Source organism: Pseudomonas sp. LFS074, assembly GCF_047978165.1.
GTDB classification, from domain to species: Bacteria; Pseudomonadota; Gammaproteobacteria; order Pseudomonadales; family Pseudomonadaceae; genus Aquipseudomonas; species Aquipseudomonas putida_P.
This window is the reverse complement of the sequence record NZ_JBFPFV010000001.1, coordinates 2,505,467-2,563,137: the sequence shown is the minus strand read 5'-3', so window position 1 is coordinate 2,563,137 and position 57,671 is coordinate 2,505,467. Positions and strand designations below refer to the sequence as shown.

The following is a 57,671-nucleotide window of genomic DNA, read 5'->3' as shown; positions in this document are numbered from 1 at the left end:
CTGTACTGGAAGCCGCCGTGGTGGCACGCCCGGATGAAAAGTGGGGCGAAACGCCGTGCGCCTTCGTTGCCCTCAAGCCGGGCCGGGAAGACACCCGCGAGACCGATATCACCAGTTGGTGCCGCGAGCACCTGGCCGGGTTCAAGGTGCCGAAGACCGTGGTGTTTGGTGAGCTGCCCAAAACCTCCACCGGCAAGATCCAGAAGTACGTGCTGCGCGACCGGGCCAAGGCCCTCTGAAAGCGCAGCCGCTTCTTCGCGGGCTTGCCCGCGAAGAGCCGACCCTGACTTCCTCCTTCAAGAGCCAACGATGACTACCTATTCCGCCCCCCTGCGTGACATGCGCTTCGTCCTGCATGACGTATTCAACGCCCCGGCCCTGTGGGCCCGCCTGCCCGCCCTGGCCGAGCGCATCGACGCCGATACCGCCGACGCCATCCTCGAGGAAGCCGCCAAAGTCACCGCCCAGTTGATCGCCCCGCTCAGCCGCAACGGTGACGAGCAAGGCGTGCACTTCGACGCAGGCGTGGTTACCACCCCCGGCGGCTTCCGCGAGGCTTGGAACACCTACCGCGAAGGTGGCTGGGTCGGCCTGGGTGGCAACCCGGAATACGGCGGCATGGGCATGCCGAAGATGCTCGGCGTGCTGTTCGAGGAAATGCTCTACGCCGCCGACTGCAGCTTCAGCCTGTATTCGGCGTTGAGCGCCGGCAGCTGCCTGGCAATCGATGCCCACGCCAGCGAAACGCTCAAGGCCACTTACCTGCCGCCCCTGTACGAAGGCCGTTGGGCCGGCACCATGTGCCTGACCGAACCCCATGCCGGCACCGACCTGGGGCTGATCCGAACCCGCGCCGAACCCCAAGCCGATGGCAGTTACCGCATCAGCGGCAGCAAAATCTTCATCACCGGTGGCGAGCAGGACCTGACCGAGAACATCGTCCACCTGGTGCTGGCCAAGCTGCCCGACGCACCCGCCGGCGCCAAGGGCATCTCGCTGTTTCTGGTGCCCAAGTACCGGGTCGAGGCCAATGGCCAGCTAGGCGCGCGTAACGCCGCCCACTGCGGCTCGATCGAGCACAAGATGGGCATCAAGGCCTCGGCGACCTGTGTAATGAATTTCGATGGTGCCTTCGGTTACCTGGTGGGCGAACCCAACAAAGGTTTGGCGGCGATGTTCACCATGATGAACTACGAGCGCCTGTCCATCGGCATACAAGGCATCGGCTGCGCCGAGGCGTCCTACCAGAGCGCCGCCCGCTACGCCAACGAGCGCCTGCAGAGCCGCGCCGCTAGCGGCCCACAGGCGCAGGACAAGGCTGCCGACCCGATCATCCACCACGGCGATGTACGGCGCATGCTGCTGACCATGCGCACCCTCACCGAAGGTGGCCGGGCGTTCGCCGCCTACGTTGGCCAACAGTTGGACCTGGCGCGCTATGCCGAAGACGCCGGCGAGCGCGAACATGCCCAGCGCCTGGTGGCGCTGCTGACACCAGTGGCCAAGGCATTCTTCACCGACAACGGCCTGGAAAGCTGCGTGCTGGGCCAGCAAGTGTACGGCGGCCACGGCTACATCCGCGAATGGGGCCAGGAGCAGCGAGTGCGCGACGTGCGCATTGCGCAAATCTATGAAGGCACCAACGGTATTCAGGCTCTTGATCTGCTCGGGCGCAAAGTGCTGGCCGACGGCGGTCAGGCGTTGGCCAGCTTTGCCGCCGAAGTACGAGCGTTCAGTGTGGATGCGCCATTGCACCGCGAGGCACTGCAGGCAAGCTTGGCGCGGTTGGAGGCTACCAGCGCCTGGCTACGGGCGCGGGCCGGCGCGGATGCCAACCTGGTCAGCGCAGTGGCAGTCGAGTATCTGCAACTGTTCGGGCTTACCGCATATGCCTATATGTGGGCGCGAATGGCGGCGGTGGCGTTGGCCAAGCGTGATGAGGACGAAACGTTTCATGGGGCCAAGCTTGCGTGTGCGGCGTTCTTCTACCAGCGGGTATTGCCGCGCGGGTTAGGGCTGGAGGCCAGCATCAGAGCGGGCAGCGACAGCCTTTATGGGTTGGAGGCAGCACAGTTCTGAAAGGCCCTGGGGGCGCTTGGCGTCCCTAGCGCGACATAGGGCCGCCCCCACAATAGACGCGCAGTCCCTTGTGGGGGCGGCCTTTGTCGCGATGGGCTGCGCAGCAGCCCCGTGGATTTCAGCCTGCATTCTTGTACGCGAAGGGTTCTCAGACGCTGAAAAACCGTTGCAAAACCGACGAAAAACCGGCACAACTGATAGTCATTCGCCATTACGCCGGTTCTCGGGGGCCCTTCTGCAAGGGTAGAATGCGCAAAACCCGGAGCCGCAATGAACCACGACCGCCTCAATCCCAGCCCAGACGATGCCATCACCGACGCCGCCGCGCACTGGTGCATGCGCCTGCACGCCGAAGATTGCACGGCGGCCGAGCGCGAGGCATTCGCCCGCTGGCAGGCGGCCGACCCACGGCATGCCGAGGAATACCAGGCGATGCTGGAAATCTGGCAAACCGCCGACTTGCTGCCGCGCAACGCCACCGTCATCGACTTCAACCCGCCCGCCAAGCAAGCCGCACGCCCGCGCAACTGGCGGCCGCTGGCGTCTGCGGCGGCGATTGCCCTGGCAGTGCTGCCACTGGCAGGCTGGATGGGGTGGGAGCAGGGTTGGCTGCCCAACCATTACCAACACTTCGAAGCCAGTGACCGCATGCAGACGGTGGAGCTGAGCGACGGCAGCACGGTGCAGCTCAACCTCAACACCGAGCTCACCTACCTCAACTACAAAGACCAGCGCCAGGTCACGCTCAAGCGCGGCGAGGCGTTCTTCAAGGTGCAGCACGACAGCAGCCACCCGTTCATCGTGCGTGCCGGCCGTGGCCAAACCCGGGTCACCGGCACCCAGTTCAACGTGTGGAGGTACCAGGACCAGGTCAAGGTTACCCTGGTGGAAGGCTCGGTGCTGGTGTCCAGCGATGGCAGCGCCGGCGGCTATCGCCTCGGCCCTGGCATGCAGGCCAGCTACCACAAGGGCGACTTCGAGCCACAACTGGAGCAGAGCGACGACTACGGCAACAGCCTGGCCTGGCGCAGCGGCAAGTTGGTGCTCGACAACTTGAGCCTGGAACAAGCGCTGCCGGTGATCAACCGCTACCTCGACGCACCGCTGCAGCTGGCCGACGCCAGTACCGGTCGCATTCGCATCAGCGGTATCTACAACACCCGTGAAGTGGGGCGCCTGGTCAACAACCTGCCCAAGGTGCTGCCGGTCTACCTGACCCGCAGCAAGGACGGCAGCACCGTGCTAAACCGCATCTCGCCGCCCCCCGACAAGGGCTGACGCCCTCCCCGCCTTACAAGGTCATTGCCGCCAACCAGCCGAACGCCAGCAACGGCAGGTTGTAGTGGATGAAGGTCGGCACCACCGTGTCCCAGATATGGTGGTGCTGGCCATCCACGTTCAGGCCCGAGGTCGGCCCCAGGGTCGAGTCCGAGGCCGGTGAACCCGCATCCCCCAGCGCACCGGCAGTACCGACGATGCACACCGTGGCTAGCGGGTCGAAGCCCAGTTGCACGCACAGCGGCACGAAGATCGCGGCCAGGATCGGCACAGTGGAGAACGACGAGCCGATCCCCATGGTCACCAGCAAGCCCACCAACAGCATCAGCAAGGCGCCGATGCCCTTGCTGTGGTCGATCCATTGGGCCGAGGTTTCCACCAGGCTCTTCACCTCACCGGTAGCCTTCATCACGTCGGCAAAACCGGACGCGGCAATCATGATGAAACCAATCATGGCCATCATCTTCATGCCTTCGGTGAACAGGTCGTCGGTATCCTTCCACTTGACGATGCCTGACAGCGAGAAGATCAGGAAGCCAACCATGGCACCGATGATCATCGAGTCCAACAGCAACTGAACGATAAAGGCAGCAGCGATCGCCAACCCGGCCACCAGCAAGGTCAGCGGGTTGTACTGCACGCTCACCTGTTCCACCTGTTCGATACGCGCCAGGTCGTAGTCACGCTTTTTGCGATAGCTGATGAACACCGCCAGCAACAGGCCGACGAGCATACCGGCAGCTGGGATGGCCATGGCGTGGGTGACATTGACGCCACTCACGTCGACACCCGCGCGGGCGACGTTGGCCAGCAGGATTTCGTTGAGGAAGATGTTGCCGAAACCCACCGGCAGGAACATGTACGGCGTGATCAGACCAAAGGTGATCACACAGGCGATCAACCGGCGGTCGATGCGCAGGCGCGTCAGCACGTACAGCAGCGGCGGCACCAGCAACGGGATGAAGGCAATGTGGATGGGCAGGATGTTCTGCGACGACACGGCCACCACCAGCATCAGGCCGATCATCAGCCATTTGACCTTGCCGCCATGGGCATGGCCCTGGCGGTCGATCATGACCAGGGCGCGATCGGCCAGGGCATGGGCCAGACCAGACTTGGCGATGGCCACGGCAAAGGCGCCCAGCAGTGCATAGGACAACGCCACCGTGGCGCCACCGCCGAGGCCACCGTTGAAGGCCTTGAGCGTGCCTTCGACACCCAGGCCACCCACCAGCCCACCGACCAGGGCGCCGATGATCAGGGCGATGACCACGTGCACGCGGGACAGGCTGAGTATCAGCATGATGCCGACCGCGGCGATCACTGCATTCATGATTGGCTTACCTCATTACGGCGGAAAAAACCGCGAACTCTGAAGCAGTGGGCGGCAGATGTCAAAAGCGCCATGTTGCGTCACATTACCAATGCCTTGCAGCGGACCTGATAATTAAATTGAACGTTTGAATAAAGAAAAAACCCAGGCCGCCGACACAGTCGCAAGCCACACTCTTATTACAAGGGATCCGCCCCCATGCCTTTGCGACAACTTTCCATCCAGTGGAAGATCACCCTGCTCGCCGGTCTCTGCCTGGCCGGCATCGTCACCTTGCTCGTCGGCCTGTCGCTGTACCGCATGGACCACAGCTCGGACCTGGTCAAGGCCAGCAGCATGCAGATGCTGACCGAGGCGGCGCAGTCGCGTATCGAGTCGCAGGGTGAAGTGCAGGCGCTGAACATCCGCCGCCAGTTCATGGATGCCTACCAGTACGGCGCCGGCTTCGCCCGCCAGGTGCTGTTCCTGCGCGAGCAGGCTGAAAAGCGCTTTCTCGATGCCTTCGACCTGCGCGAGGACATGACCCGTCAGGTACGCGCCGCGCTACAGGCCAACCCCGACCTCCTCGGCCTGTCGCTGGTGTTCGAGCCCAACGCCCTGGACAGCAAGGACAGCCTGTTCGCCGGCAAGGCAGAGCTGGGCAGCAACGAAACCGGTCGCTTTGCCCTGTACTGGTCGCAGCCGCGTGCCGGCCAGCTGACCGCCATGGCGCTGCCTGAGCATGACATGGCCAACACCGAGATCGGCCCCAGCGGCCAGCCAGCCAACACCTGGTGGGTATGCCCGCGCACGACCGGCAAGGTGTGCGTGGTAGAACCCTACTTCTATGACATCGACGGCCAGCAGGTGCTGATGACCAGCATCGTCTTCCCGCTGGCGGTCAACGGCAAGATCATTGCCACCCTGTCCATCGACATCAACCTCAACAGCCTGCAGGCACTGAGCCAGGAGGCCAGCCGCAGCCTCTACGAAGGCCGCACCACGGTCGGCATACTCAGCCCGGTCGGCCTGCTGGCGGGCTACAGCGCCGATGCCAGCAAGCTGGCCCAGCGCTTCGACCAGGTAGACCCGGCCAAGGGCGCCGAACTGGTAGGCAAACTGGCCAATGGCAAGATGACTATCCTCCACGACCAGCAGCGTTTGAAGGTGCTGGCGGCCTTCCGGCCGATCCCCGACGCACAACCTTGGGGCGTGTTGCTGGATGTACCGGAAAATGCCCTGACCGGCCCGGCCGAAACACTGAAGCAGGAACTGGACGCGCTGAATACCAGCGGCACCTTGCTGGAATTGGGCCTGGGCCTGGCCGCTGCCATTGCCGGCCTGCTCATGGTGTGGCTGATGGCCCGTGGCGTTACCCGGCCGATCCTCGGCGTGGCTGCCATGCTCAAGGACATTGCCAGCGGCGAAGGCGACCTGACCCGCCGCCTGACCTACCAGAAGCAGGACGAACTGGGTGAATTGGCCGGCTGGTTCAACCGCTTCCTCGACAAGTTGCAGCCGACCATCGCCGAGGTCAAACGCTCGGTGCAGGCCGCCCGAGGCACTGCCGACCAGTCCTCGGCAATTGCCACTGAAACCAGCGCCGGCATGGAGCAGCAGTATCGCCAGGTTGACCAGGTAGCCACCGCCTCGCATGAAATGAGCGCCACCGCCCAGGATGTCGCCCGCAGCGCCGCGCAGGCGGCACAGGCCGCGCGTGACGCCGACCAGGCCACCCGGGAAGGCCTGGCCGTGATCGACCGCACCACCACCAGCATCGATACCCTGGCCGCCAACATGAGCGACGCCATGGCCGAAGTCGAAGGCCTCGCGCAGAACAGCGAAAAGATCGGTTCGGTGCTGGAGGTGATCCGCTCGATTGCCGAACAGACCAACCTGCTGGCGCTCAACGCCGCCATCGAGGCGGCCCGTGCCGGTGAAGCCGGCCGTGGCTTTGCCGTGGTTGCCGATGAAGTACGCAACCTGGCTCGACGCACTCAGGAGTCGGTGGAAGAAACCCGCCAGGTGATCGAAGCCTTGCAGAACGGCACCCAGGAAGTGGTCGGCGCCATGGACCACAGCCACCGCCAGGCACAGAGTGGCGTTGCGCAGGTCGGCCAGGCCGTCACTGCACTGCAGCGCATTGGCCAGGCGGTGACGGTGATCACCGACATGAACCTGCAGATCGCTTCGGCCGCCGAAGAGCAAAGCGCGGTAGCCGAGGAAATCAACAGCAACGTGGCGACCATTCGTGATGTGACGGAGTCGCTGTCAGGCCAGGCCAACGAGTCGGCGCGGGTCAGCCAGTCGCTGAACAGCCTGGCCAACCAGCAGCAGGCGCTGATGGACCAGTTTCGCGTATGAGCCGGGCGGGGCCGGCACCTGCCGGCCCCGACTCAGGCCGCGAACCTGCCGCCGCCGAGGATGCGGTCCAGCAGCACCAGCGCGCCATGCACATTGGGCCTGGCGCCCATCGGCAGCACCTCGGTACCCGCTAGCGTGGCATCGTCGTAGCCAGACGCCATGACCAACTGATGCATCTGGTTGCCATTGAGGTAGACGTGGTGCTGCTCCATGGCGTAGGACTGGATCAGGCTCAATGCACCGCACACCATCGGTGTGGCGCTGGAAGTGCCAGCATAGCGGCTTGTGTAGTCCCTTTCCTCACCACGCAGGTCCTGCAAATCGCCATAGGAAAGCGTGACTACGCTGTCGCCCCAGGCATTGAGCATACGGTAACGGTAATGGTAATTGGAGTAGGCGTGGGGCTTGCCGTCATACGAATGGCAGGCCCCCACCAGAATCGCACCTGAATCGCCATGGTCGGCAAAATAGGGCCAGTTGGCCAGGTCGACACCTTCGCCAGCACGGGTGCCTTTGTCCGCAAGCGTCCTGCTGCTGCCATTGGCTGCTGCATTGACCACCACGGCACCGCGCCGGCTCAACTGCTGCATGACAGTCCACCAGGCCTTGTCGTGCAAGGATGGCAACATGGTGCTCAGCACCTCGGCATGGGCGGTCTGCCGATTGATACCCACGATGTCGCCGGGTTCTACATTCCGTAGCAGGTCCTTGAGCGCCTGGAAGCTGCCTTGGGCATCCTCCGCGCGGTTGTTGTACAGGTACAGTTCGCTGTTACGGCTGATCCCGGTCGCGCCAATACCGTTGCCCGCAGCCAGAATGATTCCCACCGAAGCCGTTCCGTGGTCGGGATCATGGTTGGGTTCGAGCGAGACGATTTTCAAGGCAGGATTGCCGCGCAAGTCTTCATGATCAGGGTGCAACCCCCCATCACTGAAGTGAATCCGCGCGCCGTAACCCGTTACCTGCTGCGCCCAGGCCTCGCGCACATTCAGCCCTTGCCACCGGGGGCCAGGTGCGTCGAGGTAATGCTGGCGCGGCTCGAAATCGGGTGTAGCTTGAGCATTTTCATAGGCATGGTTGCCCGCCACCACGGCGCCGCCGGTCAGCAGCGTTGCCAGTAGCCCGGCCAGGCCGAGCAAAATTAGGCTTGGCTGGGGCGCTGCCGGCATGAACTGCAGTGACTGCACATACTCCCGCGCCGCCAAAGCCTTGAGCAAGGCGAGGTAGGTGTCACCGAGCATGCTGGCTGGCTGGTCGAGAATGTAATGGTCGCGCAATGGCCGGAGCCTGTCTTCGCCCTGTTCCTGTTCGTCCAGAACAGGTCGCAACGCGAGTACCGATTCAAGGTTCGGCCAGTAGCGGACCCATGCAGAACCTGAGCCCGGCTCCAGCTCTCGGAGAAATCGCTCGTGCCCTCCGGGGATGAATTCGATGACAACCGGCGGGAACGGTGTGCCGGGTGCCAAGGTGGGCATCCCTTGCGGCCCATCGTCGCCTCCCTGCACCTGCTCCACGGCTCGTTTACGACGCCCGCCAGCACCGGGTACCGGCACCTTGTCGAGGATGCTCCTGTTGACCTCGTCAGCCTTTATGTCGAGCACCAAGGGCCGCATGTCGATAACGCCAGCTGCGCCAACCGGCCGGCCCAGCGCCCGAGCATGCTCATCGAGCAGCACGACTTTGGGCTGGATCGAATACACGCCCGCCTCTTCTTCGGCCAGCAACGTGGCAGGGCATCCATGGTCGCTCGGCTTGCCGCTGCGTGCCTGGGAGTACACGGACTTTCCCGGGAATGAAACCGGGCCGTCGGGGCCAGCCCGTTCAAGTTCGTAGCGGATGCGATTGACCTTGTGCAGGTCTGCACCGTAACAGCGAACATGAAGTTTTCCATCGAAACGAAAGTTGCGGTAATACACGAAATGTAAATCCAGCGTCATCGGGGCTGCCTCTTCAGGTGTGCATGCCAAGCAGAAGAGCCCAGCTTTGCAACGCGCAGCACGCCTGGGCAGTGGGAGCACCTTCCCCCGACCGCGCCGGCGATGCGCCAGGGGCCTCGTCTACACTTGCCCGCATCCACTCAATGGCAATCGAAGGCCCCGATGAACAGACTTCCAATGCTGCTGGCCAGCCTGCTGCTCGCTGTCAGCCTGGCCGCCACCGACAGCGCCGCCTCGGCAGAACGCAGCGAGCCCATCCACTTTGGCGCCATCGGCTGGGAAAGCGGTGCCCTCACCACCGAAATCCTGCGGCTGATCGTGGAGCGCGGCTACGGCTACACCACCGACACCCTGCCCGGTAGCACCGTCAGCATGGAGGTGGCCTTGGCGCGCAATGACCTGCAAGTGATCGCCGAGGAGTGGGCCGGGCGCAGCCCTGCCTGGGTCAAGGCCGAACAGGCCGGCCAGGTGTTCGCGCTGGGCGATACGGTGAAAAATGCAGAGGAAGGTTGGTGGGTGCCGGCCTATGTGATCGAAGGCGATGCCGCACGCAAACTGAAACCCTTGGCACCCCAGTTGCGCAGTGTCGAGGACCTCAAGCGTTACCCGCAGGTTTTCCGCGACCCCGAGTCGCCCGACAAGGGCCGTTTCCTGAACAGCCCCAGCGGCTGGACGTCTGAAACGGTCAACAGCCAGAAGCTCAAGGCCTACGGTTTGAATGACCTCTATACCAACTTCCGCAGTGGCTCCGGCGCGGCGATGGACGCCGAGATCGGCTCGGCTATCCGTCGTGGCCAACCGGTGCTGTTCTACTACTGGAACCCGACCCCGCTGATGGGGCGCTACAAGCTTGTACGCCTGCAAGAGCCACCGTTCAATGCCCAGGCCTGGGCCACCCTCACCGATGCCGGCAACCCCAACCCGAAGGGCAGCCGGTCGCTGCCGGCGAAGTTGTCGATTGGCGTGTCCAAGGTCTTTCGTGATAGCTACCCGGACCTGGTCAGCGTGTTCGAACGGGTGGACCTGCCCATCGATCGCCTGAACCAGGCCTTGGCCGCAATGAGCGAAAAACGAACACCACCGCGCGACGCAGCCCTGACCTTCCTGCGCGATAACCCTGATGTGTGGAAAACCTGGCTGCCTGCGGACATCGCCGCCAAGGTCGAGGCCAGCCTGTGAGTGACGGCTTCCCGCAGACTCTGCAGTTTTCCTTTGCCGACAGCGTCAACCGCCTGGTCGACTGGCTGGTGATGAACTACGGCGACCACCTGCGCAGCGTCTCAGACCACTTGCTGCAACTGCTGGTCGGCCTGGAGAACCTGTTGCGCCTGCTGCCCTGGTGGCTGTTGTTGCTGCTGGTCGGCCTGCTGGCCTGGCACGCCACCCGCAGCGTTGTGCGCAGCACAATACTGGTCGCGCTGCTGGCATTTATCGGCATGCTCGGGCTGTGGGACAAGCTGCTGCAAACCCTGGCGCTGGTGCTGGTCAGTACCGGCCTGTGCGTGCTGGTGGGCGTGCCATTGGGCATCCTGCTGGCCGCCCGACCGCTGGCCAGGCGGTTGCTTCTGCCGGTACTGGATGTGATGCAGACGCTGCCGGCGTTCGTTTACCTGATCCCGGTGCTGATGCTGTTTGGCCTGGGCAAGGTGCCCGCCGTATTCGCCACGCTGATATACGCCCTGCCACCGCTGGTGCGGTTGACCGAACTGGGCTTGAGCCAAATCGACCCTTCGTTGTTGCAGGCGGCCCACGGCCTGGGCGCCAGCCGCTGGCAGCGGTTGCGGCGCATCGCCCTGCCCTTGGCGCTGCCAAGCATCATGGCCGGGCTCAACCAGTCGGTGATGATGGCCTTGTCGATGGTGGTAGTGGCGTCGATGATCGGCGCCCGTGGGCTGGGTGAGGATGTGCTGGCGGGGATCCAGACCTTGAATGTTGGTCAGGGCGTGCAGGCCGGGCTGGCAATTGTTGCCCTGGCCATGGTGATCGACAGGATCAGCCAGGCGTATGGGCGTAATAGGCGCTGAGCAGCCTTGTGCTGCGAAACGGCCGGGCCTGACAATGCAGCACTGACCGTTCAACCCTGGACCCGCCCGCATGTCTCTCAAAGCCCTGCGCACCCTGGTGACCATCGCCCGCCACGGCACCTTCGCCCGCGCCGCCGACCTGCTCAGCCTCACCCCTTCAGCGGTGAGCCTGCACATCAAAACCCTTGAAGACGAGTTGCAGGTTCCCCTGTTCGACCGCAGCCGCAGGCAGGTGGCCCTGACTGAAGCAGGCCAATTGGCGGTGGCTCGCGCCGAGAGCATTCTGGCTGCCTACGACGAACTGGCCGACGCCTTGGCCTGCGGCCCGAGCCTGCGCGGCCGCCTGCGCCTGGGGGCGATCCATACGGTGTTGGCGCGGCGCCTGCCCAGGGCGCTGGTGTGGATCAAGGCCAACCACCCGCAGTTGCACATCAGCGTGGCCTCGGGCATGTCGGCGGAGCTGGCGCGACGCGTGGAGGACGGTGAACTCGACGCGGCGATTACCACCGAACCCGTCAGCCCTTACCCGCAAAGCCTGGACTTCACTGCATTGTTCGAAGACCGCTTCTGGGTCATCGCCAGCCCTGAACTGGCCGGGTACAGCGTGCCGCAGTTGCTGGCCAGCCAGCCATTCCTGCGCTTCGACAAGCGCGCCTGGGCCGGGCGACAGATCGAGCAGGAGTTGCGTCGCCAGCATTTGCAGGTGAGCGAGCAGATGGAACTGGACAGCCAGGAAGCTTTGGCGCGCATGGCGGTGATGGGCCTGGGCGTGGCGATCGTACCCATGGCCGATGACGACCTGCAGCGCTTGCCGCCCGCCACTTGCCTGCCGTTTGGCGAGCCGCAGCTGACGCGACGTGTGGTGTTGCTGGAGCATGAGAAAAGCCAGCGACGGCATTTGAGTGCTGTGCTGAAGACAGCCTTGGAGTCGTAAGCTGCAACAATGCATTTTTTCTCAATAGTCAGTGCAGAAAACAACGTTTTTACAGACCGTTCCTCACCCGTAGTCTGTTCGCGTACCCGACCACGGAACGTCGATCATGCTCCACTTGCTGCTGACCACCCTGCTCCCGATCATCCTGCTGATTGCCTTGGGCACCTTCCTGCGCCTACGCGGCTTTCTTGGCGAAAGCTTCTGGCCCGGCGCCGAGCGCCTGAGCTACTACGTACTGCTGCCGTCGCTGTTTCTGCACGGCCTGGCCACTGCCAACCTTGATGGCGTACCGGTGCTGGACATGGTCGGCGCACTGATGCTTTCGACCCTGGCCGGTGCCGTATTACTGATGCTGTATCAAGGGGCGGTAAGCCACGATGGCGCCGATTTCACCTCGGTGTTCCAGGGTGGTATTCGTTTCAACAACTACATTGGTGCCACCCTGGCAGCTGGCATCTACGGCAGTGCAGGGATTGCCCTGGCGGCGGTAGCCAATGCCGCCATCGTCCCCCTGGTCAACCTGCTCTGCGTGCTGGTGTTCGCCCGCTTCAGCGCCCGCCACAGTTCACCGCTCACGGTGCTACGGGCAATCTTCGCCAACCCGCTGATCGTCGGCTGTGCGGGTGGGCTGCTGCTGAGGGCCACCGGTTTGGGCTTGCCGACCGGGATCGAGCCCACGGTCAAGGCCTTGGGCCAGGCCGCCCTGCCGCTGGGCTTGCTGTGCGTCGGCGCGGCACTGGGCGGCGCTCGCCTGGGCCAGCAGGTGCGCCCGCTGATGGCGGCGTCGGCGTTCAAGTTCCTGGTCATGCCACTGACCACCTGGGGCCTGTGCAGAGTGCTCGGCCTGAGTGGTCAGGCGGCGGTGGTGGCGGTGCTGTTCCAAGCGCTGCCCACCGCTTCGTCATCCTATGTGATGGCCCGGCAAATGGGCGGCAATGCGCCCTTGATGGCCACCATCATCGCCCTGCAGACCGTAGCGGCCGCCGCCACCCTGCCTTTGGTGTTAATGCTTACGCTTGGCTAGACTGAGACTCACTCCACCCTTCGGAAGCTTGCCCATGCGCCGTTACTGGATGCTGCTCGGCCTCACCTCGGCACTGCTCGCTGGCCCCTTGAATGCGGCCGACCCGGCCAAGGCCGCCGTCGCCGAGGACAAGGCCGAAGTGCTTGAAGAAAAGGTGGTGGAAGATGCCCCTCCCCCCAAAAAAGCTGAAAAACTGACCCCAGGCGAAGCGCAGGCGGTCGACCCGGTTGGCAAGGCGCCGTTGGATGACAGCATTACCTGCCTGGCCCGCACCATCTACTGGGAAGCCAAAGGCGCCGATGCCGAGGACATGACCGCCGTGGCCAGCGTGGTGCTCAACCGCCTGGGCCACGATGGCTTCCCGGACACCATCTGCGGGGTGGTCAAGCAGGGCGTGGAAAGCAAGGCCTGCCAGTTTTCCTGGTGGTGCGACGGGCGCTCGGATCAGGTCGAGGAAGCCCAGCGCTACGATGTCGCCAAAGAAATCGCACGCAAGGCACTGAACCAGCAGTTGAAGGACCCCACCGGCGGCGCGCTGTACTTCCACGACCGCACCGTGCACCCCGATTGGGCCAAGGCGTATCGCAAGACAGCGCAGACTACCCACTTCCTGTTCTACAAGCCGAACCAGGCGTTGGCGCGTTGATGCGAACGCGGCGGACCGTGCGGGCTCGATAAGAATGATTAGCAATTCATCGCACTTTTCCGCAGGCCAGTGGTCTACTCCCTCTTTTGCCGCCAGCAACGATTGCCGGCGCTTTCATTGCTTTGCACGAGCTAGGGCCAAAAGCCCCCGGCTTGTGTAGGATGAGCAGCGCATACCACGACGCTGCCAGTCATAGGGAGATCCACATGCGCGTCCTGTCATCCGTTGCCGCCTTGTCGCTGGGCCTGGTCGTTTCGACCGGGGTACTGGCTGTCACCGGCGAAGAGGCGCAACTGATCGATTCGATCAATGTGTACCGCAGCAAGGCCCAGCCCTGCGGTGGCGAGGCGTCGCTGGAGCTGCCGCCGCTCAATAGCGACACTCGCCTTGCGCTGTCGCCAGAAGGCACCCGCGACTTGCAACAGGCCATGACCCGCGCGGCCTACCCCATGGTCAACGTCCAGGCCATCAGCCTGTCGGGCCCGCGCGATGCGCGCGCCGCCATGCATGCCATCGAGGAAAGCTTCTGCCAGGTAGTGCTCGACCCGCAATTCGTCGATATCGGCGTCAGCCAGGAGGGCCGCGACTGGCGCATCGTGCTGGCCCGGCCGTTGCTCAGCGGCCGCCTGGGTGACTGGCAAGCCGAGGGGCAGAAAGTGCTGCAGGAGATCAACGCTGCGCGCAAGGTGCCACGCCAATGCGGTGGCCAACCCTTTGCCGCCGCCCCGCCACTGAGCTGGAGCACAGTACTGGCCGGGGTGGCTGCCAACCACACGCGGTCCATGGCCAACCAGAACTTCTTCGACCACATCGACAAGGATGGCCGCACACCCGGTGACCGGGCGGAACTGGCCGGGTACTTGTATCAGCAAATCGGCGAGAACATTGCCGCCGGGCGTGATACTGCGCACAAAGTGGTCGACGGCTGGCTGGATAGCCCAGGGCACTGCGCCACGCTGATGAACCCAGACTTCCGTGAACTGGGGGCTGCCTATGCGGTAGACCCGAAGAGCGATGCCGGGATCTACTGGACAGGCTTGTTCGGCACACCGCAGTAAGCGCTGCCTGCTCGCAAGGCCAAGGCCGTACAGCCAAACCGACGGCGCACGCACTTGCCCAGGTAGCTGGCATCGCCCAGGCCCACTTCATCGGCAATCTGCGCCAGGCTATGACTGGAGTTGAGCAAACGCCAGCGCGCCTGCTGCAAACGCATTTCCAGCCACCAGGCCTTGGCGCTCATGCCGTGGCTGGCCTGAAACTGGCGGTCCAGCTGGCGCCGGCTGATGCCCAGTTCCTTGGCCAGTTGCTCCACTGCCAACGGCGAGCCCAGGTGATGGCGCATCAGCGCCTGTGCCCGCTGCACCTGCCGCCCCTGCCCGGCGCCCAGCTCCAGCGAACGCAAGGCATGACGGCTGTCGCGGGTTTCGTCCACCAGCATATCGGCCAGCCCCTTGAGCGCGCGGGTACGCCCGCAAGCGTGTGAGAGCAGCGCAACAGCCAGGTCGATGGCGGCGGTGCCGCCGGCACACGTGATGCGATTGCCATCGATGCAGTACAACTGCTCACGCAGCAATCGCAGCTGCGGGAAGGCAGCACGAAACTCGGCTTCGTGACGCCAGTGCACCACCACCTCATGCCCCTGCAGCAGTCCGCAGGCGGCCAGCAGGAAGGCGCCATTATCGACCCCTACCAGCTTCACACCGGCCTTGCCGGCCTGGTGCAGCAGCGCCTGATAGCGTGGCGCCAGCGCGGCAGTGGCCATGGCATTGCGACCGCCGAACACCACCAGGTAGTCGAAACTGCTCAGGTCGAGCTGGCTGGCAATCGCCTCGACCTGCAGCACCGCACCACTGCTTGATTGCACCGGGTCAAGGCTGAGCCCGGCCACGGTCCAGCTGCAATAGCGCTGCTGGCTGTAGTCCTCGTCGTCGGCGCTGAAGCGCAATTTGTCGAGAAAGGCGCCAAACGGCAGCAGGGCAAAATCCGGTAACGGCAGGATCAGCAGGCGGATGTCGGGCTGCATGTCAGCGAGTCCATAAACGACCATTAAATGTCTAGATCATACTCTATCAGCCGGATCATCAGGCCCTAGACTGGCATCCCCACATCACCAGGCATTTCCAACATGGCCCTCGACACATGGCTCATCTACCTGCTGGCCAGCATCGGCCTGTCGCTGACCCCAGGGCCCAACAGCCTGTTGGCGCTGACACATGGCGCCCTGTATGGCGCGCGGCGAACGTTGTTCACCATCGTGGGCGGGGTGTTTGGCTTCAGCGCCTTGATCGCCCTGGCCATGTTCGGCCTCAGCGCGCTGCTACAAACCTCGGCTTCGGTATTGGGCGTTTTGAAGTGGGTGGGTGGCGCCTATCTGATCTGGCTGGGTATCCAGCTGTGGCGCAGCCCCGGCCTGCAATTGGAGCTGACCGAGCGCAGCGCGCGGCTCGGCAATGCCGGGTTGTTCCGCCAAGGCCTGCTGTCGGCCATGGCCAACCCCAAGGTGCTGCTGTTCTATGGTGCCTTCCTGCCACAATTCATCGACCCACAGCGTGGGCTGGTGCTGCAGTTCGTGGTAATGGCGGCGACCTTCGCCAGCGTCGAGTTCCTGGTCGAGTACCTGCTGGCGCGCCTGGCATTTCGCATTCGCCCTTGGCTGGCCAAGGGCGGCAAGGGTTTCAATCGCTGCTGCGGCAGCCTGTTCGCCTTGATTGGCGTGGCGCTGCCGCTTGGCCGATAGCACGCTCCCTGTTCAGGCGCGCCGGGCCTTCAGCAGGAAGACCAGCAACGCAACACCCGGCAAGCCTGCCCCCACCAGCGCCACCCCCTGCCAGCCAAACTGGCTGAACAACGCGCTGGCCACCGCCGACCCCAGCGCCCCGCCAAGGAAGATGCTGGTCATGTACACCGCGTTCAGCCGCCCGCGGCTGGCCGGGTCCAGTGCGTACACTTCGCGCTGGCCAATGACCATGTTCATCTGCACCGCAAAGTCCAGCAGCACGCCGGTAAGGCCCAGGCCGATCACGCTGTAACCCGGGCTTGTTAGCCCCAGCAGCAAGGCCACCGGCGCCAGCATCAGCGCCAACAGCGAGCCGGCGCGGGCATGCCCGGCATCCGCCAGGCGCCCGGCCATGGGTGCAGCGATGGCGCCCACTGCACCGACCAGGGCGAACACGGCGATCTGGCTCTGCGACAGGCCGTGTTCACTGGCCAGGGCCATCGGCACGGCCGTCCAGAACAGGCTGAACGCTGCGAACATCAACGCCTGGTACAACGAACGCTGGCGCAGCAGTGGATAACGGCGCAGCAGAGTGAGCAGCGACAGCATGAGCCCGGCATAGCTGGCCTTGTGCTCGGGACGACGCTGCGGCAGGGTCAGCGCCAGCAACAGGATGATCGCCAGCATGACTCCGGCGGCGCCAATGAACACCGCGCGCCAGCCAAAGTGGTCAGCCACCAGGCTCGAAACCGGGCGCGCCAGCAGGATACCCAGCAGCAGGCCGCCCATGATATTCCCCACCACCCGGCCACGCTGCTGTTCCGGCGCCAGGTGCGCCGCCAGCGGGATAAGCATCTGCACCGACACAGAACTGAAACCGATCAGCAGTGCGTAACCCAGGAACAACTGCCCCTGACCACTGCTGCTGGTGCCCGCCAGCAGCAGACTGAAACAGGCCAGGACAGCGGTAGCCACCATCAGGCGGCGGTTTTCCAGCAGGTCGGCAAGCGGCACCAGCAACAACAGGCCCAGGGCATAACCCAGTTGGGTAAGGGAAACGATCAGGCTGGCATGCTCGGTGGATAGCCCCAAGTCTGGGGCAATCAGCCCGACGATGGGCTGGGCATAGTAGATGTTGGCGACGATCGCGCCGCAGCAGAATGCCAGTAGCACGACCAGGGCCCGGCTCAGGCTGGCAGCTGCCGGTTGCGCTGCCGCAAGGGAGGGATTCATGCGAGGTTCCTCGACTAGGGGTATATGCTGGCTACCTTACCCATGCGCGCTTTCGCCGAGAATCCGGTCTTGGCGCAACGCGGCTTTGCGCTCTGCGCAACACTACCCGTCGTTTTTCAGTAAATTTTCGCAAAAGTCGATGAACGCGTTCACCCGCCGCGAACCCCGGTGGTTGGGCAGGTACAGGGCATTGATGCTGTTGTTGGCCGTGCCAGGGCTGGCCTGCCAGTCGGGGAATACCCGCTGCAGGCGCCCGGCCAGCACATCTGCGCGTACCAGCCAGTCGGCCAGCAGAGCGATGCCACTGCCTGCCAATGCCGTTTCACGCAGCATGTCGGCGTTGGCGCTGCGCAGCGGCCCGCTTACGTCCAGCTCCAGGCTCTCCTGGCCGCAGGCCAGGCGCCAGGGCCGCGCTTTCTGCCCGTAGCGAAAGCGCAGGCAGGCGTGCTCCAGCAATTGCCGGGGGTGCTGCAGCGGCTCACGCCCCGCCAGGTAAGCCGGGCTGGCCACCAACCAACGCTGGAAGCGACCGAGCTGGCGGCACACCAGCTCGTCATTGGGCGATGGGTCGCCCAGGCGAACCGACAGATCGTAGCGCCCGTCCAGAAGGTCATCCAGGCGGTCGCTGAGGTCGATGTCCAGCTCCAGTGCCGGGTGCCTTGCCAGGAACGGCCCCAGGTGCGGGGCGATGACCCGCCTGCCGAACTCCACTGGCAAGCACAGTCGCAATACGCCGACTGGCTCTTCGCCGCGATCGGCAACACTGGCATCAGCCTCGTCCAGCGCCTCGAAAATACCCCGTGCGCGCTCGTAGTAACGGGCACCGGCCTCAGTCAAGCTCACCTGACGCGTGGAACGGTTGAGCAAGGTGGCGCCCAGCGCCGTTTCCAGGGCATCGACCAGGCGCGTCACCGACGATGTCGCCAGCCCTAGCCTGCGCGCGGCCGCAGAAAAGCCCTGGGCATCGACGGTGGCCACGAACATCTTCATTGCCAGGAGTTTGTCCATTTGCTGGCCACCTTCCAAAACTCGGAAAGTTCTTACAAACGGCCGGGCGGGTCAAGAAGCGCGCTGCATGGCATTTGCGTCCATAGTGGCATCACACCTTCACAGCGAGGCTTTCCATGATACCGAACAACCTGCTGGCCGCCCTGCCGCCCTGCGACCCCGCCAGTGCCGAACATGTCGACGAACTGCTCAGCCGCCCAGGGGTGCGCGTGGAGCGTATCGTCTCCAGCGGCCAGGCCAGCCCGCCCGGTTTCTGGTACGTCCAGGCCGAAGGCGAGTGGATCGTGCTGCTCAGTGGAGCTGCGGGGCTGCGCTTCGAGCACGAGCACCACACCCGCCTGTTGGCGCCGGGCGATTGCCTGGATATTCCGCCGCACTACCGCCACCGCGTGGAATGGACCGCACCCGGCACGGCCACCATCTGGTTGGCGGTGTTCTATGGCAGTAGTTCCCCGTGGCCAGCCTGAAGCTGAGGCTGAACGTGGGCGCGCAACACACTCGACGAAAGTATGAATGCCGGTTGCAAAAACGGCAGAAACTCCCCGTTTAATGCTTTTTTCAGCACCTGATCTAGACTTTTAGCGACACCTTCACACGTTCAGCCCTGCGACAATCAGCCTCAGAAAATTATGTACCAACTTGTTAATTAGCAAGCTAAGGGCTTAGACTGCGCGCATTCCACCTGCTGAGATCCCTGGCATGAAAGAAACACCGCGCGCCTCTGGCGCCCCAAACATCATTCTGATCGGCCTGGGCGTAATCATCGCCCTGCTCGGCCTCCTCCTGGCTGCCGGCGGCGTCAAGCTCGCCGGCCTGGGCGGCTCCTGGTACTTCCTGATCGGCGGCCTGGCCATGGCCATCGCCGGTGTACTCATTGCTCGCCGCAAGCTGGCTGGCGCCTGGCTGTATGCCGCGTTCCTGATCGGCACCGTGATCTGGGCACTGAGCGATGTCGGCCTGGTGTTCTGGCCGTTGTTCTCGCGCCTGTTCATGTTCGGCGCAATCGGCATGGTGGTGGCACTGGTCTACCCGCTGCTGGTGCGTACCAATGGCGCCAGCGCCGGTCGCGGTGCCTACGGTATCGCCGGGGTAATGGCGGTGGTGTTGGTGATCGCTGCCGGCAACATGTTCGTTGCCCACCCAAGCGTCGCCCCCACCGGCAAAGGCCCAGGCATGACCCCGGTCGAAGCCGGCAAGGAACAGAAAGACTGGGCCCACTACGGCAACACCGAAGGTGGCAGCCGCTTCGCCGCGCTGGACCAGATCAACCGGGACAACGTCAACAAGCTGAAAGTGGCCTGGACCTACCACACCGGTGACGTCGCCATCAGTGACGGCAACGGTGCCGAAGACCAGCTGACACCGCTGCAGATCGGCAACAAGGTGTTCATCTGCACCCCGCACAACAACCTGATCGCCCTCGATGCCGACACCGGCAAAGAACTGTGGAAAAACGCAATCAACGCCCAGTCCAAGGTCTGGCAGCGTTGCCGTGGCATGGCCTACTTCGACGCCACTGCCGCCATCGCTCAGCCGACCCAGCCGAACAGCTCGCCGATTACCGGCGGTAGCGTAGCGGCGGGTGCCAACTGCCAGCGTCGCCTGCTGACCAACACCATCGATGGCCGCCTGATTGCCGTCGACGCCGACACCGGCGAGTTCTGCCAGGGCTTTGGCAACAATGGCCAGGTCAACCTGATGGCCGGCCTGGGCAATGTCCCGGACTCCTACTACCAGCTCTCCTCGGCACCGCTGATGGCCGGTACCACCGTGGTGGTTGGCGGCCGCGTTGCCGACAACGTCCAGACCGACATGCCAGGTGGCGTGATCCGTGGCTTCGACGTGATCACCGGTGAAATGCGCTGGGCCTTCGACCCGGGCAACCCGGAAGATCGCCAGGCACCGCAAGGCGACAGCACCTATGTGCGCAGCACGCCGAACAGCTGGGCACCGATGTCCTACGACCCGGCGATGAACACCGTGTTCCTGCCGATGGGCTCGTCGTCCACCGACATCTACGGTGTTGAGCGCAACAAGCTGGACCACACCTACGGCGCTTCGGTGCTGGCCCTGGACGCCACTACCGGCAACCAGAAGTGGGTATACCAGACCGTGCACAACGACCTCTGGGACTTCGACCTGCCGATGCAGCCAAGCCTGATCGACTTCACCAAGGATGACGGCCAGTCGGTACCTGCGGTAGTGATCGGCACCAAGGCCGGGCAGATCTACGTGCTCGACCGCGCCACCGGTAAGCCGTTGACCCAGGTCGACGAAGTACCCGTCAAGCCAAGCAACATCCCGAACGAGCCATACTCCCCAACCCAGCCCAAATCGGTAGGCATGCCGCAGATCGGCGCACAGACCCTGACCGAGTCGGACATGTGGGGTGCCACCCCGTATGACCAGCTGCTGTGCCGCATCGACTTCAAGAAAATGCGCTACGACGGCCTGTACACCGCGCCGGGCACCGACCTGTCGCTGAGCTTCCCAGGTTCGCTGGGTGGCATGAACTGGGGCAGCATTTCCACCGACCCGGTGCATGGTTTCATCTTCGTCAACGACATGCGTCTGGGCCTGTGGATCCAGATGATCCCGTCGCAGAACAAAGGTGGCGCGGCCTCTGGCGGTGAGGCACTGAACACCGGCATGGGCGCGGTACCACTCAAGGGCACGCCGTATGCCGTGAACAAGAACCGCTTCCTGTCGGTAGCGGGCATTCCATGCCAGGCGCCGCCGTTCGGCACCCTGACCGCCATCGACATGAAAACCCGCCAGGTGGCCTGGCAGGTACCCGTGGGCACCGTTGAAGACACTGGCCCGCTCGGCATCCGCATGCACCTGCCGATCAAGATCGGCCTGCCAACCCTGGGCGGCACCCTGTCGACCCAAGGCGGCCTGGTGTTCATTGCCGGCACCCAGGACTTCTACCTGCGCGCCTATGACAGCAGCAACGGTAACGAAATCTGGAAAGCTCGCCTGCCAGTGGGCAGCCAGGGCGGCCCGATGACCTACGTTTCGCCGAAGACCGGCAAGCAGTACGTGGTGATCACTGCTGGCGGCGCCCGCCAGTCGACTGACCGTGGCGACTACGTGATTTCTTACGCGCTGCCGTAAGACCGCGTCGCCTTCTTCGCGAGCACGCCCGTTCCCACAAGGCCCACAGCGGCCATGTAGGCACGGGTTTGCCCGCGAATGGCCCCAAAGACAACCCGAGATTCAGCAATGCCATCCGCAATTCGCATCACCCCCACCCTGCTGCTGGCCCTGGCCAGCACCACAGCCCTGGCCGACGGCGACCTGCTGACCCGCAGCACCCTGACCGGCGACTGGGGCGGCCTGCGTCATCAACTCGAAGAAGACGGCGTCAAAGTCACCGGTGACTACAGCGGCGAAACCGCCTACAACGCCCACGGTGGTTTGCACCGATCGGCGCGCTATTCGCAGAACGTCAAGCTGGGCGTGCAGTTCGACCTGTCGAAGCTGTACGGCCTGGACAACGGCGGCAAAGTCCAGCTGACCGTCAACGACCGCCGCGGTAACAGCGCGTCGGAAGACCTGGTAGGCAACCGCCTGCCGATCCAGGAAAACTTCGGTGGCCTGTACACCCGCCTGACCGAGCTGAGCTACGAGCGTACCCTGTTCACTCCGGCGCTCAACGTTAAGCTTGGCTACATGGCCATGGGCAACGACCTCGGCGGCCTGGACAGCGGCATCCTGTGCAACTTCATGAACGCCGGCTTCTGCGGCCACCCGCTGAACATGTCCGGTGGCAGCGGCTGGACCAACTACCCCAATGCTCACCTCGGCGTGCGGGTGAAGTACGACCTGTCGCCTTCCTGGCAGCTGCGCGTGGCGGCGTTCAACGTAGACCCCGAGAGCAACGGCAACTCCAGCCGCGCCTGGCACCTGGGGCCCAAGCACACCACCGGCACCGTGGTACCGGTGGAGCTGGTGTACAAGCTGCAGGGTGAACTGCCGGGCGAGTACAAGCTCGGTTACTACTACGACAGCTCCGATGTGAAACGCATCGGCAGCGACGACGAAGTATCCGGCCGCTCAGGCCACTACCTGCTGGTCGACCAGGCGGTATGGAACGACCAGGGCTCGCCAGGCCGTAGCCTGCACGCCTTCGGCCAGTACTCGGCGTCGAGCAAGGCCGCCTCGCCGTTCACCAAGTGGTATGGTGCCGGTGTGGTGCTGTACAAACCGTTCGAAGGCCGCCCGAAAGATACCGTGGCACTGGGTTACGGCCGTGCCGTACCTAATCCGCGTAGCCGCGATGTGCTTGAAGATGCCGCCTTCAACGCTGGCCAGCAGTTCCCCGATATCGACAGTGCCGAGCAGTTGATCGAACTGAGTTATGGCTACCAGGCCACACCGTGGCTGAACCTGCGCCCAGATGTGCAATACATCATCGAGCCAGGGGCGTTCTCGGGGAAGGACATCGACAACGCGCTGGTGGTGGGCCTGCAGGTCAAGGCTACCTTCTGATTCGCCAGGGCCTCGCTGTGGCCCATTCGCGGGTGTACCCGCGAAGACGCCACAGCTATCAATCCTGCTTGAGGTAATCGACCAGCCTGAGCAGCATGGCATCACAGCCCTGCAACTGCTCCACACTGACAAACTCATCCGGCTTGTGCCCCTGGTCCATGCTGCCAGGCCCGCACACCACGGTCGGGATGCCGGCCTGGTCGAACAAGCCGCCTTCGGTACCGAACGCCACCGTGCCGAACTCATTCGAGCCACTGAGCAATGCCACCAGCCGCGCAGCCTCACTGTCCTGCGGTGTGGCCAGCCCCGGATAGGCGCTCAGCGGCTCCAGGCGAATGGCGCTGGCGGCATTGACCTTGCGCATACGCGGCAGCAACTCGGCCTCTGCATAAGTCTGCAACTGATCGGCCACCGCCTGCGCCTCGAACCCTGGCAGCGCGCGCACTTCAAAATCGAATTCACATTCGGCGGGCACGATGTTCAGCGCCCTGCCCCCTTTGATTACCCCGGTCTGCACCGTGGAAAACGGCGGGTCGAAGCGCTCGTCATGATGCTGCGGCAAGGCCAGTGCATCACCGATGTCACCCAACTTGCCGATCAGTTTCGCCGCGTACTCGATGGCATTCACCCCAGACGGCGCATACGCCGAGTGGCAGGCCGCGCCATGCACCTGGCAGCGCATTGCCAGCTTGCCCTTGTGCCCCAGCACCGGCTTGAGCTCGGTGGGTTCGCCAATCAGGCACAGTCGGGGTTTGTGCGGGCGCTGTTCGAGGGCTTCCAGCATCGAGCGTACGCCCAGGCAACCGACTTCCTCGTCGTAGGAGAACGCCAGGTGCACGGGCATGCGCAACGGCTGGGCGAGGAACGCGGGCACGGCTGCCAGCACCGACGCGATGAAACCTTTCATGTCAGCCGTGCCGCGACCATACAGGCGCCCGTCGCGTTCGCTCAGGGCGAACGGCTCGACGCTCCAGGCCTGGCCATCCACCGGCACTACATCTGTGTGCCCCGACAGCACCACGCCGCCTACGTCCTTGGGGCCGATGGTGGCGAACAGGTTGGCCTTGGTGCCCTCCGGGTTATGGAACAGTTCGCTTTCCACCCCCAGTTCCGCCAGGTAATCACGGATAAAGCCGATCAGCTGAAGGTTGGAGTCCCGGCTGACCGTGGCAAAGCCGATCAGCCGGGCCAGCAGCGCGCGGCTGGCAAATTCACTCATCGCCTGGCACCCCGTAGCTTGGCGCGGCGGTCGGGTTGAGGGCGCGGGTGACATAGTCCTGCATCTGTGGCCGATAGGCTTGCCACAAGCCATCGAGCACACCGATCGGGTCTGCATCGGCCCAGTCGACGCGCAGGTCCACCAGTGGCCAGGTCAGTTCGCCAGCAATCTTCAACGCCGCCGAGTGCACCGGCCCGGCTTCGCCACCGGCGGCCATCGCCGCGTGCATGGCCGCCAGCAGGCGGTCGGCCAGGTGCCCACCCGCCTGCTCGAAAGCCAGCACCATGGCCTCTATTACCTGGGTAGAAGACAGCAGGTTGCCCGCCGCTGCGCAGTGTTCGCCGGCCACCGCATTGTGTGTACCCAGCGCTTCGCGCCCCGTGAACAGCGCCACTTGCCCCTGGCTGTCGATCACCGTGACCTGGCGATACTCACTCCAGCCGTTGGCACTCAGCACCCGGTCCAGGGCCGCGGCGGGTGGCAACTGGCCTTGCTCCATGGCATCGAGAATCTGCGGGCCCAGTGCCGGCAGGGTGATGTTCTGGGTAGAGACCGCGCCTACACCGGCGCGCACCCACGGGCAACGGGCGCCTACGGCGATGCTCGACGAGCTGATGGCGATGCCGACCTGGCCGGTTTCCTGGCAGCGGCCAATGATGGAGAAGGTCATGGTGAAGCTCCTGTTGTCCTGTGCGATGCAGGGCATTCTGGGCGCAACCTTCTACCCCACGAAACAAACATTTTCCTGTGCTTTGAGCAGGAAAAAACTAAGCCCGCAAAAGTGCGCCAAACACCACACGAAAACCCCCTTAAAGTTTGCTACAGGCCATGCAATTCAAGGCCTTCGCCGTTTTATCGGCAAGCACCAGCTAAATACTATTTTCGCCATTCGTGCCGCATCCCTAGTCTGGCTCCAGACAACGGCGGTCCTCCAAACCGACCTGACAACAACCGCCTGAACAAGGGCTCGGACATGACACTGAACAACCTCGAAATCGACACCCTCGTCGTCGGCGCCGGCCAGGCCGGCGTGGCCATGAGCGAACACCTGAGCAAGCTTGGCGTGCCGCACCTGGTGCTGGAGCGCAACCGTATCGCCGAGGCATGGCGCACTGGCCGCTGGGACTCGCTGGTCGCCAACGGCCCGGTCTGGCACGACCGCTTCCCGGGGCTGGAATTCAACCTCGACGCCGACGCCTTCGCAGGCAAGGACCAGGTGGCCGACTACTTCGAGCAGTACGTACGCAAGTACAACCTGCCGGTACGCACCGGCATTGAAGTAAAGCGCGTAGTTCGTAACAGCGACCGCCCCGGCTTCACCATCGAAACCAATGAAGGCGTGATTCGCGCCAACCGAGTGGTCGCCGCCACCGGCCCGTTCCAGAAGCCGGTGATCCCGGCCATTGCGCCTAAAGACAGCAACCTGCATCAGATCCACTCCGCCGCCTACTTCAACCCAGAGCAACTGCCCGAGGGCGCGGTATTGGTGGTTGGTGCCGGTTCCTCCGGCGTGCAGATTGCCGAAGAGCTGATGCGCGCCGGGCGCCAGGTGTACCTGTCGGTCGGCGCCCACGACCGCCCGCCGCGTGCCTACCGCAACCGCGACTTCTGCTGGTGGCTGGGCGTGCTGGGTGAGTGGGACGCAGAAATCGCCAAGCCCGGACGCGAGCACGTGACGATCGCCGTCAGCGGCGCCCGTGGCGGCCACACCGTGGACTTCCGCGCCCTCGCCCACCAGGGTATGACCCTGGTCGGCCTGACCCAGTCGTTCGAGAACGGCGTGGCGCACTTCCAGGACAACCTGGTCGAGAACATCAACCGCGGCGATGAAAACTACCTGGCCCTGCTGGATGCCGCCGATGCCTACATCGAATGCAACGGCCTGGACCTGCCGGAAGAACCCGAAGCCCGCACACGCCTGGCCGACCCGGCCTGCATGAGCAACCCGCTGCAGCAATTGGACCTGGCCAAGGCCGGCGTCAGCAGCATCATCTGGGCTACCGGTTACGGCGTGGACTTCAGCTGGCTGCAGGTGGACACCTTCGATGCCAACGGCAAGCCCCAGCACCAACGCGGCGTGGCCCGCGAACCCGGCGTGTACTTCCTTGGCCTGCCGTGGTTGTCCCGCCGTGGCTCGTCGTTCATCTGGGGCGTGTGGCACGACGCCAAGCACGTCGCTGGCCACATCGCCACGCAACGCACCTACCTGGCCTACCGCGACCGCGAACAGCGCGAAGCGGATGAGCAGCAAACCAACATGATCAGCAACGTCAGCACCCTCGGAGCCCACTGATGCCTACCCATACTCGCATCCGCATGTTCAACACCAAGGAAACCTACCCCAACCAGACCCTGGACAACGACCTGTGCCAGGCCGTGCGGGCCGGCAACACCATTTATGTGCGAGGCCAGGTAGGTACCGACTTCGAAGGCAAACTGGTGGGCCTGGGTAACCCGCAGGCGCAAACCGAACAAGCAATGAAGAACGTCAAGCAACTGCTTGAAGAAGCTGGCTCGGACCTGTCGCACATCGTCAAGACCACCACTTACATCACCGACCCGCGCTTCCGCGAGCCGGTGTACAAGGAAGTGGGCAAGTGGCTGAAGGGCGTATTCCCGATCTCCACCGGCTTGGTGGTCGCCGGGTTGGCCCAGGCCGAGTGGCTGATGGAGATCGACGTGATCGCCGTGGTGCCCGATCAGGAATGACCGGCGGCCTGCAGGGTGGACGGGAACCGCCGCCTGCCCTGCAACCACGCCTGGGTTACTCGTGCCGCCGCTTGTAACCGCTGTTCTGCGGGCACGCCAGCGGATGGCACCTCTACACTGACGCACAGCTGCGTCGGTAACGCCGCCACCAACGCGGCCAGCGGCAGTTGCCCTTGCCCCGGCAGCATACGGCCCTCACGCGCTTCCGCGATGATCAGCTCCTCTACGGGCGCCAGCAACGGCGCATCACACAGCTGCACCGCACGCAGCAGACGCGGATCGACCCCGGCGAGGTCGGCCACCTGGCCACCGGAGCGGAACAGGTGCAAGGCATCGACCAGTACGCCGCCGTTGTCCTGCCCCGCCCCTGTCACAACCGTGCATGCCTGTTGCAGGGTTGCCACTGGCCGCCAGCGCATGAACTCCAGGTCCACACGCAGGCCATGACCACGCGCCAGTTCACACAGCGCCGCGAAATTGCCGGTCAGCCGCGCTACATCGTCGTCGTCCCCGGACACCGTCAGGCTCAGCGCCCCCAGCTCGGCACCTGCGGCCAACAGCGGTTGGTAATCGGCAACCTGTGCCTGTGCCGTCAATGCAACAAACTCGATATCGGTAACACGCACACCTTCACCCGCCATCACCGCCCGCAGTTCGCGCAGCGCCTGGCTACCCGGCGCAACCGGGTACGCCTGTGCACCCGGCATCACCGGGTGCAGGCGCAGCCCAACCGCGCTAAAGCCCGCGCGCCGCGCCTCACGTACCAGCCTGGCCGGCGCCAGTTCCAGGGCGGTGAGGTGCGCCACGCCCAGGCCATTCAATAGGTCGCCCTCCCGCCGCTGAGGTCGAAGACGAAGCCGGTGGTAAAGCTGCACTCCGGCCCGGCAATCCAGCTGACCATATTGGCGATCTCCTCGGCCTTGAGGAACCGCCCCATGGGGATCTTGGCCTTGCTCGCGGCAATGTGCTCGGCCGTCATCTCGGCCATCAGCGGGGTCTCGACCATGGCCGGTGCCACGCAGTTGAGCAGCACGCCGTCCTGCGCCAGCTCCTTGGCCGCTGCCTTGGTAAAGGCGATGACCCCAGCCTTGGCTGCCGAATAGGCCGAGATGTACTGCACGCCATCCTTGCCGGCCATGGAGGCGATATTGACGATGCGCCCGTAGCCGTTGTCACGCATATGCGGGATGGCGGTACGGCAGCAATAGAACACGCCGTTCAGGTCAATGGCGATGACCTTGTCCCAGGCCTCTGGCGGGTACTCCCACGACGAAACCACAGGGCCATTGATGCCAGCGTTGTTGACCAGAATCTGCACCTGCCCTATACGCTTCAGCGTCTCGGCGAAGGCTGTCTCTACCGAGGCCAGCGACGATACATCCACCGCCTGGCGCAGCACGGGCTCAAAGCCGTTTTCCGCGTTGCTCCAACCCTCCACGGCGAGGTCCCAGATCACAACCTGGGCGCCGGCGGCATGCAGGCGCTGGGCAATCGCCAGGCCGATGCCACGCATCCCTCCGGTGACGATTGCGGTCTGGCCTTGCAGGTACTGGCTCATTGTTTTGCTCCATTTTCGACTGAAGGAATCTCCGGCAAGCGACGCAGGTCGCTGACCATGAACAGGTAGCACAGCGCACCGAGTACGGTGATCGACGACACGAATGCCAAGGCCCAGACGAACGAGCCTGTCAGCGAGACGATGATGCCGATGGTCAACGGCGTGACGATGCCTGCTGCGTTGGCGAACAGGTTGAACAAGCCGCCGCTGAGGCCCAGCAGGCCTTTGGGGGCGATATCGGACACGATCATCCAGGCCAGCGCCGACATGCCCTGGGCAAAGTAGGCGATGCACAGGATGGCAATCACCAGCGCGTCGGACTCGACGTAGTTGGCCAGCACGATCACCGACGCGGTAAGCAACCCGGCGATTACCGGCAGCTTGCGCGCCACGTTCAGCGAGTAGCCGCGGCGCAGCAACGCGTCAGACAGCCAACCGCCGACCAGCGTGCCCAGCGAGGCGGCAATGAATGGCAGCACCGCTACCCAGCCGACCTTGAGCCAGGGCATGTGCCGCTCGGTCACCAGGTAGGTGGGGAACCAGGTGAGGAAGAACACGTTGGTCGAATTGCAGGCGAACTGGCCCAGGCAGATGCCCAGCATGTTGCGGTGCTTGAGCAACGCCGGAATCTGCGACCAGCGGAACGACGTGGCTTTCTGCCCACCATCTATCACCCCACCGCCAGCGGCGATGTAGTCCAGCTCGGCCTGGTTGGCCGTGGTCGACTGGTGTGGCTCGTGGTATTTGCGCCACCACACCAGGCCATAGAGGATGCCCATCAGGCCGACCGCCAGCAGCAGGAAACGCCAGCCGTAAGCGTGCAGCACCCAGAACAGCAGCGGGGTCAGAAACGCCAGCCCGGTGTATTCGGCAAAGGTGTAGATACCGGTCGCCCTGGCCCGCTCGCTCTGCGGGAACCAGGTGGCCACCACCCGGCTGTTGGTGGGAAAGCATGGTGCTTCAGTCATCCCCACCAGAAAGCGCATGCCCAGCAACGACAGGAAGCCCTGCGCCAGCCCTTGCAGCCCGGTGAACAGCGACCACAAGGTCAGTGCCAGCCAGTAAGTGAGCTTGGTGCCCAGCCGGTCGATGAGGATGCCGCCCGGAATCTGCGCAGCGGCGTAGGTCCAGGAAAAGGCGGAAAAGATCACCCCCATCATCGCTGCGTTCAGGCCCAAGTCAGCACTGATACTCGGCGCGGCAATACCCATCACGCTGCGATCGAGGTAGTTGATCATGGTACCGCCGGAAATCAGCGCCAGGATCATGAAACGGGTGCGGGTGCGTTGCTGGACGCGCGCAGGGGTGTCGAACACCCCGAGGCTGGCGTTCTGTTCAGTGGTCATGACGGTTGCTCTCTTGTTATTGGAATGGCAATCAACGGGGCGTTAGGCAAACCCGAACAATCGACGCGGGGTGTCCCACATCACCGCACGGCGCTGCCGGGCATCCGGCATCAGGCGCTCGGCCAGTTTCAGCAGCGGCCCGTAGTCCACCCGCGAACGCTGGCGAATGAACGGCCAATCCGAACCCCACACACAGGCTTCGGCGCCAAAGGCTTCGAGCAGGGCCTGGACGTAGGCACCGCTTTGCTCCAGCAAGGCATCGGCTGCGGCGAACTTCTGCATACCGGACAACTTCACGCAGGCGCGGCCACTGTCGGCCAACCGCAGCAGCGCCTGGAAGCCGGCTTGCTGCACACCCGCCGCAACATCCGGTCGGCCGCAATGGTCGATCAGCAGGCGTGCATGGGCGCCTTGCAGCAGGCCATGCAGGTCAAGCAACTGGTCCTCACATACCTGCACCTGCGCAAACAGGCCAAGCTCGGCGAGTTTGCCGAACAGCCCATCAGCGTCCTTCAAGCTGGTTACCCCGTACAGCGCGGGGTTGAAGGCGATACCCACTACACCTTGCGACTGCAAGGCCGCCAGCGCATCGAGGCTGATATCCGCTTCGACCACCGCCACGCCCTTGAAGCGCCCCTGCCCGGTGGCCAAGGCATGCAGCAGGCAGCGGTTGTCGGTGTGGTAGCCGCTGTTGGGGCCAACCAGCAAGGCATGTTGCACCCCATAGGCATCCATCACCCGACTGAACTGCGCCTGGGTGGCGACCTCCTGCCCGGAAGGTGCATAGGGTGCGTCGGGGTGGTAAGGGAAACGCGCGGGGTCAAACAAATGGTTATGGCAATCGATCTTCGCTTCGTCAAAGATGGTCACGCAGCACTCCCGTCAAGCGCCACTGCGCTTGCCTGCAGATCTTGTTATTGTTCGCCGCAAGGGCGATCAGGCTGGGGTTTACGATACTGCGCGGCCGAGTTTGACGCTCATACCCAGATGGCGAAGACCATAACCGAAGGTAATACACATGCTGCTTGGCAACGAAGGCGCAGACGCAAACCCGATGGTATTCAAACTGCGGCACATGGAAGTGTTCCGGGCGGTGATGCTGACCGGCTCGATCAGCGCGGCGGCCAAGCTGCTTTACGTGTCGCAGCCGGCCGTGAGCAAGCTGATCCAGTACATCGAAGGGCGCCTGGCCTATCCGCTGTTCGAGCGCATCAACAACCGCCTGGTGCCCACGGCCGAAGCGCAGGTGCTGTTTCGTGAAGTCGAGCGGGTGTACCAAGCCGCGTTGGAGGTCAATGAATGCGCCCTGGCACTGGGCGCCGGTGGCCAGCGCAAGCTGCGCATTTCGTGCAGCGCGTCGTTGTCGACGGTGGTCATCCCCATCGCCCTGGCCCAGCTCAAGCGCGAGTCACCGTCGCTGAACATCGAGTGGCAAACCTCGCTGATGGGCGAAATGCCCAACCAGATCCTGTCGAAAAAGGTCGACCTGTCGATTGCCGCCCTGCCGGTGGTGCATGACCACCTGCATTCGCAGGCGTTCATGCGTGGGCGCATGGTGGTGGTGATGCCGCCCGACCACCCGCTGGCTGGGCAACCCACGCTGAGCTTGCAACAGTTGGAAGGCCATGCCTTGCTGCTGTTCCGGCCCGACATGCCGTTTGGCAAGCTGCTCGCCGAGCACATCGAGCGCAGCGCAGTGCAGCTGAAATCACTGTTGTCGTTTACCAATGCCAACGAGGCTGTGGCGCTGGTCAAACAAGGCATGGGCATCAGCGTGATCGACGAGTTCGTTGCGCAGGACAGCGGGCTGGCGGTGGTGCCATTGGCCGATGAAATTCACTTCGATATCAGCTTTGTCTATTCACGGTTCGAGCCGCCGTCTCATGCAGCGGTGCATTTGATGCGGGTGTTGCAGGGCCAGGCGCAGAGGCTTGGGAGAGCGGTGGCATCAAGCTGATGCAGATGGGTGCGACCTCTTGTGGAGGCTGGCCTTGCTGGCGACGGGGCGCGTAGCGCCGCTGTCACCGCTCTCCACCGCATCGATGATCGCCGCGTGCTCTTGCCAGGCGCAATGCTCGCAGCTGGGCGACTCATATCGGACGATGATCAGCGACGTCATCGGCGCCAGCCCGTTGAGAAAACGCGCCAGTGGTACGTTGGCGGCCAGGTGCGCCAGCCTCATGTGAAATTCGCCACCCAGGCGGATCGCCGTGCAGCGTTCGCCCTGCTCATGGTGCTGGCGTTCGCGTTCGACCAGCTGGAGGATCTGTGCCGGGCGCGCGCGCTGGGTGGCCAGGCCGATCAGCGTGGTCTCGGCCAGGCGCCGGGCGCTGAGCACCTGGCGCGCCTGCTCGGGCAAGGCGCTGCCCGGTCGCAGGCGCTGTTCGAGAATGGCATCGAACAGCCGAGGGTAGATCTGCTCCGCCGACAGGCGGGTTTCGCCGGCACCCAGCAGGGCAGAGAGCGTGGAGCATGTGCGGGTGCTGATGCCGCTGGGCTGCGACCTGGCGCAGGGTTACGGGCTATCGTCACCCGGCGCAATGGCTGGCCGCCTGCCGACTCATTCGCGATGGGCCTGGACCATGGTTTCGGTCAGCTCGCGCAGCAGTTCGGCTTCATCTTCCTTGCGACAACGCAGCAGCAGGTCCGCGGCTCTCTGGTAGAGGGTGTTCTCGTTGGGATAGCGACCGCTGGCCAGGTTGACGCGTTGCAGCACGCCGTTCATGCGCCAGGCAAGCCCATCCACATCGCCCACCTCACGCTCCAGTGCGTCGATGTAGAGCGCTGGCACTGCGGGGCCGGTATAGGCACCCGCTTCGGCCGACGGGTCAGTGAGCGTGTCGAAATATTCGGAGGCGCCCATCCAGCGTTCGGCCAGCCTTTCGAAGGCCAGTGGCCGTAAACGGCGCAGCCAGGCTCGCCAGAAGGGTTGGTCCACTGCCCAGTGTTCGAGGGCGGAGGCACTCGTGCCCTCGATCACGGCATCACCCAGGCGTTGCAGGGTCGGCTCATCGAGGTGCGCCAGTTGCGGGGAACGCATGGCCTGCGGTTGCGGCGGCAGGTTCAGCCTCTGTCGTAGCTGGATACGCGCATGCAGGGCCATCTCCAGTTCGTCGGGGTGATCGCTGACCAGTTCCCGATCGCTGATGCCATCGTCGGGGTGCAGGGCTGGAACGGGGTTGTCCGTCGGGTGATGGTCATCGGCCCGCAAGGCCCTGCGTCTGGCCAGCCGCGCCTGATAAAGAGCGCCGACGCGTTCGTCGAGCAGGCGCTGGCGCAGCAGCGCGCGGGCACTGTCCACGGCAACCTGTTCGTCGGCTTCGGCAGCCGCGGCATGGGCGACCGTCTGCCACACCGTCACTTGCGTCTCGACTTGCTGGAACAGCACGATGGCCTGGTCCACGCACTCCTGGGTGGCGTCCTCGAGCAGGTCGTTGATCTGCTGCTGCACCTGCGCCCGGCCCCAGCCGGTATCGGCTTCGCCTTCTTGCGTGCTGGACAGCATTTCGACCACGTGTTGCATGCGCTGGCGCATCTGGGTTGGGGCGTCCAGGAAGTCCTGTGTATCGGGCAGCCGTTCGAGTAGGTTGTAGAGCGGCTGCCACTGTGGATCGTCAGCCGTTTCGGCAATGTGCAAACGCAACGACTCAGGCCAGTCGGCGGCCCAAGGGTTGGCCTGTGCAAGGGCTGGGAGGGTGGTGAAGCCGGCCTGTTCGAGATTGGCCAGGGCCGCTTCGTCGAAAGGATTGCCGTTGAAGGAATAGGCAATGGCTTCGAGGTGATCGCGTACCGCGCGGGCAAAGGCTGTCTGGCTCAGGTCGGGGGTAACGGCGAGCTCGTTGGCGCTCAGGTCCAGCTGGCGCAGCACCAGAGGCTCCTGGTTCATGAGGGCCTCGAGCCCCGCCGGCCATTGGCTGATGTTGGTCAGTTCCAGGTCCAGTCGCTGCAGGCGTGTCCAGCCGCTCAAGTCGGGGGCCAGGGCCAGCGGGTTTTCGTACAGCGACAGCATCTCCAGACGGTTGAGCCCGGCCAGTGCGGTACGTGCGGCCTCATCCAGCACGATCGCGTTCTGAGCCAGGCTCAACCCGATCAAGGCCGGCCAGCGTTGCAGGGCCTGAAAGTGTTCGGCGGTCATGATCAGGTGGTTGAGGTCGGCCTGGAACCAGGCCAGCGACGGCAGGGCGCTGAGGCGCTCGAGCGTAGTCACCGAGAGGGTGTGAATGCCATCGGTGAGGTTGAGCCGTTGCAAGTGGGGCATACGTTCGAGCAGCGCGAGGCTTTCCTCCCCGTCCAGGTCAATGTTGTTTTCCGAGATATCCAGTGCCTGCAGTTCGTGCATCTCGGCCAATGCCTGGGGCAGGCGGCTGAGGCTGTTTTCCGCCAGGTCAAGCAGGCGCAGGCCGGGAAAGGCTTCGAGAAACGCGTTCAGGCCGGGCATGTCTGGGGTGTTGAGACCGTTGAGGTTGAGCAGGCGAACGTGAGGCAGGCCTATGGGCAAAGCGGGTACGCTGGTCAGGCCATGCCCCTCCAGCACCAGGTTGATATCGTCGATGTTGTCGTGCGGCCCTTCTGCGCTTTCCCGGCGCCACGCACTGCGAATGCGTTGCGCGAAGGTTTCGCGCAATCCATGTTGCTGTTCCTGCGCACCGGGCAGGAGGCCCTCGGGGGCGTGTACCCAGCGTTGCAGTACGCTGTCGAGTCGGCGGTAGTCCACCAGCAGTCGCGACAGCATGCGACCGAACGCGCCGGCAGACGGGCCGGCCTGGTGGCGCAGGCGCTGGCGCAGCATCTCCCGGTCGCCTTGCGGTGTGGCCGGGAACAGTTGATCGAACAGCTCGTCTTCAGTCCAGTAAGCGCGTCCTCGGCCACTGAGGCGATAGCCGATACGACGATCACCGGGTAGGCGGGTGGGCAGTCGGTACATCGGTCGAACCGGTGTCATGCCTAGGTCCAGAGCGGCTTGCCGACGGTCACGGGCGGCCAGTTCGAACAGGTTGTCGCGCAGCTTGCCCTGCTCATGGATCAGCAGCCCGAGTGCGTCACGTTCGCTGTCGGGCAACGCCTGCAGCATCGCGCGGTATACATCGCTGCGCCCCGCCAGCTCGTTGCCGAACGCGTCATGGGGGGTATATCCATCGGCGTTGCGCACCAGGGTCTTGGTGGGCAGCCCTTGCTCGCCTGTGCTGGCGAGCAGCCGCCCCCTGAGGTTCGAGTCGCGCAGTTCGAGGCGCAGCTTGCCGCGCCATCCAGGCAGACGGCGTAACGCGGCGAATGCCAGGGCATCGCGGTCGGTGGTGGCGCCGTTGCCATGGTGGAAGCGGGCAAGGGCCTTGCCGATGCGGCTTTCACGCAGGTACAGCCGTGCGGTCTCGGCCAGCCGCAAGGGCAAGCGCCCCGATTGCTGTAGCCGGGCGATGTCGCTGGCCGACGCCTGGGCGAGGATCTCCGAGCGGCTCGCCTGGGTGAGCGATGGGAAGTCGCGAGCCAGGATGGCGGTCAACGGCTGTTCGTTGGCCGGGACGCCGATCGGGTGTGCGCCGAGAGCTTCGAGGCTTTCGAGCAGCAACGCGGGGGTTGGTCTGTGATCCAGCAACACTCGGCGCAGCGCTGCGGCATCGTAGCCGCTGCATTGCAACGCTTTGCCGAGGGTTTGCGCATCCAGGCCTTGGGCAGCGGGGCCCAGGTGTTCGAGCAGGGTGTCGGCCTGCCAGTCCAAGGGGCGATCGTGTTCGAACAGCCATGTGCCCTGGCCGTTGCCGAGCAGTGTAGGCTGGTGCCGCTGTCCCCGGACCGATGGCAGGCGAGCGGTGCCGTCTGTGACCTGTTCGAGCGGCAGCGCCTGCCCGTCGCGCTCGAACCATGGCTTGCCCTCCCACAGGTACAGGCCTCGGCCATCACGGGCCTGGCCGAGTGGCCAGGGCCGGGGGCGGGAAAAGGGTGTCAGCTCACCGGACCACAGTCGCTGTTCACCGTCGGTGCCTACTGGTTGCCAGCTGTGCAAGATGCCCTGAGGTTCGATGAAGCGTCCCGCGGCGCCTAGGGCGGCGAACTGTGCAAGGCTTGCCAGCACGTCGAACAGGTGACCGATCGCGGCATCGGCATCGCCTTCGTTGGCGGCGTGCACGCCGTCGAGGAATTCGTCGACCACCTGCGCACCGCCGATGACCAGCATCACCTCGCCCAGACCGGGCACGAAGAATCCCGCCAGGTTGAGCACGGTCAGGCCGACGCCCAGCCAGCTCTGGATGCGGGCCAACTGGGCATCGGCATCACGTTGGGCGACTGGAACGGCCAGGATGGCGGCATCCTGCATGCGTCGCTCGACCTCGATGCGCGCGTACTCGACGAAGCCATCCCTAGGCCACGGCGTGAAGGTGATGTCCAGCCTCGCGTTCTTGTCGAGGGTTTCCTGCCAGAGGTCGGTAGTGGCAGGAAACACGCGTTTGAGCCAGCTGAAGCGTTCGCCATTCTCCAGCACGGGAGCAGATGGATGCAGCTCGGCATATGGGTAGCGCGGGTACAGGATCTGACGCAGCCGTGCGCTGAAAAGAGGTTGCTCGGCAAGACAGACAAAGCGAGTGAAGTACTCGCGCTCCTCTTGCTGCCACAGCATCTGGGTGAGCGCCGTGCTCGCGGCCTGCGCTGAGGGGTACTGGCGCAGTGGCTGACCAGGATGACCTGGCAGATACAGCAGGCATCGCTCGACAGCATCGCGCGGTGCGAGGCGGACCAGCATAGGGCCATGCAAGGGGATGCCGAACAGGCTGAGGAAGCCGCATTGCAACTGACTGCGTGCTGATTCGGCTAGACCGGCGAATATCGTTTCACCCATCAGTGCACCCTCGGCATCCAGATGCCCTTGCAGCGTAGCCTGGGTCAGCTCGGCAGCGAAGGTGGCCCGGGCGTACTGGCGCACCAGGTCGCGAAAACCGTCGGTATCTATATGGTCGCCCAGGTGATAGCGATAGCGCTGACCGAGGTCGAGATTGCGTACGCCGCTGACGAAGGTGGCCGCTTGTTCGCCCGAGCGCTTTTCAAGGCGGGTGGCCGAGTCGTACAGGGTGACGCGAGCGCCGGCATCGAAGTTCTGCAAGGCTGCCTCGAGCCAGCTATGGCCGTTGCCATCACTCCACACCCGAGCTTGGTCGACCTTGGGCAGCACCTGGTCCGGGAACCAGCGCTGCAGGGCTTGCTCCAGCAGCGGGCGGCAGAAGGTCTCGATGCTTTGCACCGGCGCCAGCGCCTCGCGCAGGCGGCGCATCGCGGCATGGCTCTGCCTGACGCGCTGCTTGAGCAACTGGCGCTCGGCCGTGGACGCCTGCGCGAACCAGGAAGGCATGCGCGTGTGGATGAAGGACAAATGCGGGGACAAGGGGGGCTGGGTCATCGTCGTTGCTCCATTTTCGGGGAGTACAGAGGCTAATGACCCAGGGCCCTGTGGTCGGGCTACATAATTGATGCCCAGCCGGTGGCCGTGTGTTTCACACCTGTGATGCCGTGCTTTTCACCGAGGCCAACTCCGGATGGGCCACCAGCTTGAGGACTTTGGCTGGCCCACGCTTGTGATTCGAGATCAGAGTGGCATTCAGCTGGCCATTCACCGCTCTCACTCCAGATTCTAATCCCTCCTCAAAACACAAGGCCGCTCCCACATGGACCGTACAGGGCTTAAAAACCTACTGTGGCCGACAGCAAGTAGGTGCGCGGTGTGGAAAGGGTCAAGCCGGGCTCACTGTCATCCGAAGCCCCCGCCGAGCTCCAGTAACGGTCATCCAGCACATTCTCGACACTGGCACGCAAGGTCACCTCGGCAGCATCCACCTTGAAGGCATAGCGCGCCCCCAGGTCATACCGCTCCCAGCCGTCGATCTGCTTGCTGTTGTTCTGGTCCAGGTACTGCGAACTGGAATGAATGCCCCGCGCCGTCAGGGTTAGGCCGTTCACGCCCGGCACATCCCACTCGGCACCGAGATTGACGTTGTATTCGGGCGTCGCTGGCGCGCGGTTGCCATCGAAGGCGCCACCCACGGTATCGGTAAGCTCGCTGTCGATGTACATCATCCCACCCAGTACGCGCACCCCCTGTACAGGCTCACCAAACACACTCAGCTCGATCCCACGGTTGTCGCGCTTGCCGTTGGGGCCGAACACCCGCGAGGTGGCGTTGGTTTCGTAGGCCGGCTGGCGAATGCGGAAGGCGCTGGCTGTGAACGCCACCGGGCCAAAATCGTACTTGGCTCCTACCTCAACCTGGCGGCTGGTGAACGGCGGGAAAATCTGGTCCTCGTTGATCGAGGTCGATGGCGCGATCTTGCCTTGGCTCAGGCCCTCCATGTAGTTGGCGTACAACGACAGCTGGTCGGTCACCTTGAGCAACACGCCACCCGACGGTGAGACCTTTTCTTCGTCATAGGCCGTGTCGCCTTTGATGCCGTCGCTCCAGTCATCCACCTGCACCCGCTGCCAGCGCGCCCCCAGGGTCAGCAGCAGACGGTCGGCGAAAAAGCCCAGCGTGTCGGCCAGGGCCACGCCGGAGAAGCGGTTCTCCGTGTAAACCTGCGGGTCGATGCGGGTTGGCGTACCCGGTGTCGGGGTGGCAACCGGGTTGTAGAGGTTGCTCGGCGCCGAGGCATAACGCGCACCGCCGTTGGTGAAGTCCATGTAGAAATAGCTGGCGGCCAGGTTCAGCTCATGGCTGACCGGCCCGGTATGAAACCAGCTGCGCAGGCCGGCCATGGCGGTGCGCACCGATTCGTCGCGAGTGAAATCGCGCGGCTGAACGGTGAAATCGCCGGCATCGTTGGTAATAGACACGTTGTGGCGCAGGAAGTCATGGTTACTCTTGCGCGCGCCGACTGCCCCATAGGCCAGCAGCGATTCGCTGATATCGTACTCGGCGTTCAGCGCACCGAAGGTGTCGTTGGTGCGCGCCTTGCTCCAGGCCTGAGCGTAGTTGTGGCGTACGTCATTGGCATCCGGCACCTTGGCATTCGCACCCACCAGCACACGCTCCTGCGGCGCGTCGGTATCACGCTCGGTATGCCCGAGGTCCGCTGAAAGCCGCAGCCGCTCGCCGCGAAAATCCAGGCCCAGCACGGCCATTTCGCGATCGACGCGCTGGTGGTCCCATTCGGTGTCACCGGCCTGCTTCACCCCATTGAAACGCACGCCGAACTGCTGCCCTTCACCAAAGCGTCGACCAACGTCCACGGCGCCACCTGCCTGCCCAGCCGACGCATAGCTGCCGGTGAACGCGGTGATCGGCTTGTCGCCGGCCCGCTTGGGCTGCACATTGATCCCGCCGCCCACGCTGCCACGGGGCGAAATGCCGTTGATCAACTGGCTGGGGCCTTTGATGATGTCGACCCGGTCGGCCATTTCCATGTCGATCGAGTAGGTCGGCAAGATGCCGTATAGGCCGTTGTACGCCACATCACTGTTGAACAGGCTGAAGCCGCGAATGGTGAACTGCTCGAAACGCCCACCCGCCGGGTTGGTCGCGCGCACCGAGGGATCACTGGCAATCAACTCACCCAAGGTACGTGCCTGCTGGTTCTTCACCAGCTCGCTGGTGTAGCTGGTGATGCTGAATGGGGTTTCCATGAAATCACGCGAACCCAGCAGGCCTTGAGCGCCCTGGCGCGCCACCTGGCCACCGGCGTATGGCTGCGTTTCGCTACCTGCAGCCAAGCCGCCGACGATGCTGGTCGGGGCGATTTCCAGTGCGCCGCTGGACTGTGTTGGTACCAGGGTGAAGGCGCCCTCACCCACCGGCATCAACTGCAAACCGCTGTCGCGCAGCAGCTGCAAGAAGCCCTCTTCGACACTGTAGTTACCGGACAGGCCGCTGCTGTGCCGGCCCTGGACCAGTGCCGGGTCCAGCGATAGGCTGACACCGGCCTGGTCGGCGAAGTGGGTCAACGCGGTGCCCAGGCTGGCGGGTGCTACCTGGTAGGTACGCCGGGCAGGCTCATCGGCCCACGCCGGTGCACACAACAACAGGCTCATCGCAAACAACGGATGTGCTGCGCGCGCCAGTGGGCGCGGGCGGCAAGACTTTACTGCAGGCATCGAACAAGGCTCCCCTTTATTTTCTCATACCGGTAATGACCGGCGAGTGAAAAAAAGGGGACAGCCTCATGCACGATTTTCTTGTGCGGCCAGGCTCACCCAATAACGCGTGCGGGTATGCACCTGCAACGGCAGGCTGGCGGCCAGCAAGGCCAGCACCCGGTCGGTATCGTCAAGGCGGAATGTGCCGGTAACACGCAGGCCCTCAAGCGCAGGTGCCCAACGCAACACGCCGGGGCGATACCTGCGCAGCTCGTGCAGCAACTCGCCCAATGGGCGATCATCCAACCGCAGCACGCCTTCGCGCCAGCCCAGTGGCCAAGCGTCGAACCCGTTGACAGGGCCGACACCCGCGGCCTGCAAACTGGCCTGTTGCCCGGCCCGCAACATCACTGCTGGGCCACGCAACGGCTGCAGACTGGCCATCCCATTGACCACCGACACCCGACAGGCCTCATCGACCAGACGCAAGCACACATCGCCTTCACTGAGCAGCACCTGGCCGTAAGGCACCTGCAGGCTCAGGAAAAGGTTACCGGGGACTTTGACTGCCACTTCGCCGCGCAGCAGTGCCACACGGCGTGCATCCAGGTCGATATTGACCGCACTGTCGGTGTTCAACTGCACGAAAGTTCCGTCGCTCAGCAGTACCTGACGGCGCTCGCCTACCGAGGTGCGCAGGTCAGCGGTCCAGGCATCAAGTGGCAGCTCGCGGCTCACCAGCCAGGCCGTCGGCAGCAGCGCCGCCACGCCCAGGGCCTGTTTGAGCAGCGCCCTGCGGCCGGCATCCGGGCGGTCCAGGGTGGCCATCGCCAACGCCCCGGGCAACCCGGAAAACCGCGCACGCAGCAATGCTGCCTTTTGCCAGGCGTCTTCGTGCAGGCTGTTGCTGGCGCGCCATTGCGCCAAGTGGCGCAAGTCAGTCTCACTGGCATCGCCGGAATCCAGCAGCGCCAGCCAACGGGCCGCTGCACGCAGCGCTTCGCGCGTTTGGGGAGGATTGTGGCTCATTGCAAGTCGGCCAGCAGGCAATGTTCATAGGCCTGCGCCATGTAGCGCTTGACGGAGCGTTCGCAAATACCCAGGCGCTGGCCAATTTCGGCGTAACCCAGGCCTTCCAGCTGGCTCCAGAGAAAGGCCTTGCGCACCGGCGCCTTCAGGCCGTCGAGCAACTCATCCAGTGCTTGCAGGGTTTCCAGCAACACCCAACGCTGTTCTGGCGAAGGCACATGCTGCTCGGGCAGGTTGGCCAGGGCATCAAGGTAGGCTTGCTCCAGGCTGCGCCGCTGGTGGAAGTTGCTCAGCAGGCGCTTGCCCACGGTCAGCAGGTAAGCGCGCGGTTCGCGAATGTCTGCCAGTGGCTGGGCACTGGCCAATACCCTCAGAAAGGTATCTTGGCTGAGGTCGGCAGCATCCCAGGCATTGCCCAGACGCCGACGTAACCAGGTTTCAAGCCAGCCGCGGTGCTCCCGGTACAGGGCAGGCAGGCTTGGCTCGGTTGGCGGCGCGGCGTCTATCATCGGGAAGGCCCTGCGGCGGTGTAAATAAGATTAATTCTAATTTACATCACACCACAGAACCAAGCGGTTTGTTACCGGTCAGGCAATTGCCGCATCCACCAGCACTTGTGCTTCCTGCACCAGGCGCTGCAGGTGCGCCTCGTCGATGAAGCTTTCGGCGTAGATCTTGTAGATGTCTTCGGTACCCGACGGGCGCGCGGCGAACCAGCCATTGGCGGTCATCACCTTCAGCCCGCCAATGGCCTGACCATTGCCTGGCGCGTGGCTGAGGATCTGCACGATCGGCTCACCGGCCAGCTCGGTCGATTTCACCTGCTCCGGCGCCAGCTTGCTCAGCAGCGCCTTCTGCCGGGCGTCAGCCTTGGCCTCGACACGGGTGGCGAACGGCTTGCCCAGTGCTTCGGTCAGGTCGGCGTAGGCCTGGCTTGGGTTGCGCCCGGTGCGGGCGGTCATTTCGGCGGCGAGCAAGGCCGGGATCAACCCGTCCTTGTCGGTGGCCCACACCGAGCCATCGCGGCGCAGGAACGAAGCCCCTGCACTTTCTTCACCACCAAAACCGAGCGAACCGTCGAACAGGCCCTGGGCGAAGTACTTGAAGCCCACCGGCACTTCATACAGCTCGCGACCCAGGCGCTCGGTTACACGGTCGATCAGGCCGCTGGAGACCACGGTCTTGCCCACGGCGGCGTCGCTGCGCCATTGCGGGCGGTGGCGATACAGGTAGTCGATGGCCACGGCCAGGTAGTTGTTCGGTTGCAGCAGGCCATCGGCGGTGACGATGCCGTGGCGGTCGTGGTCCGGGTCGCAGGCGAATGCTACGTCGAAGCGCTCACGAAGGCCGATCAGGCCCTGCATGGCGTATGGCGACGAAGGGTCCATGCGGATCTGGCCGTCCCAGTCGACGGTCATGAAACGGAAGGTCGGGTCGACCTCGGTGTTCACCACTTCCAGGTCCAGCTGATAGTGCTCGGCAATGGCCGACCAGTAGCGCACCCCTGCCCCACCCAGCGGGTCGACGCCCAGGCGCAGCTTGGCACCACGGATAACGTCGAAGTCGATGACGTTTTCCAGGTCGGCTACATAGTTGCTCACGTAGTCGTGGCGCTGGGTGGTCGGGGCCTGCAGCGCCTGGCCATGGTCCATGCGCTTGACGCCCGCCAGGTTCGCCGCCAGCAGTTCGTTGGCCTTGGCCTCGACCCACTTGGTCACATCACTGTCGGCCGGGCCGCCATTGGGCGGGTTGTATTTGAAGCCACCGCTTTGCGGCGGGTTGTGCGACGGGGTGATGACGATGCCGTCGGCCAGCCCCTGCTGGCGGCCACGGTTGTAGCAAAGGATGGCGTGGGACACGGCCGGCGTGGGCGTGTACTCGTCATCCTTCGATAGCATCACCTGCACGCCGTTGGCTGCGAGCACTTCCAGGGCGCTGGCGGTGGCCGGTGCCGACAGGGCGTGGGTGTCGGCGCCGATGAACAGCGGGCCGTCGATGCCCTTTTCCTGGCGGTACAGGCAGATGGCCTGGGTGATGGCCAGGACGTGGTATTCGTTGAAACTCAATTCAAGCGAAGTGCCCCGGTGCCCCGAGGTGCCGAAGGCCACGCGCTGGGCCGCCACGGCGGCGTCGGGGCGGCCGGTGTAGTAGGCGGTGAGCAGTCGGGGAATATCGACCAGCACGCTGGCCGGAGCCGGCTTGCCTGCCAAAGGACTGAGCGTCATGCAAAAACCTCGAGTTCAACAGATGTTGGTGTTGGAGCGTGCAGTGTACTGAGAGTTGCAAGGGTGTGCGATGGGCGGCAGCAAAGAACAGGCGGTTCAGCCTGTGCTGCAGCTTTGTGCTGGTGTCTTGGTCTAGAGTACAAGCCATACCCTTGTAAAAGAGGCCCCATGGCTTTCCACCGCCTGACCCGCACACACCCTCGCCTGAGCCTCGCCGCAGCAGTTGGCCTTGTTGGCGCCTGGTTGATCCCAGCTGGCGATACCGTGCAGCACATCCTCGCCGGCTGGAACCTAGGCGTATGGCTGTACCTGCTGCTGGTGCTGTACCTGAGCTGGAACGCAGGCCCCGATAAAGTCCGCAAGGTCGCCCGTGTCGAAGACGAAAACGCGGGCATAGTCCTGCTGACCGTGTGCATCGCCGCCATCGCCAGCCTTGCCGCGGTCACCCTGCAACTGGTTTCCAGCCGCGGCCTGCAAGGCACACCGCTGGCCCTGCACTACCTTTACACCGGCCTGACCGTAGCCGGTTCCTGGCTGCTGATCGGCTGCATCTTCAGCCTGCACTACGCGCGGCTGTTCTACACCGGGCAAAACCACGAACCGCCTCTGCGCTTCGCTGATGGCGAACGCAACCCGGATTACTGGGACTTTCATTACTTCTCGTTCACCATCAGCGTCGCGGTGCAAACGTCTGACGTGGGCGTCGCAGGGCGAGGATTACGCCGGGTGGTGCTGGCGCATTCATTGGTGGGGTTCGTGTTCAATACGGCCATTTTGGGGTTCACCATCAATATCGCCGCCGGGCTGCTGGGTTGAACCGCTCGTCTGAAACCTGGATGCTGAACGGTGGCGAAATCAATGCAACTCAACGGGAAAACCGGCCGCCACACTGCCAGGAAAACGTTTGCCACGCAGTCACCGAACAATCCTAACCCACGACAAGGATGTGATCGCTGTCATGCATTAGCGCATTTGTCGTATTTGCAGCCGAGAATCGCCCGTGACAGGTGCTATGTTTACCTTCCCGGCGGCTGCATCGAAGTGGCCACCCGCTCACCACGTCCAGGCATGGACAAGGAGGCTGGCATGAACAAGATGACGTTCCCCAACGCCTGCCAGGTGATGCGCTGGCATTTCCACCCGCTGGGCTTCGAGGCCAGCATGGATGCGCCACGCAGCTTGGTCGCGCGGTTGTTTGACCGCGCCAGCGGTGAAACCCTGCTGGCAATTGCCGGCATCCCTTGTGCAGCGATCATGGCCGCCGCCGATGTAGAACGCATCATCGAGGCCGTCGAGGCGGAGATGGATGCCTTCATACCCGCGGTTACCTTGCGCGCTGCGGTCTAGCTCGCAGCGTTACTTTCCTCGCCCATCGCCCGCAACTTGCCCATGAACTGCTCGGCCGGCACCGGCTGGCCCAGCAGGTAACCCTGCAGCGAATCGCAACCCAAGCGGGTCAGGAAGTCCTGCTGCATGTCGGTCTCCACCCCCTCGGCAACGATACGCAGGCCCAACGCCTGGCCCAGTGCGACAATGGCCGAAACGATCGCGGCATCGTCACTGTCCTGCTCCAGGTCGCGCACGAAGCCGCGGTCGATCTTCAGCTCGTTGGCTGGCAGGCGCTTGAGGTACATCAGGCTGGAATAGCCGGTGCCAAAGTCATCGATGGACAGGTCCACACCCATGTCGGACAGGCGCTGCAACACGGTCAGGCTGGCGTCGGCGTCGTGCATGGCGGTGGTTTCGGTGATTTCCAGGGTCAGGCAGTTGGCGGGCAGGCCATTCTGCTCCAGGGCGCGTGCCACGCTCTCTACCAGCCCGGCGTGGCAGAACTGGATGGCCGACAGGTTCACCGCCATGCGCCAGCCGTTGTGGCCCTGGTCCAGCCACTGGCGCATCTGCCGGCAGGCCTCTATCAACACCCACTCACCAATAGGAATGATCAGGCCGGTCTTTTCCGCCAGGCCGATGAAACGGTCGGGCAGCAGCAGGCCATGCTGCGGGTGCTCCCAGCGCAACAACGCCTCGGCGCCGATCGGCTGGCAGGCTTGGGCGTCGAACTTGGGCTGGTAATGCAGGCGGAACTGGCGCTGTTCCAGTGCCTGGCGCAAGTCCTGCAGCAACTGCAGTTGCTGGCGGGCGTTGCTGTTCATCGACACATCGAAGAAGCTGTAGCCGTTCTTGCCGGCGCTCTTGGCGTGGTACATGGCCGCGTCGGCATTGCGCAGCAACTCATGCTGGTCCTGGCCGTTGCCTGGGTACAGGACGATGCCCAGGCTGGCCGACAGTTGCAGGTCGTGCTCGGCCACGCGAAATGGCCGTGACACCAGGTTGACCTGCTTGACCGCCACGTCCATGGCATCATTCGGCTCCTGCAGTTCCACCAACAGCACGAACTCGTCACCCCCAATTCGCGCCAGGGTGTCCTGGCTGTGCAGGTGGCCACGCAGGCGCGCCGCCACGGCCTTGAGCAGCAGGTCGCCGATGTGATGGCCAAAGGCATCGTTGACCGGTTTGAAGCCGTCCAGGTCGATGAACATCAGGGCAAAACAACCGCCCTGCTCCGCTACCTTGGCGATGGCCTGCTCGATACGGTCGGCCAGCAAGGTACGGTTGGGCAGATCGGTGAGGGTGTCGTGCAGGGCCAGTTGGGTGAGCTCTTGGTTGGCCAAGGTCAGCGAACGGGCCAGCTCGGCCGTACGCGCTTCGAGGCGTGCGTCCAACACCGAGGTCAACAAAGCCACAGCCAGTACCGCCAGGGTGGTGATCAGTACCAGGTAGACCAGGCCCTCACCCTGCAGCCCGCCGCCCAGCGCACCACAGAAGCTGCCCTCGGGGAAATTCGCCGCCGCCATGCCGGTGTAATGCATGCCGACGATGGCAAAGCCCATGACCACCGCCGCCAGGCCTCGAATCTGCCGCACATAGGGGGTGTGCCTGCGCAGGCGGAAGGCGATCCACAACGCCGCCGCCGAGGCGCCCACGGCAATCAGCAACGAGGCGCCGAACAACGTCGGGTCGTAATCGATACCCGGCAGCATGCGCAGCGCGGCCATACCGGTGTAATGCATGCAGGCGATGCCAGCGCCCATGATCAACGCGCCAAGCCCCAGTTGCAGCGCCGGCAGGCTCGGCTGGCTGACCAACCACAAGGCAAAGCCCGAGGACAGCACGGCAATCAACAGCGAGAACGCGGTCAGGGCAAGGTCGTAACCCAGGTCGATGGGCAAGCTGAAGGCTAGCATCCCAATGAAGTGCATCGACCACACGCCGATGCCCATGGCCAGCGCACCGCCGCCCATCCACAGGTAGGCAGCTCGGCCCTTGGCCGTGGCGATACGGCCGGTCAGATCGAGGGCGGTATAGGACGCCAGGATCGCCACGCACAGCGAAATCAACACCAGCGAAGAGGAGTAGCTACCGGTCAACATTGGGGAATTCCAGCGACGGGACAGGGTGCCCGGCAAAAGCTGACGATTGTACTCAAGCTTAAGCGAAACGCACGGGGTTTTTGCGAATGGGAATGGATCCAATACCTGGATGATACAACTATGCGCTGTACCTTGTGGAAGCGGCCTTGTGTCGCGAAAGGGCTGCGAAGCAGCCCCAGCAATATTAATGGTTACGCGAATAATCTGGGGCCGCTTTGCGGCCCTTTCGCGACACAAGGCCGCGCCCACAAACGCGTGCGATTGCTTCAGTCCTGCTCGGCAAAGGCTTGCTCGGCATCCCAGCCGCCCCCCAGCGCAGCCACCAGTTGCACGCTGGCCACCAGGCGCCCTTGCAGCAGGTTCAACACACTGCGCTCGTTGCTCAGCGCCGTGGTCTGCACGTTGACCACATCCAGGTAGCCGATCAGCCCGGCGCGGTACTGGTTCTCGGTCAGGCGCAGCGACTCGCGGGCGGCATCCAGCGCTTCCTGGCGCACCACGGCTTCATCGCCATACACCTTCAACTGCACCAGCAGGTTTTCCACTTCCTTGAAGCCGTCCAGCACCGTCTGGCGATACTGCGCAACGGTCTGGTCATACACTGCCACCGTGCGGTCGACCTCGGCGCTGCGTTTGCCAGCGTCGAACAGAGTCAGCGCCAACTGCGGGCCTACCGACCAATAGCGGTTGGGCAGCTCGATCCAGTTGCTGAAGCTGCTGCTGGAATAACCGCCACTCATGCTCAGGCTGAGGTCCGGGAAGTACGCTGCCCGCGACACGCCAATGTTGGCGTTGGCCGCCATCACATTACGTTCGGCCGCCGCGATATCCGGGCGCCGCTCCAGCAGTTGCGAAGGCAGCGAAACCGGTATTTGCGGCAGTGCCGGAATCGCCTTGCTGTCGGCCAGGGCAAAGTCGGCGGGGGCCTTGCCCAGCAGCACGGCAATGGCGTTCTCGAACTGCGCGCGCTGCCAGATCAGGTCGATCAGGTCGGCCTGGGTGCTTTTGAGCTGGGTGCGGGCCTGGGCCACGGCATCAGGGCCAGCGACACCGGCACGGTACTGGTTCTCGTTCATGCGCAGCGAGCGCTCGTAGGCCGCCACGGTGGCTTCCAGCAAGCGTTTCTGCTCGTCTATAACGCGCAATTGCAGGTAATTCTGCACCAGCTCCGATTGCTGGCTCAGGCGGATCGAAGCGAGGTCGGCGAAGCTGGCTTCGGCACTGGCCTCGTTGGCATTCATGGTTTCCCGCAGCTTGCCCCACAGGTCGATTTCCCAGCTCACGCCCAACTGCGCGTTGTAGGTGTTGCGAATGCCACTGCTGTTGTTGGAAAGGCTCGAACTGGAGCTGCCGGTACCCTGCGCCGAGCGGTTTTTGCTGGCGCTCAGGTCCAGGCTGGGGAACAGCGCCGCACGGCTGCTGCGCACCAGCGCCTGGGCCTGACGGTACTGGGCCTCTGATTGCGCCACGGTCTGGTTGCTGCGGTTAAGCTCCTCGACCAGCGCATTGAGCCCGGCATCGCCGTAGATTTCCCACCAGGCGCCGCGGGCGATGGCATCGGACGGCGAGGCCTGGGTCCAGCCTTCGGCGTGCTTGAACTGCGCCGCCGAGCTGTTCAGCTCGGGGCGGTGGTAGTCCGGGCTCAGTGTGCAGGCACTGAGCAAGGCCACGCACAGCCCGGCGCCGAGCAGGCGCGAGCCACGCCCACGGGTCAGCGCTTGCAGGGCGCGGTGAAGTGGGGTCTGGGCAAAAGTCATAGCGGGGTTTCCAGGGCGGCGTCGGTGCGCACGCCGCGCCAACGGTTGAAACGGTGGCGCAGGCGGTCCAGGTACAGGTAGACAACCGGCGTTGTATAAAGAGTGAGAATCTGGCTGAACACCAGGCCGCCGATGATGGTCAGGCCCAGCGGCTGGCGCATTTCTGCGCCTTCGGCGTGGCTCAACAGCAACGGCAAGGCGCCGAGGATGGCTGCCAGGGTGGTCATCAGGATCGGCCGCAGGCGCAGCAGGCAGGCCCGGCGGATCGACTCTTCCGGCGACAGGCCCTGGTGGCGCTCCAGTTGCAAAGCCAGGTCGATCATCAGAATGGCGTTTTTCTTCACCCCGCCAATCAGCAGGAATAGCCCCAGCAGCGAGATCAGGCTGAACTCGCCGCCGGTGACGTACAACGCCAGCAAGGCACCGACGCCGGCCGAAGGCAGTGTCGAGAGAATGGTCAGCGGGTGGATGTAGCTTTCATAAAGAATGCCCAGCACCAGGTACACCAGCAGCAGTGCGCCAAGGATCATGAAGGGCTGGCCCTGTTGGGTCTTGGCAAAGGCATCGGCAGTGCCGCCGAGCTTGGCAATCACCTCCTCGGGTAAGCCCAGCTTGGCCACCGCGCGCTCCAGCGCCGCCATGGCCTGGTCGGGGCTGTAGCCTTCGGCGACGTCGAAGGCGATATCCTCCGAGGCGAACTGGCCTTCGTGGCTGACCCGGTCGTTGGCCAGGCTGTTTTCGTAGCGGGCGATGGTCGACAACGGCACGCGAGCCCCGTCGGCGGTAATCACCTGCACTTGTTCGAGAGTGCTTGGGTCCCAGGCGTATTTCGGGTTGATCTCCAGCACCACCTGGTACTGGTTGAGGCTGTCGTAGATAGTGGAGATCTGCCGCTGGCTGTAAGCGTTGTTCAGTACCGTGGTGACCATGTCCATGTCGATGCCCAGGCGCTTGGCCTGGTCACGGTCGACCACCAGCGTCACCTGTTGGGTACCGGCACCATCGCGGGCGTCGATGGCGGTCAATTCCGGTAGCGCACGCAGCGCCGCGACCACCTTGGGGAACCACTGGCGCAATGCCGCCAGGTCACCGCTTTGCAGGGTATACAGGTACTGCGACGAGGTCTGGTCACGCCCCCCGCCCCCCAGTTGCAAGTCCTGGTCGGCCATCAGGAACAGACGCCCGCCGGGCACTTTGGGCATTTCCTTGCGCAGGCGCTCGATCACCTTCTGCGCATCGATCTTGCGCTCGCTGATCGGTTTCAGGCGCACCAGCACCATGGCGTTGTTGGTGCCGCTGTTGCCACCGATGAAACCGGCAACGCTCTGCACGGCCGGGTCGGCAAGCAAGGCGCGACGGTAGATTTCCATCTTCGGCTGCATCACGCTGAACGACAGACCATCGTCGCCGCGGATAAAGCCCATCAGTTGGCCGGTGTCCTGCTGCGGCATCAGCGTCTTGGGCACCACCACGTACAGGGCGATGTTGATGCCGATGGTGGCCAGCAGGCTGAGCAGGGTCAGGCGCCTGTGGCGAATGGCCCAGCCCAGGCTGCGGTCATAGGCATTGACCATGCGTTGATGCAGCTTGTCGCTCCACCGCTGCAGGCGGGTCTGTTCAGCCTGGTGCGGCTTGAGCCAGCGAGCGCAAAGCATCGGTGTGAGGGTCAACGACACCACCAGCGAGACGATGATCGCCGCCGCCAGGGTAATGGAAAACTCCTGGAACAGGTTGCGCACAATGCCCCCCATGAACAGGATGGAGACAAACACCGCCACCAGCGACACGTTCATCGACAGCAAGGTGAAGCCCACTTCCTTGGCGCCCAGGAAGGCCGCCTTCATCGGCGGCTGGCCGTCCTCGATGTGCCTGGAAATGTTCTCCAGCACCACGATGGCGTCGTCCACAACCAGCCCGGTGGCGAGGATCAGCGCCATCAGCGACAGGTTATTGAGCGAGAAGCCGCACAGGTACATGACCGCGAACGTGCCCACCAGCGATACCGGCACCGCCAGGCTGGGGATCAGCGAGGCGCGCAGGCTGCCGAGGAACAGGTAGACCACCAGGATCACCAGCACCACGGCGATCAGCAAAGTGTGCTCGGCCTCTTTCAGCGTGGCCTTGATCACAGGCGAGCGATCCATGGCCACGTTCAGTTGCACGCTGGCGGGCAGCAACGACTGCAAGGCCGGCAACTGCGCCTTGATCTGGTCGACCGTTTCGATGATGTTGGCGCCGGTCTGACGGTTGACCACCAACAGCACCGCTGCCTGGTCATTGAAGAAGCCACTGTTGTAGCGGTTCTCGACGCCGTCGGTGATGGTCGCCACGTCGGACAGCCGCAGGATGGTGCCGTTCTGCTGGCGGATCACCACCGGCTCATAGTCCTTGGCGCTTTCCAGCTGGTCGTTGGCACGCACCTGCCAGTTGCGTTCGGCGTCCTCGACAAAGCCCATGGGCCGGCGCTGGTTGGCGTTGGACACCGCCGTGCGCACCTCGTCCAGCGACAGGTTGTACTGGTTGAGCAATTGCGGCTCGACGGCAATGCGCACGGCCGGCAACGAACTGCCACCGATCTGCACCTCCCCTACCCCCGACACCTGGGCCAGGCTCTGCGACAGGATGGTGTCGGCCAGGTCGTACAGCTGGCCCTTCTGCAGCACATCCGAGGTCAGCGACAGCACCATGATCGGCGCTTGTGACGGGTTGATCTTCTTGTAGGTGGGCATGCTGCGCATGCCGCTGGGCAGCAGGTTGCGGGTGGCGTTGATCGCTGCCTGCACCTCACGTGCCGCGCCGTCGATGTCGCGGCCCATCTCGAAGCCGATCACCACCCGGGTGGAGCCTTGGTTGGAGCTGCTGGTGAGTGTGGTGACGCCAGCGATACTCCCCAGCTTGCGCTCCAGCGGCGTGGCCACGGTGGAGGCCATGACCTCGGGGCTGGCGCCGGACAGGTTGGCCGACACCACGATTACCGGGAAGTCCATTTGCGGCAGCGGCGCCACCGGCAGCAAGCCAAAGCTGACCCCACCCAGCAGCATGATCGCCAGGCTCAACAGCATGGTCGCCACCGGGCGACGGATGAACGGACCGGACAGGTTCATGCCTCGGCCTGCTTCACGTCAGTGGCCGGGCGCCAGCGGCGGGCCAGGCGGTCGAAGTACAGGTAGATGACCGGGGTGGTGAACAGCGTCAGCACCTGGCTGACCAGCAGCCCGCCGACCATCACCAGGCCCAGCGGCTGGCGCAGCTCGGCGCCCGAACCGGTGGCGAGCATCAGCGGCACCGCACCGAACAGCGCGGCCAGGGTGGTCATCAGGATCGGCCGGAAGCGCAGCAGCGCCGCCTGGTAGATGGCATCGCGCGGGCTCATGCCCTGGTGGCGCTCAGCCTCCAGGGCGAAGTCGATCATCATGATCGCGTTCTTCTTGACGATGCCGATCAGCAGGATGATGCCGATGATGGCAATCATGCCCAGGTCGTTGCCGCTGATGAGCAAGGCCAGCAAGGCCCCCACCGCTGCCGATGGCAAGGTCGAGAGGATGGTCACCGGGTGGATGTAGCTCTCGTACAGCACGCCCAGCACGATGTACATGGTCACCACCGCTGCCAAAATCAGCAGCAAGGTACTCGACAGCGATGCCTGGAAGGCCTCGGCCGCGCCCTGGAAGCGGGTTTGCACGCCCAGCGGCATGCCGATGTCCTTCTGCACCTGCTCGATCACCTGCACCGCCTCGCCCAGCGATGCACCGTGGCCCAGGTTGAACGACAGAGTCACTGCCGGGAACTGGCCGATGTGGGAAATGGCCAACTGCGCCTGACGCTGCTCGATGCGCGCCAGCGCCGACAGGCGCACCTGGCCGCCATCGGTGGCCTTGACGTGGATTGACTCCAGCGCCTGCGGGCCAATCACGGCGGCATCCTGCGACTGCAGCACCACGCGGTACTGGCTGGCCTGGGTGTAGATGGTGGAGATCTGCCGCTGGCCGAAGGCGTCGTACAGGGCGTTGGTGATTTGTGACACGGTAATGCCCAGGCGGCTGGCCATGTCACGGTCGATCACCAGGTACACCTGCAGGCCCTTGTCCTGCAGATCGCTGGCCACGTCGGCCAATTCCGGGCGCTGCTGCAGCGCCTGCACCAGCTTGCCGCTCCACTGCGCCAGCAGGTCGGCGTCCGGCGACGACAGACTGAACTGGTACTGGGTACGGCTGACCCGGTCCTCGATGCTCAGGTCCTGTACCGGCTGCATGAACAGACGGATGCCCACCAGCCGGTCGACTTGCGGCTGCAGGCGGCTGATCACTTGGCTGGCGGTGACATCGCGCTCGCCGTGGGGCTTGAGGTTGATCAGCAGGCGGCCGCTGTTGAGCGTGGCGTTGTCGCCGTCGACACCGATGTAGGACGACAGGCTTTGCACCGCAGGGTCTTGCAGGATCACCTTGCTCAGCGCCTGCTGGCGCTCGCTCATGGCGGCGAACGAGGTGGACTGCGGCGCTTCGGAGATACCCTGGATCACCCCGGTGTCCTGCACCGGGAAGAAGCCTTTGGGCACCACCATGTACAAGAATACCGTCAGCGCCAGGCTGGCCACTGCCACCAGCAGGGTCAGCGGTTGGTGCTTCAGCACCCACTGCAGGGCACTGCCGTAGTGCTTGATCAGCCAGTCGATCCAGGCACCGCTGGCGCGGTAGAAACGGCTTTGTTCCTCTTCCTTGGGCTCACGCTTGAGCAGGCGCGCGCACATCATCGGCGTCAGGGTCAGCGACACCACCAGGGAAATCAGGATGGCCACCGCCAGGGTGATGGCGAACTCGCGGAACAAGCGGCCGACCACGTCAGCCATGAACAGCAGCGGGATCAGTACGGCGATCAGCGAGAAGGTCAGCGAAATCAGGGTGAAGCCGATCTGCCGGGCGCCCTTGAGCGCCGCCTGCATGGGGGTCTCGCCCTCTTCGATGTGCCGGGAGATGTTCTCCAGCATGACGATGGCATCATCGACCACGAAGCCTGTGGCAATGGTCAGGGCCATCAGCGTCAGGTTGTTGACCGAGAAACCGGCCAGGTACATCACCCCGAAGGTGCCAATCAGCGACAGTGGCACGGCAATCGATGGAATGAGGGTGGCGCTGAAGCGGCGCAGGAAGACGAAGGTGACCATCACCACCAGCACGATGGCGATCAGCAGTTCGTGTTGCACGTCCTTGACCGCGGCGCGGATGGTCTGGGTGCGGTCGGTCAGCACCGAGACATCGAGGCCAGCCGGCAGGTTGTCGGTGATCGACGGCAGCAGGTCCTTGATGCGGTCGACCACTTCGATCACGTTGGCGCCCGGCTGACGCTGGATGTTCAGCAGCACCGCGTGGTTTTCGTTGGCCCAGGCGGCCAGGCGTTCGTTTTCGGCGCCGTCGACGATTTCGGCTACGTCTTTCAGGCGCAGCGGAGCGCCATTGTTGTAGGCCAGAATCAGGTTGGCGTATTCCTCGGGGGAACGCAGTTGGTCGTTGGCATCGAGCATCGACACCCGTGTCGGGCCGTCGAAGTTGCCTTTGGGCTGGTTGACGTTGGAAGCGCCGATCAGGGTACGCACGTCGTCCAGGTTCAGGCCGTTGGCCGCCAGAGCGTCGACGTTGACCTTGATCCGCACCGCCTGGCGCTGGCCGCCGGCAATACTGACCATGCCCACGCCGCTGATCTGCGCGAGCTTTTGCGCCACGCGGGTATCGACCAGGTCGTTGAGCTTGGGCAGCGGCATGGTCTTGCTGGAGATGGCCAAGGTCAGCACCGGGGTGTCGGCCGGGTTGACCTTGTTGTACACCGGCGGTGCCGGCAAGTCGCTGGGCAGCAGGTTGCTGGCGGCGTTGATCGCGGCCTGCACCTGTTGCTCGGCAACGTCCATGTTCATGTCGAGGTTGAAGCGCAGGGTCAGCACCGACGCGCCACCGGAGCTGGTCGAGGCCATCTGCTCCAGGCCCGGCATCTGGCCGAACTGGCGCTCCAGTGGCGCGGTGACGGCGCTGGTCATGACCTGCGGGCTGGCGCCAGGGTACAGGGTCATCACGCGGATGGTCGGGTAGTCCACCTGCGGCAATGCGGACACCGGCAGCAGCTTGTAGGCGATCAGGCCGGCCAGGACAATGGCCAGCATGCTCAGCGTGGTGGCGACCGGCCGCAGGATGAACAGACGCGAGAGGTTCATGCGCCCGCCTTGCCTGCTGCGTTACCGGGCTGTGCTTCACCTGTGTGCGCCGAGCCCTTGGCTTCCTGGCCTTGCAGGTGCTGGCCGGGCGTGGTCGGCACTTGCGAGCTGTCTTCTACCACTTCCACCTTGGTGCCTTCGCGCAGGCGGTCGGTGCCTTCAAGCACCAGGCGGTCGCCCGCCTTGAGGCCTTCGAGAATGACGCTGTTCTCGCCGTCGCTGGCGCCAACCTTGAGCTTGCGCACGTTCACGGTGCTTTCGGCGTTGACCACATAGGCAAAGGTGCCGTCGTTGCCAAACTGGATGGCCGCAGCCGGGGCCATGACCACCTGCTTGAGTGTGTCGGCCAGCAGGCGCACGTTGACGAACTGGTTGGGGAACAGGGCCAGGTCCTTGTTCTCGAAGCGGCCCTTGAACTTCAGGGTGCCGGTGGTGGTGTCGATCTGGTTGTCGATGCTGCCCAGCACACCAGTGGACTGCAGCTTGCTGTCACTGCGGTCCCAGGCCTCGACCGGCAGGCTCGCGCCACTGCGGTAGCGCTCCAGCACGGTGCTCAGCTCGGTTTCCGGCAGGGTGAAGGCGACGCTGATCGGCTCGGTCTGGGTGATCACCACCAGTGCGGTGGCGTCGTTGGCCGCCACCAGGTTGCCCAGGTCGAGTTGGCGCAGGCCTACACGGCCGTTGATTGGCGAACGAATTTGAGTGAAGTCGAGGTTCAGGCGAGCATCGTTGACCTGTGCCTGATTGGTCTTGACCAGCCCCTGGAACTGCGCCACTTGTGCTTCGGCGGTGTCGAGGGTTTGCTTGGCGATACTGTCTTCGGCGTACAGGCCTTTATAGCGGGCCAGGTCGACCTGGGCGTTCTTCAACTGTGCCTGGTTCTGCGCCAGGGTGCCTTCGGCCTGCTGCAGGGCGATGCGGTACGAGCGCGGGTCGATTTCGGCGAGCAGGTCGCCGGCCTTGACCTGCTGGCCTTCCTTGAAGTGGATTTTCACCAGTTCGCCTGCCACCCGGCTGCGGACGTTCACTGTGTTGGTTGCAGTGACGGTGCCCAGGGCCTTGTAGTACAGCGGAAAATCACCCACCCGTACCGGTTCGACGCGCACCGGCACCGGGTCGCTGGAGCCGCCGAAGCCTGGCCGCCCCCCCATCATGCCCATGCCCTTGCCGCCGCGCCCGCCGCCGCTGGCTTCTTTGTGCGCGGGCGTTGCTGCAGGCCAAAGCCACCAGGCCAGTGCAGCCACCAGCAGCAGGATCAGCAGGCCGACGAGCCAGCGACGAGGGGAACGGGAATTGGACGCTTGCATGGGTTGAACGAACCTTGTTCGGAATGACGACTTCGGGAGGGTGAACGATAAGCACTGCCATCGTTTTAGCAAAGGGCCTTTACCAGAGGTTTACCTTTGCCTGACGTTGCCAAGACGCGGAATTTTAAATGAAAACGGCCCGGAACGCGTTCCGGGCCGTTACAGGGTGTTGCTTGGGGCGACGGTGGGCTGCAGATGCCCGCCCTACCCCACAACCTTTACTTCAGTACAGCCAGCGCTGCATCGTAGTTCGGCTCGTCGGCAATTTCACCAACCAGCTCGCTGTGCAGCACCTTGTCGCTCTCGTCCAGCACCACCACGGCGCGGGCGGCCAGGCCGGCCAGTGGGCCGTCGGCGATGGCGACGCCGTAGTTCTCGAGGAACTCGCGGCCACGCAGGGTCGACAGGTTCTTCACGTTTTCCAGGCCTTCTGCGCCGCAGAAGCGGGCCTGGGCGAACGGCAGGTCGGCGGAAATGCACAGTACCACGGTGTTGGTTACATCATTGGCCTGGGCGTTGAACTTGCGCACGGAGGTGGCGCAGGTTGGGGTGTCGACGCTCGGGAAGATGTTCAGCACCTTGCGCTTGCCGGCGTAGTCCTTCAGCGACTTGTCAGCCAGGCCTTCACCGACCAGGGAGAAGGCCGGAGCCTGGGCGCCGACTTTCGGCAGTTCGCCTTTGACCTGAACCGGGTTGCCTTTGAGAGTCACTTGAGCCATGACGAAATCCTTATACGGGGTTTGAAAAGGACACTGAGTTAAGCATGAAGGCGGCCGGGTGCCTATGGGGGTAGGTGAAATTGTTCTATTGCCGGACAATTCTTGTGGACAAAAAAATGCCCAGGTTGCGACAAGCGCCCCGGGCATTCTTTATTTCTGGCAGCGAATCAGCCGAGCAGGCCGTACACCACCGAGGTCAACGCAACCAGGCCGACCACCACAACGAATACGTTGGAGGCTGCACCGCTGTACTTGCGCATCGACGGTACACGGCGGATGGCGTACATCGGCATCAGGAACAGCAGCACCGCAAGGATCGGACCGCCGAGCGATTCGATCATGCGCAGGATGCTCGGGTTGAGGGTGGCGACGATCCAGCACACCACTAGCATCAGCGCGGCAACTACGCGGTCCAGGGTTTTGGCACCCGGGCGCGCGCCGGTCTTGGCGATGATGCCCTTCAGGCCTTCGCTGGCACCGATGTAATGGCCCAGGAACGACTTGGCAATGGCCACGAAGGCGATCAACGGCGCAGCGAACGCGATGGTCGGGTTGCTGAAATGGTTGGCCAGGTACGACAGGATCGACAGGTTCTGTGCCTTGGCTTCGGCCAGCTGGGCGCTGCTCAGGGTGAGCACGCAGCTGAACACGAAGAACAGCACCATCACCACCATCAGCAGGTGGGCACGACGCAGGATCTGGCCGCTGCGCTCATCGGCGTGCTCGCCGTAGCGGCGCTTCTGGTCAACGGCAAAGGCCGAGATGATCGGCGAGTGGTTGAACGAGAACACCATCACCGGAATGGCCAGCCACAGGGTGTGCAGGAAGGCCGAGGCCGGTGGCACCTCGGTAGCGCTGTCGAGGATGCCACCCGTCCAGTGCGGCACCAGATACAGGCCCAGCAACGCCAGGGCGACGATGAACGGGTACACCAGCAGGCTCATGACCTTGACCGTGGCCTGCTCGCCACAGCGCACGATGGCCAGCAGGCCGAGGATCAGCACGAACGACAGGATGGCCCGCGGCGGCGGCTGCATGTGCAACTGGTGCTCCATGAAGCTGGACACGGT

The 57,671-nt window shown here is 64.0% G+C and carries 44 protein-coding genes and 1 pseudogene (2 of these 45 running past the window's edge); 21 read left to right on the top strand and 24 right to left on the bottom strand.

Annotation, left to right across the window (positions count from 1 at the left end):
* From ACNQP3_RS11810 to ACNQP3_RS11800, 3 genes are all read left to right on the top strand, one after another.
* A protein-coding gene (locus tag ACNQP3_RS11810; protein ID WP_012272015.1) for an acyl-CoA synthetase crosses the window boundary here: on the top strand, positions 1 to 239 show its final stretch. It extends 1,384 nt beyond the left edge of the window; the window shows 239 of its 1,623 coding nt (coding positions 1,385–1,623); its start codon lies off the left edge, out of view; it ends in the stop codon at positions 237 to 239.
* Between the two features lie 70 nt (positions 240 to 309).
* The gene (locus tag ACNQP3_RS11805; RefSeq protein ID WP_264317062.1) at positions 310 to 2,079 is read left to right on the top strand and encodes an acyl-CoA dehydrogenase C-terminal domain-containing protein; all 1,770 of its coding nucleotides are present in this window, start codon (positions 310 to 312) and stop codon (positions 2,077 to 2,079) included.
* Between the two features lie 270 nt (positions 2,080 to 2,349).
* Positions 2,350 to 3,357: a FecR family protein gene (locus tag ACNQP3_RS11800; RefSeq protein WP_264317061.1), complete on the top strand. Its 1,008-nt coding sequence runs from the start codon at positions 2,350 to 2,352 to the stop codon at positions 3,355 to 3,357.
* Positions 3,358 to 3,370: 13 nt separating this feature from the next.
* On the opposite strand, the gene ACNQP3_RS11795 is transcribed toward ACNQP3_RS11800, so the two are convergent.
* Positions 3,371 to 4,690: a Na+/H+ antiporter family protein gene (locus ACNQP3_RS11795; protein WP_012272012.1), complete on the bottom strand. Its 1,320-nt coding sequence runs from the start codon at positions 4,688 to 4,690 to the stop codon at positions 3,371 to 3,373.
* Between the two features lie 198 nt (positions 4,691 to 4,888).
* On the opposite strand from ACNQP3_RS11795, the pseudogene ACNQP3_RS11790 reads away from it, so the two are divergent.
* Both ACNQP3_RS11790 and ACNQP3_RS11785 read left to right on the top strand, forming a co-directional pair.
* Positions 4,889 to 6,175: pseudogene (locus tag ACNQP3_RS11790) on the top strand (HAMP domain-containing protein); the annotation flags it as partial.
* A gap of 102 nt (positions 6,176 to 6,277) precedes the next feature.
* Entirely contained in the window at positions 6,278 to 7,033 is a 756-nt protein-coding gene (locus ACNQP3_RS11785) for a methyl-accepting chemotaxis protein (RefSeq protein ID WP_407075133.1), read from the top strand.
* A 32-nt stretch (positions 7,034 to 7,065) separates the two neighbouring features.
* On the opposite strand, the gene ACNQP3_RS11780 is transcribed toward ACNQP3_RS11785, so the two are convergent.
* Positions 7,066 to 8,970, bottom strand: coding sequence for a S8 family peptidase (locus tag ACNQP3_RS11780; protein ID WP_264317060.1), 1,905 nt, complete (start codon positions 8,968 to 8,970; stop codon positions 7,066 to 7,068).
* Positions 8,971 to 9,132: 162 nt separating this feature from the next.
* Here ACNQP3_RS11780 and ACNQP3_RS11775 point away from each other — a divergent pair, with 162 nt between their 5' ends.
* From ACNQP3_RS11775 to ACNQP3_RS11750, 6 genes are all read left to right on the top strand, one after another.
* Positions 9,133 to 10,149: an ABC transporter substrate-binding protein gene (locus tag ACNQP3_RS11775; RefSeq protein ID WP_012272009.1), complete on the top strand. Its 1,017-nt coding sequence runs from the start codon at positions 9,133 to 9,135 to the stop codon at positions 10,147 to 10,149.
* A complete protein-coding gene (locus ACNQP3_RS11770; RefSeq protein WP_012272008.1) occupies positions 10,146 to 10,994 on the top strand; it encodes an ABC transporter permease in 849 nt (282 codons plus the stop codon). Before ACNQP3_RS11775 ends, ACNQP3_RS11770 begins: the two co-directional genes overlap by 4 nt.
* 70 nt (positions 10,995 to 11,064) lie before the next feature.
* Complete coding sequence (locus tag ACNQP3_RS11765) at positions 11,065 to 11,928, top strand: LysR family transcriptional regulator (protein ID WP_012272007.1); 864 nt, start codon at positions 11,065 to 11,067, stop codon at positions 11,926 to 11,928.
* 106 nt (positions 11,929 to 12,034) lie between these two features.
* Positions 12,035 to 12,952, top strand: a complete 918-nt coding sequence (locus ACNQP3_RS11760; protein WP_264317059.1) for an AEC family transporter — start codon at positions 12,035 to 12,037, stop codon at positions 12,950 to 12,952.
* 34 nt (positions 12,953 to 12,986) lie between these two features.
* Positions 12,987 to 13,598, top strand: a complete 612-nt coding sequence (locus ACNQP3_RS11755; RefSeq protein WP_012272005.1) for a cell wall hydrolase — start codon at positions 12,987 to 12,989, stop codon at positions 13,596 to 13,598.
* A 206-nt stretch (positions 13,599 to 13,804) separates the two neighbouring features.
* Positions 13,805 to 14,656, top strand: a complete 852-nt coding sequence (locus ACNQP3_RS11750; protein WP_012272004.1) for a CAP domain-containing protein — start codon at positions 13,805 to 13,807, stop codon at positions 14,654 to 14,656.
* On the opposite strand, the gene ACNQP3_RS11745 is transcribed toward ACNQP3_RS11750, so the two are convergent.
* A complete protein-coding gene (locus ACNQP3_RS11745) occupies positions 14,623 to 15,621 on the bottom strand; it encodes a GlxA family transcriptional regulator (protein WP_060514204.1) in 999 nt (332 codons plus the stop codon). The two genes, ACNQP3_RS11750 and ACNQP3_RS11745, sit on opposite strands and share 34 nt — an antisense overlap.
* 102 nt (positions 15,622 to 15,723) lie before the next feature.
* Here ACNQP3_RS11745 and ACNQP3_RS11740 point away from each other — a divergent pair, with 102 nt between their 5' ends.
* On the top strand, positions 15,724 to 16,335 hold the full coding sequence (locus ACNQP3_RS11740) for a LysE family translocator (RefSeq protein ID WP_012272002.1): 612 nt from the start codon (positions 15,724 to 15,726) through the stop codon (positions 16,333 to 16,335).
* A gap of 12 nt (positions 16,336 to 16,347) precedes the next feature.
* Here the strand turns inward: ACNQP3_RS11740 and ACNQP3_RS11735 are convergent, their stop codons facing one another.
* Together ACNQP3_RS11735 and ACNQP3_RS11730 are read right to left on the bottom strand one after the other, a co-directional pair.
* Positions 16,348 to 17,547, bottom strand: a complete 1,200-nt coding sequence (locus ACNQP3_RS11735; RefSeq protein ID WP_060514205.1) for an MFS transporter — start codon at positions 17,545 to 17,547, stop codon at positions 16,348 to 16,350.
* Between the two features lie 102 nt (positions 17,548 to 17,649).
* Positions 17,650 to 18,555, bottom strand: a complete 906-nt coding sequence (locus tag ACNQP3_RS11730) for a LysR family transcriptional regulator (protein ID WP_012272000.1) — start codon at positions 18,553 to 18,555, stop codon at positions 17,650 to 17,652.
* 116 nt (positions 18,556 to 18,671) lie between these two features.
* Here ACNQP3_RS11730 and ACNQP3_RS11725 point away from each other — a divergent pair, with 116 nt between their 5' ends.
* The 3 genes from ACNQP3_RS11725 (at position 18,672) to ACNQP3_RS11715 (ending at position 23,049) form a co-directional block, all read left to right on the top strand.
* Entirely contained in the window at positions 18,672 to 19,022 is a 351-nt protein-coding gene (locus ACNQP3_RS11725; protein ID WP_264317058.1) for a cupin, read from the top strand.
* A gap of 232 nt (positions 19,023 to 19,254) precedes the next feature.
* Entirely contained in the window at positions 19,255 to 21,672 is a 2,418-nt protein-coding gene (locus ACNQP3_RS11720) for a glucose/quinate/shikimate family membrane-bound PQQ-dependent dehydrogenase (RefSeq protein ID WP_264317057.1), read from the top strand.
* 108 nt (positions 21,673 to 21,780) lie between these two features.
* A complete protein-coding gene (locus tag ACNQP3_RS11715; RefSeq protein ID WP_012271997.1) occupies positions 21,781 to 23,049 on the top strand; it encodes a carbohydrate porin in 1,269 nt (422 codons plus the stop codon).
* 58 nt (positions 23,050 to 23,107) lie between these two features.
* Here the strand turns inward: ACNQP3_RS11715 and argE are convergent, their stop codons facing one another.
* Together argE and ACNQP3_RS11705 are read right to left on the bottom strand one after the other, a co-directional pair.
* Positions 23,108 to 24,268, bottom strand: a complete 1,161-nt coding sequence (gene argE, locus ACNQP3_RS11710) for an acetylornithine deacetylase (protein WP_012271996.1) — start codon at positions 24,266 to 24,268, stop codon at positions 23,108 to 23,110.
* On the bottom strand, positions 24,261 to 24,938 hold the full coding sequence (locus tag ACNQP3_RS11705) for a DUF1028 domain-containing protein (protein ID WP_012271995.1): 678 nt from the start codon (positions 24,936 to 24,938) through the stop codon (positions 24,261 to 24,263). Before ACNQP3_RS11705 ends, argE begins: the two co-directional genes overlap by 8 nt.
* Here ACNQP3_RS11705 and ACNQP3_RS11700 point away from each other — a divergent pair.
* Genes ACNQP3_RS11700 through ACNQP3_RS11690 form a run of 3 tightly spaced genes read left to right on the top strand, consistent with a single transcriptional unit; the run spans position 24,937 to position 26,977 of the window.
* On the top strand, positions 24,937 to 25,227 hold the full coding sequence (locus ACNQP3_RS11700; protein ID WP_264317056.1) for a hypothetical protein: 291 nt from the start codon (positions 24,937 to 24,939) through the stop codon (positions 25,225 to 25,227). The two genes, ACNQP3_RS11705 and ACNQP3_RS11700, sit on opposite strands and share 2 nt — an antisense overlap.
* Before the next feature lie 14 nt (positions 25,228 to 25,241).
* A complete protein-coding gene (locus ACNQP3_RS11695) occupies positions 25,242 to 26,561 on the top strand; it encodes a flavin-containing monooxygenase (RefSeq protein ID WP_012271994.1) in 1,320 nt (439 codons plus the stop codon).
* On the top strand, positions 26,561 to 26,977 hold the full coding sequence (locus ACNQP3_RS11690; protein ID WP_012271993.1) for a RidA family protein: 417 nt from the start codon (positions 26,561 to 26,563) through the stop codon (positions 26,975 to 26,977). The genes ACNQP3_RS11695 and ACNQP3_RS11690 overlap by 1 nt, the downstream gene beginning before the upstream one ends.
* On the opposite strand, the gene ACNQP3_RS11685 is transcribed toward ACNQP3_RS11690, so the two are convergent.
* From ACNQP3_RS11685 to ACNQP3_RS11670, 4 genes are read right to left on the bottom strand one after another with little or no spacing between them, the layout of a single operon-like run.
* Entirely contained in the window at positions 26,968 to 27,798 is an 831-nt protein-coding gene (locus tag ACNQP3_RS11685; RefSeq protein ID WP_264317055.1) for a sugar phosphate isomerase/epimerase family protein, read from the bottom strand. The genes ACNQP3_RS11690 and ACNQP3_RS11685 overlap by 10 nt on opposite strands.
* A complete protein-coding gene (locus tag ACNQP3_RS11680; protein WP_060514209.1) occupies positions 27,795 to 28,535 on the bottom strand; it encodes an SDR family NAD(P)-dependent oxidoreductase in 741 nt (246 codons plus the stop codon). The genes ACNQP3_RS11685 and ACNQP3_RS11680 overlap by 4 nt, the downstream gene beginning before the upstream one ends.
* Complete coding sequence (locus ACNQP3_RS11675) at positions 28,532 to 29,881, bottom strand: MFS transporter (RefSeq protein WP_060494245.1); 1,350 nt, start codon at positions 29,879 to 29,881, stop codon at positions 28,532 to 28,534. The genes ACNQP3_RS11680 and ACNQP3_RS11675 overlap by 4 nt, the downstream gene beginning before the upstream one ends.
* Positions 29,882 to 29,923: 42 nt before the next feature.
* Positions 29,924 to 30,751, bottom strand: a complete 828-nt coding sequence (locus tag ACNQP3_RS11670; protein WP_012271989.1) for an amidohydrolase family protein — start codon at positions 30,749 to 30,751, stop codon at positions 29,924 to 29,926.
* A gap of 148 nt (positions 30,752 to 30,899) precedes the next feature.
* Between ACNQP3_RS11670 and ACNQP3_RS11665 the strand changes: the two genes are divergently transcribed.
* Positions 30,900 to 31,838, top strand: coding sequence for a LysR family transcriptional regulator (locus ACNQP3_RS11665; RefSeq protein ID WP_012271988.1), 939 nt, complete (start codon positions 30,900 to 30,902; stop codon positions 31,836 to 31,838).
* Here ACNQP3_RS11665 and ACNQP3_RS11660 read toward each other — a convergent pair.
* The 6 genes from ACNQP3_RS11660 to pgm all read right to left on the bottom strand — a co-directional run bounded on the left by ACNQP3_RS11660 (position 31,830) and on the right by pgm (position 43,188).
* Positions 31,830 to 32,369, bottom strand: a complete 540-nt coding sequence (locus ACNQP3_RS11660) for an FCD domain-containing protein (RefSeq protein ID WP_375774280.1) — start codon at positions 32,367 to 32,369, stop codon at positions 31,830 to 31,832. The two genes, ACNQP3_RS11665 and ACNQP3_RS11660, sit on opposite strands and share 9 nt — an antisense overlap.
* 72 nt (positions 32,370 to 32,441) lie before the next feature.
* Positions 32,442 to 37,268 carry a dermonecrotic toxin domain-containing protein gene (locus ACNQP3_RS11655; protein ID WP_264317054.1) on the bottom strand — a complete coding sequence of 1,609 codons (4,827 nt, stop codon included), beginning with the start codon at positions 37,266 to 37,268 and terminating at the stop codon, positions 32,442 to 32,444.
* Positions 37,269 to 37,549: 281 nt separating this feature from the next.
* Positions 37,550 to 39,952: a TonB-dependent receptor gene (locus tag ACNQP3_RS11650; RefSeq protein ID WP_264317053.1), complete on the bottom strand. Its 2,403-nt coding sequence runs from the start codon at positions 39,950 to 39,952 to the stop codon at positions 37,550 to 37,552.
* 66 nt (positions 39,953 to 40,018) lie between these two features.
* Positions 40,019 to 40,963 carry a FecR domain-containing protein gene (locus ACNQP3_RS11645; protein ID WP_060494243.1) on the bottom strand — a complete coding sequence of 315 codons (945 nt, stop codon included), beginning with the start codon at positions 40,961 to 40,963 and terminating at the stop codon, positions 40,019 to 40,021.
* On the bottom strand, positions 40,960 to 41,472 hold the full coding sequence (locus ACNQP3_RS11640) for a sigma-70 family RNA polymerase sigma factor (RefSeq protein WP_012271984.1): 513 nt from the start codon (positions 41,470 to 41,472) through the stop codon (positions 40,960 to 40,962). The genes ACNQP3_RS11645 and ACNQP3_RS11640 overlap by 4 nt, the downstream gene beginning before the upstream one ends.
* A 78-nt stretch (positions 41,473 to 41,550) precedes the next feature.
* Positions 41,551 to 43,188 carry a phosphoglucomutase (alpha-D-glucose-1,6-bisphosphate-dependent) gene (gene pgm, locus ACNQP3_RS11635; protein ID WP_012271983.1) on the bottom strand — a complete coding sequence of 546 codons (1,638 nt, stop codon included), beginning with the start codon at positions 43,186 to 43,188 and terminating at the stop codon, positions 41,551 to 41,553.
* A gap of 168 nt (positions 43,189 to 43,356) precedes the next feature.
* Between pgm and ACNQP3_RS11630 the strand changes: the two genes are divergently transcribed.
* Positions 43,357 to 44,004, top strand: coding sequence for a DUF1345 domain-containing protein (locus ACNQP3_RS11630; RefSeq protein WP_012271982.1), 648 nt, complete (start codon positions 43,357 to 43,359; stop codon positions 44,002 to 44,004).
* A 270-nt stretch (positions 44,005 to 44,274) separates the two neighbouring features.
* On the top strand, positions 44,275 to 44,535 hold the full coding sequence (locus ACNQP3_RS11625; RefSeq protein ID WP_264317052.1) for a DUF1652 domain-containing protein: 261 nt from the start codon (positions 44,275 to 44,277) through the stop codon (positions 44,533 to 44,535).
* On the opposite strand, the gene ACNQP3_RS11620 is transcribed toward ACNQP3_RS11625, so the two are convergent.
* The 7 genes from ACNQP3_RS11620 to ACNQP3_RS11590 all read right to left on the bottom strand — a co-directional run.
* On the bottom strand, positions 44,532 to 46,619 hold the full coding sequence (locus ACNQP3_RS11620) for a putative bifunctional diguanylate cyclase/phosphodiesterase (protein ID WP_264317051.1): 2,088 nt from the start codon (positions 46,617 to 46,619) through the stop codon (positions 44,532 to 44,534). The two genes, ACNQP3_RS11625 and ACNQP3_RS11620, sit on opposite strands and share 4 nt — an antisense overlap.
* Before the next feature lie 266 nt (positions 46,620 to 46,885).
* Positions 46,886 to 48,376, bottom strand: coding sequence for an efflux transporter outer membrane subunit (locus tag ACNQP3_RS11615; protein WP_012271979.1), 1,491 nt, complete (start codon positions 48,374 to 48,376; stop codon positions 46,886 to 46,888).
* The gene (locus ACNQP3_RS11610) at positions 48,373 to 51,480 is read right to left on the bottom strand and encodes an efflux RND transporter permease subunit (RefSeq protein WP_264317050.1); all 3,108 of its coding nucleotides are present in this window, start codon (positions 51,478 to 51,480) and stop codon (positions 48,373 to 48,375) included. The genes ACNQP3_RS11615 and ACNQP3_RS11610 overlap by 4 nt, the downstream gene beginning before the upstream one ends.
* The gene (locus tag ACNQP3_RS11605; protein ID WP_060514214.1) at positions 51,477 to 54,575 is read right to left on the bottom strand and encodes an MdtB/MuxB family multidrug efflux RND transporter permease subunit; all 3,099 of its coding nucleotides are present in this window, start codon (positions 54,573 to 54,575) and stop codon (positions 51,477 to 51,479) included. The genes ACNQP3_RS11610 and ACNQP3_RS11605 overlap by 4 nt, the downstream gene beginning before the upstream one ends.
* Positions 54,572 to 55,882: an MdtA/MuxA family multidrug efflux RND transporter periplasmic adaptor subunit gene (locus ACNQP3_RS11600; RefSeq protein ID WP_012271976.1), complete on the bottom strand. Its 1,311-nt coding sequence runs from the start codon at positions 55,880 to 55,882 to the stop codon at positions 54,572 to 54,574. Before ACNQP3_RS11600 ends, ACNQP3_RS11605 begins: the two co-directional genes overlap by 4 nt.
* A 218-nt stretch (positions 55,883 to 56,100) precedes the next feature.
* A complete protein-coding gene (tpx, locus tag ACNQP3_RS11595; RefSeq protein ID WP_060494130.1) occupies positions 56,101 to 56,601 on the bottom strand; it encodes a thiol peroxidase in 501 nt (166 codons plus the stop codon).
* Positions 56,602 to 56,768: 167 nt separating this feature from the next.
* Positions 56,769 to 57,671, bottom strand: the 3' portion of a protein-coding gene (locus tag ACNQP3_RS11590) for a serine/threonine transporter (RefSeq protein ID WP_264317049.1). Its footprint extends 378 nt past the window's final position; 903 of the gene's 1,281 nt are visible here — the last part of the coding sequence; the start codon falls outside the window, past its right edge — the gene reads right to left on this strand; it ends in the stop codon at positions 56,769 to 56,771.

Excerpts from the sequence above, each read along its gene's own strand:
- ACNQP3_RS11630 (WP_012271982.1), top strand. The coding sequence starts at position 43,357 with ATGGCTTTCCACCGCCTGACCCGCACACACCCTCGCCTGAGCCTCGCC.
- ACNQP3_RS11645 (WP_060494243.1), bottom strand. The coding sequence starts at position 40,963 with ATGAGCCACAATCCTCCCCAAACGCGCGAAGCGCTGCGTGCAGCGGCC.
- ACNQP3_RS11655 (WP_264317054.1), bottom strand. The coding sequence starts at position 37,268 with ATGACCCAGCCCCCCTTGTCCCCGCATTTGTCCTTCATCCACACGCGC.
- ACNQP3_RS11690 (WP_012271993.1), top strand. The coding sequence starts at position 26,561 with ATGCCTACCCATACTCGCATCCGCATGTTCAACACCAAGGAAACCTAC.
- ACNQP3_RS11735 (WP_060514205.1), bottom strand. The coding sequence starts at position 17,547 with ATGAATCCCTCCCTTGCGGCAGCGCAACCGGCAGCTGCCAGCCTGAGC.
- ACNQP3_RS11615 (WP_012271979.1), bottom strand. The coding sequence starts at position 48,376 with ATGACTTTTGCCCAGACCCCACTTCACCGCGCCCTGCAAGCGCTGACC.
- ACNQP3_RS11745 (WP_060514204.1), bottom strand. The coding sequence starts at position 15,621 with ATGCAGCCCGACATCCGCCTGCTGATCCTGCCGTTACCGGATTTTGCC.
- ACNQP3_RS11805 (WP_264317062.1), top strand. The coding sequence starts at position 310 with ATGACTACCTATTCCGCCCCCCTGCGTGACATGCGCTTCGTCCTGCAT.
- ACNQP3_RS11760 (WP_264317059.1), top strand. The coding sequence starts at position 12,035 with ATGCTCCACTTGCTGCTGACCACCCTGCTCCCGATCATCCTGCTGATT.
- ACNQP3_RS11730 (WP_012272000.1), bottom strand. The coding sequence starts at position 18,555 with ATGGACAAACTCCTGGCAATGAAGATGTTCGTGGCCACCGTCGATGCC.
- ACNQP3_RS11785 (WP_407075133.1), top strand. The coding sequence starts at position 6,278 with ATGGAGCAGCAGTATCGCCAGGTTGACCAGGTAGCCACCGCCTCGCAT.
- ACNQP3_RS11715 (WP_012271997.1), top strand. The coding sequence starts at position 21,781 with ATGCCATCCGCAATTCGCATCACCCCCACCCTGCTGCTGGCCCTGGCC.
- ACNQP3_RS11705 (WP_012271995.1), bottom strand. The coding sequence starts at position 24,938 with ATGACCTTCTCCATCATTGGCCGCTGCCAGGAAACCGGCCAGGTCGGC.
- ACNQP3_RS11610 (WP_264317050.1), bottom strand. The coding sequence starts at position 51,480 with ATGAACCTGTCCGGTCCGTTCATCCGTCGCCCGGTGGCGACCATGCTG.
- ACNQP3_RS11640 (WP_012271984.1), bottom strand. The coding sequence starts at position 41,472 with ATGATAGACGCCGCGCCGCCAACCGAGCCAAGCCTGCCTGCCCTGTAC.
- ACNQP3_RS11600 (WP_012271976.1), bottom strand. The coding sequence starts at position 55,882 with ATGCAAGCGTCCAATTCCCGTTCCCCTCGTCGCTGGCTCGTCGGCCTG.
- ACNQP3_RS11665 (WP_012271988.1), top strand. The coding sequence starts at position 30,900 with ATGCTGCTTGGCAACGAAGGCGCAGACGCAAACCCGATGGTATTCAAA.
- ACNQP3_RS11775 (WP_012272009.1), top strand. The coding sequence starts at position 9,133 with ATGAACAGACTTCCAATGCTGCTGGCCAGCCTGCTGCTCGCTGTCAGC.
- ACNQP3_RS11765 (WP_012272007.1), top strand. The coding sequence starts at position 11,065 with ATGTCTCTCAAAGCCCTGCGCACCCTGGTGACCATCGCCCGCCACGGC.
- ACNQP3_RS11605 (WP_060514214.1), bottom strand. The coding sequence starts at position 54,575 with ATGAACCTCTCGCGTCTGTTCATCCTGCGGCCGGTCGCCACCACGCTG.
- ACNQP3_RS11620 (WP_264317051.1), bottom strand. The coding sequence starts at position 46,619 with ATGTTGACCGGTAGCTACTCCTCTTCGCTGGTGTTGATTTCGCTGTGC.
- argE (WP_012271996.1), bottom strand. The coding sequence starts at position 24,268 with ATGAGTGAATTTGCCAGCCGCGCGCTGCTGGCCCGGCTGATCGGCTTT.
- tpx (WP_060494130.1), bottom strand. The coding sequence starts at position 56,601 with ATGGCTCAAGTGACTCTCAAAGGCAACCCGGTTCAGGTCAAAGGCGAA.
- ACNQP3_RS11625 (WP_264317052.1), top strand. The coding sequence starts at position 44,275 with ATGAACAAGATGACGTTCCCCAACGCCTGCCAGGTGATGCGCTGGCAT.
- ACNQP3_RS11800 (WP_264317061.1), top strand. The coding sequence starts at position 2,350 with ATGAACCACGACCGCCTCAATCCCAGCCCAGACGATGCCATCACCGAC.
- ACNQP3_RS11750 (WP_012272004.1), top strand. The coding sequence starts at position 13,805 with ATGCGCGTCCTGTCATCCGTTGCCGCCTTGTCGCTGGGCCTGGTCGTT.
- pgm (WP_012271983.1), bottom strand. The coding sequence starts at position 43,188 with ATGACGCTCAGTCCTTTGGCAGGCAAGCCGGCTCCGGCCAGCGTGCTG.
- ACNQP3_RS11755 (WP_012272005.1), top strand. The coding sequence starts at position 12,987 with ATGCGCCGTTACTGGATGCTGCTCGGCCTCACCTCGGCACTGCTCGCT.
- ACNQP3_RS11795 (WP_012272012.1), bottom strand. The coding sequence starts at position 4,690 with ATGAATGCAGTGATCGCCGCGGTCGGCATCATGCTGATACTCAGCCTG.
- ACNQP3_RS11695 (WP_012271994.1), top strand. The coding sequence starts at position 25,242 with ATGACACTGAACAACCTCGAAATCGACACCCTCGTCGTCGGCGCCGGC.
- ACNQP3_RS11700 (WP_264317056.1), top strand. The coding sequence starts at position 24,937 with ATGGTGAAGCTCCTGTTGTCCTGTGCGATGCAGGGCATTCTGGGCGCA.
- ACNQP3_RS11740 (WP_012272002.1), top strand. The coding sequence starts at position 15,724 with ATGGCCCTCGACACATGGCTCATCTACCTGCTGGCCAGCATCGGCCTG.
- ACNQP3_RS11720 (WP_264317057.1), top strand. The coding sequence starts at position 19,255 with ATGAAAGAAACACCGCGCGCCTCTGGCGCCCCAAACATCATTCTGATC.
- ACNQP3_RS11675 (WP_060494245.1), bottom strand. The coding sequence starts at position 29,881 with ATGACCACTGAACAGAACGCCAGCCTCGGGGTGTTCGACACCCCTGCG.
- ACNQP3_RS11780 (WP_264317060.1), bottom strand. The coding sequence starts at position 8,970 with ATGACGCTGGATTTACATTTCGTGTATTACCGCAACTTTCGTTTCGAT.
- ACNQP3_RS11725 (WP_264317058.1), top strand. The coding sequence starts at position 18,672 with ATGATACCGAACAACCTGCTGGCCGCCCTGCCGCCCTGCGACCCCGCC.
- ACNQP3_RS11680 (WP_060514209.1), bottom strand. The coding sequence starts at position 28,535 with ATGAGCCAGTACCTGCAAGGCCAGACCGCAATCGTCACCGGAGGGATG.
- ACNQP3_RS11650 (WP_264317053.1), bottom strand. The coding sequence starts at position 39,952 with ATGCCTGCAGTAAAGTCTTGCCGCCCGCGCCCACTGGCGCGCGCAGCA.